A 55,853-nucleotide genomic window follows, 5' to 3' on the forward strand; every position below is an offset into this window, starting at 1 on the left:
CCTGCGGCTCAAATCGCGTTCGATCTATCAGATGGCCTCGGCCGCGAAATCCTGCTCTGCCGGTGGCGTGGGCACCTATCGCGGCTCCAACTTCGTGCATATGGATTGCGGCGTCGTCCGCACCTGGAACGGCTGAGGCCAAGCCCGGCGCCACGGCACAGGACCTATCCCGACGGTCTGAGACATCAGCCGCCCCGTTTGAGGGCGGCTTTTTCATGTCGATCTCGGCGGTGCCAGGAAACCGATTTGGAAAGTTCGCTTTGCGGGACTTTGCTGCCATTGGAGGTTTTGCGCAGAGCCGTGACAAGCCTGCCCGTGGGGTGGCGCTCTGACAAATGTGCGATGCACTTTATGGTGTCAAATACATCTAAGATGTGAGGTCATCGCGCGGCTCCAATGCGCCAGCCCGCCGGGACGGGCAGGCGCAGGCGCGGCGGCCTTCGGCCTTGTTCCGCGCCCAGAACGCCAATATCCCCCAAGGGCTCAAAACATCCGAACACGGTCTGCATGTCTGTCCAGACAAAGAAATGGCGCCCCGAATACCTCGGGACGCCAGTCCGGCTTTCATTCCATTGCGGCGCCCTATTCCGCTGGCTCCAGCGGTTTCAACCGATCCGGGGTATTGGCCTCGAAATAGGCTTCCTGTTCGGGGGTCAGATCGATTTCTTCATAGCCCGTCACCATCGGCTTCACATGTTCACGGAACCCGTGGCCGGTGGTCAGCAGATAGACATGGGCGATGACGAAGGCCATGACCACATAGGCGGCCAGGAGGTGGATGTTGCGCACCACTTCGAGCACGACTGTGCTGTCCGAGCCGCTGTCCCAGAAATTATAGCTCAGGTAGATGATGCCCGAGACCCAGATCGCCGGGAAGACAAACCATTTCAGACCAAAGTAAGTCGCGGCCTGAAGCGGGTTGTGCTTGCGCCAGTACTGTTTCTTATAGGGCGGCTCCTCGCCCTTGAAGATGCCGAAGGCGTAATAGCGCGCGGTGGCGAGCATGCCCTCGACCTTGGGCAGGAATTGCCGCCAGACCCCGGTGGTGAAGAGCCAGAACGTGGCAAAGATCCAGACCACCAGCAGCGCCAGCGCCGCCAGCGTGTGCAGCATCACCGCCGGGCCGAAGGGGATCAGCGTATGCACGCCGCTGACCCTGAGCCCGGTGAACATCAGCACCATGATCAGCAGGACCTGGGTCCAGTGCCAGAGACGCTCAAAACGCGGATAGACTTTGACGAGACGTTTCCCCATCACGAATGCCCTCCTTTTTTACCGGCGATCAGACGCAGGGCACCGTGTCCGATGACGCCAAGCGCGGTCAGCAGCACCAGGATCTGTCCCAGCCGTCCGACGATGGAATTCGGGTTGGTCCCCGGCATCACCACGCCGGCAAGCCCGACGAGACGGCCATCCTCGGCATGGCATTCGACGCAATCCATCGCCTCGGACGCCGGCGCAACCATATGGGTGATCGGCCAGTACATGTAAGTGTCGATGAAACCGTATTCGCCGGAATACTCCGATCCCGCGGCCTTCATCCCCGCCTCGATCGCCTTGCCCCAATCGAAATTGGTCCAGAACGCGGTGTCGGTCGTCGGGCCCCAGACATGGCTGTAGGCCAGCTTGTTGTTGCCGGCGTCATAGGATTGACGCCCCTCCATGCGTTTGAACGGCCAGATCCGGCTGTCGTCGCCATCGGGCGTGCCCAGGACCTTGTTGATCTCGACCACCTGGCTCGGATCGATTTCTTCTTCCGGCAGGGTGTATTCCACCGCGCCGTTGAACCAGGCGTAATACGGGGTGACGTTCTCGCCCCAGTCGAAATCGCCCTTGGTCGAGAGATAGGTATGAAGCTCCTTGCCGTCGCTCTGGGTGAAATTATGCTCGGCGATCGGTTGCCCGACCTCATTGAGACGTCCCGCCGTCGACCAGTCCCACCAGGTCTTGGTCGCCACGCCGCCGCGGGCGAATTCCGGGATGTGACAGGTCTGGCAGGCCACCTTGTCCGTGTGATCGTTGAGCTTGATCGACATCAGCGAGCCTTCATGCGGCGCGGTGCTGTGGCAGCTCTCGCAGGAGGCGGTGAACCGCTCCTCGCCCGGATGGCCCAGCCCGATCTCATCCTTGGCATCCAGCAGATAGCGCGAGCCGGCCCAGTTGTGGCTGTCTTCCGTATGGCAATCGGAACAGACCATATTGGCGCCGTCTTTCGACATATGCACATCGGTGTGGATGTCCGGATCATAGAGCGCGGAGCTGAGATCGCCGTGTTTCACATTGTCGCCGCCGCCACCGTAGAAATGGCACTGGCCACAATTGTCGCGGGTCGGCATGCCCACGCTTTGCGCCGATTTCATCAGATCGACCGCCCAGGCCGGTTCGCCGGTGATGGTCTGGCCCTTCACCGGCTCGCCCGGCACCTCGCCCAGAGGCGGGTGCCCTGCCCCGGTGGCGAGCTTGGCATATTGCCCGGATTGGTCGTGACAGACGAGACAATCGACCGCCGAGGATTGTTGCGGCGGCGGGCTCGCCATGTCGTCCCAGCCATAGCCCGCGTGGCACGAGGTACAGCGCGGCTCATTGCCGGCGACATTGCCGCAAAACGCGTTGATCACCTTGGATTTGCCAAGCACCTGACCGGTGGCGCCATTCTCGAATTCCCATTCGAAATGGATCGAATGCATCACCTGATCGTCGGCCTCGGTGTGACAGCTGAGACAGGCCTCGGTCACCTCCGGGCCGGAGGTGAATTGCTTTTGCAGGATCTCGAATTTCGAGTGATCGGCGGTCGAGCCGCTGCCCGGCACCATCGGGGCGGCACTTTCCTGCGCGAACGCGGGAAAGGCGGTAAGCCCGATGGCGATGCTGGCGAGCGCGGCGAAATGGCGTCTGGCGTGCATGATGTCCTCCCGAATGCACGCAGGATGGACTCCGCGCGCATATTGCATTCACTTACTTGAATGCCATCACGGCAATGCGAGCATTGATCTATCGCAAATACATCTTTGGAATCCGCTTGACCGCGACATTATGTTGCGCCGGCATGTTCCGCCAGCATGCTACGCCAGCAACGTCGCGGCGCGCCCTGCCCTCACCGGACCCGAGCGGACCGGACCGATGACACTAGGCGCCCGTCGGGGCAAACGTCTGAGCAATATCGAAGTGCCCATGTCCCACAAGCTTGCGGGCCCTTCAGATCCGATTTTGTTCAGCTGGTGAAAACGGCTTACAAACAGTAGCTTAATGGCGATCGTTTTTTGACAGGGACATAACCTTGCACACCGCGTACATATGCATGCTCAGATCGGATATTTGAGGACATTCGTCATGTCGGTCGAGATTGGCCGCTCCGCGGGACATAGCAGACGTTTGAGTATTTGGCGCAAGCCGCACGTCGATGACGCGGGCGGTGGCGATCCTGACCTGCGTGCTTCTCACTTTATCTCATTCAAATCCGAAGAAGTTCAACACGTTGCGCTTCCCAGACAAAATCGCCGCCGCGCGGGACGCGTCAGCGATGTGCGGCGGCCTGAGGCCTTGATTCCGCACGAGGTGCTAAGTTCTGAATGTCCCCAAAGGCCTCGCTCCCGCCCTTCGCGGCGCCGACCGCCAACGGCAGCTTTATGCAATCCGTCTCAGGCCTATTCAGCCAGGTTGACCTGGGTTTCGATTTCCCGGGTCCCCAACAAATAGGCGCGACAGGGGCTGCGCAGGAAAACGGCCGAACTGTGCAAACCTATGGGGCATTGGCAGAAAGGGGAAATGGCGCACCTTAGAGGATTCGAACCTCTGGCCTCTGCCTTCGGAGGGCAGCGCTCTATCCAGCTGAGCTAAAGGTGCGCAACCTGATGTTTCAGGTGAGACGTCTATAGGCCATGCAAAAGGGGCGTGCAATCGGTTTTCGCGCATCCGCCCCCTTTGGTTCAGGGACCGGCATAGCGATGGATGACCCGGGTATTGACCGCGCAGGGCGCATCGGTCGCGAGCATCTTCGCCAGAGCTGGCGGAAAGGTGACCCGAAGCGATGAGACCTGTTCGAGCTCCGTTTCCGAGAGCACCTTGAGATCGATCTGATGATCCGTCACCAGCGCCCCCATGGCACTGTCCTTGATGTCCTGAAACTCCGCCCGCCACAGGTTTTCACCGAGCTGCGTCCAGGTAAAATCACCTGCCAGGCTCTCCGGCTCAAAGGGCGCGGGAAAGGCGATATGTTTCGGTCCATATCCGGCCTCACGCGCGAAAGCCTCCGACATCTGCGCCACCAGATCCGGCGGGCAGCCGCTCTGGCCGAGAAGCTCGGCCTGCCCCTGCCAGAGACCGGTTTTGGGCTGGATCTCCGCCGCCGACGCAAAAGCCGCCGCGCCGAACAGCCCCGCCAGCCCTGCCCGCTTCGCATTCCGAAAGACACTGTTCACCATAATCACCTCCAAACACTTCGGATGCTCTCAGGGTGACATGGCGATACCGGGTCTGACAAGGCCGGGAGGGAATTGACGCCCGGGCGGCGCGATCTCAGCCGAAGAATTCTCGGCAGAGTTCGAGTGCCTCGACCAGACGGTCCACCTCTTCCTCGGTGTTGTACATGGCGAAAGATGCCCGGCAGGTGGCAGTGACCCCCAGATGCTGCATCAGCGGCATGGCACAATGCGAGCCGGCGCGCACGGCGACGCCCTTCTTGTCCAGAACCGTCGAAATGTCATGGGCATGTGCCCCTTCCATGGTGAAGGAGAAGATCGCGCCCTTGCCCGGCGCCGTCCCCTGCACATTGAGCCAGTTCAGCCCCTGCAGCCGTTCCGTGGCATAGGCGGTGAGACGGGCCTCATGGGCGGCGATGGTCTCCATGCCGATCTCCATCAGGTAATCGAGCGCCACCCCCATGCCGATGGTCTGGACGATCCCCGGCGTGCCGGCTTCGAATTTCAGTGGCGCTTTCGCGTAGCTCACCTCATCCTTGGTGACCGTGTCGATCATGTCGCCACCGCCCAGGAACGGCCGCATCTCGGCCTGACGCTCGGCCCGGATATAGATCGCACCGGAGCCGGACGGCCCGTAGAGCTTGTGCCCGGTGATCGGATAGAAATCGCACCCGATGTCCTGCACATCCACCGGGCCATGTACCGCGGCCTGCGAGCCATCGACCAGCGTGGCGATGCCACGTTCGCGGGCGGCGGTGCAGATCGATTTCACATCGACGCGCGTGCCGGTGACGTTGGACATCTGGGTGATCGCGACCAGTTTGGTCTTCGGTCCCATGGCATCAATCACCGCCTGCGGATCGAGCGATCCATCGGGGGCACAATCGACCCATTTGATCACCACGCCCTGACGTTCGCGCAGGAAATTCCACGGCACGATATTGGCGTGATGCTCCAGAACAGAGAGCAGGATCTCATCGCCCGGCTGCAACAGCGGCGCGGCCCAGCCGTAGGACACGAGATTGATCCCCTCGGTGGTGCCGGAGGTAAAGACGATCTCATCCTCATGGCCCGCGTTCAGGAACCGCGCCACCTTGGCCCGCACGCTCTCGTATTTGTCGGTCGCCAGATTGGACAGGTAATGAAGGCCACGGTGCACATTGGCGTATTCCTCGGAATAGGCCTTGGTGATCGCATCGATCACCACCTGCGGCTTCTGCGCCGAGGCGCCATTGTCGAGATAGGTCAGCGGCTGGCCGTTGACCTGGCGTGAGAGGATCGGGAAATCGGCCCGGATGGCAGCGACATCAAACATGTCAGGTCTCTTTCTTGGAAACTTCGGGCTTGGCCGCGGCCGGCCTGGCGACTTCGGAGAGGTTGATGCCCCAGAAGAGGATCAACACGAGGAGCGCCAGCGCGCCCACGAGCGAGGTGGTCGGACCGGGACCGACAAAGCCGGCCGTCAGCCCCCAGAGCAGCCACAGGGGCGCAGCACAGAGCAGACCCCAGAACAGCGCCAGACGGGTCTCATACCCGGTCGCCGCACTGCCGGTCAGGCGCAGGGCAAGGCCGATCACACCGGCGAGGATGTAGAAGATCAGCGGCATGATGAAGAGCCAGCTCAGCAGCGTCGCCCCCATCAGCATCTGCACCTCCCGGCCGGTCTCGAAGGCAAGCCGCGAGAGCCGCGGCCATTGCGCCACGAAAATCAACCCGCAGGCGAGGATCAGCGTGACCAAGGCCCCGCCCTCGTTCTCGCCTGCGCCGAGACGATGCCGAAGCACCACACGTGGGGCGCGGTAGCTCCGGACGATATCGGTGACCACTCCCATGACCGGGCTTAGCCTGCGGCCCGGCGGCGCATCAGCCAGCCTTCGAGACGATGCAGGATGTCTTCGGCGATCTCCGGGTTCTCGATCTCTTCGATGGCTTCCGCGAGGAAGGCCAGCGTCAGAAGATCGGTGGCATCCGCCGCCGGCACACCACGCGAGCGCAGGTAGAACAGCGCCTCATCGTCGATCGCCCCCACCGTCGAGCCATGCGAACAGGCCACGTCATCGGCGTAGATCTCGAGCTCCGGCTTGGCGAGGAACTGGCTGTCATCATCAAGCAGCAAGCCCTGGCTGATCTGATAGCCATCGGTCTTTTGTGCGCCGGGTTTCACGAGGATCTTGCCCTGGAAAATACCTTTGGCGCCATTGCGCAGGACTTTCTTGAACACCTGACGGCTTTCGCAGCGCTCCGCGTCATGGGTGATGAACACCGTGTCATCGTGATGGAAATCGCCATCCCCCATCGCCGCGCCGGCGACATGGGCGATGGAATCGTCCCCCATGATGTCGATCACGACCTCGTTGCGGGTCAGCACACCATTGGCGGTCATGGTGAAGCTCTTGAACGACGCCTCCTGCCCGACCGTGGCAAAGAGATGCGTCACCGCGCGGCGTTCATGATCGCGGCCCTGGGCCCGGACATGGTGGAAGGCGGCCTTGTCAGAGACTTCGACCTCCATCACCTTGTTGAACCGCGCGGCGGCGGGACCGTTTTCGAGCACGGTGAGATCGGCGCCCTCCTCGACCCGCACCACATGGTGCAGCACCGCATCGGAGCTCTCGCTCTGATGCAGATAGACCAGCGAGACGGGCTTGGCGACCTTACCCGTGGCGCGGATCACCACGCCATCGGTGGCAAAAGCGGTGTTGAGCGTGGCGAGCGGACGTTCGACCGGATCTTGCGCCTTTTTCTCCTGCACGCCGTAAGCGTCTTTCGCCCAGTGGATATCGGCAGAAAGCGCGTCGGAGAGCCGCATGATCTCGAGGTTCTCACCCTCGAGCGCGTCAGAGGCCTCGGCATCGAAGACACCGTCGACAAACACCAGTTTCAGCCGGTCGATACCGGAAAACACCGGCGCCTCCTCGGCCACGAAAACTTCGGCGGGCGTGGGCGTCTCGGCGATCAGGCTGTCCGGACGGGTCCAGCGCCAATATTCGTCACGCCCCTGCGGCAGGCCCATGGCCAGAAGCCGCGTGAGCGCATCCTGACGCAGCGCCTCGGCCCAGGGTGCCCCGGTCGGAAGGCTCATGGCGTCGACGCGGGTGGCGGTCGTGTCCAGTTTGCGTTGTTTCAATTCGGCACGTTTCATCAGGCGTTCTCCACCTCGGCCAGCAGATCGGCATAGCCGTTGTGCTCGACCTCGAGCGCCAGCTCAGGCCCGCCGGTCTTGATGATCCGGCCATTGGACATGATGTGCACGACATCCGGTTTGATGTGGTCCAAGAGGCGCTGATAGTGGGTAATCACCACGAAGGACCGTTTGCCGTCGCGCAGCGCGTTGACGCCTTCGGACACCAGTTTCATCGCATCGACATCGAGCCCGGAATCGGTCTCGTCGAGGATGCAGAGCTTCGGCTCGAGCATGGCCATTTGCAGGATCTCGTTGCGCTTCTTCTCGCCGCCGGAGAAGCCCATGTTGACCGGGCGTTTCAGCATGTCGGCATCGATCTTCAGGCTCTTGGCCTTTTCGCGCACCAGTTTCAGGAAATCAGTGGCCGAGAGTTCTTCCTCGCCGCGGGCCTTGCGCTGGGCGTTCACCGCGGTGCGCAGGAAGGTCATGTTCGACACACCCGGGATCTCGACCGGGTATTGGAAGGCCAGGAACAGACCGGCGGCGGCGCGCTCCTCGGGCTCGAGCTCGAGAATGTCTTGGCCATCCATCAGCACCTCGCCCTCGGTGACTTCGTAGCCGTCGCGGCCGGAAAGCACATAGGAGGTGGTGGATTTGCCGGAGCCATTCGGCCCCATGATCGCATGTACCTCGCCCGGGCCGACCTTGAGATCGACCCCTTTGAGGATCTGCTTGCCTTCTTCTTCAAGTTTGACGTGGAGGCTTTTGATTTCCAACATATTATTGTCCTTTCACGGAATAGAACCCGCGCGGGCGTTTGGTCCCGGCAGGCATCAGTGCGTTGGTGATATGTGAAATGGCGCCAGCCGAACGCCCAAAGACGTTCAGCTCAGCGCCGATGTGTGTGGAGGGTTGTTGAAGCTTTGGATAAAAAGCTTCGCTCAACCCGCGAAAAACGTGAGAAACAGGGCCAGCGTGGCTCCCGCCACCGCAAGCCTCAACAGCGCTGATCGGACGCCCTGACGCAGCAGGTTGCGCGCCGATTGCGGGTCCTCGGCGGTTTTGGAGAGATGCGTGACACCGGAGACGCGTTTGCTGCGCGGCGTCGCGGTCTCCTGCAGCCCGGTGTAGACGGTGGCAAAGGTGTTGGGCCCGCCGCGTTCGATCCGGTTGATCCGCTCCGCGAACTGCTCCATTTGCGTATGTTTCATCACCCTGTCCCCGCCGCTGTTCTGCCTCTTTGCCAGATGCAAGCTCTTCCCCAAAAAGGGAAAGATCGTGGCAGCTCCGGGACATTCTCGGGGTCGAAACGGATGACGTAGCGTTAGCTTTTCCGGCCCCGCCGATGCGCCCCGCAGACGGGATCAGATATGATAGCTCTCGCCACGAAAATACAGCGTGCCGGGCTCCGTCGTGGCGCGCACATGCTGCACCCATTCCGGAGAAAAGAGCTTGGAGAACAGGTCCGGCATTTCGTAGACGACATTGTGCATGGTCACGATGGCCAGCAGGATGCCGGCGAATTGCGTGCCCATGCGTTTGACCGCCGAAAGCGACACCGCCTCGCGCAACAAGAACGCCACGGCCACCGCAAAGATCACGTCGAGCGCGAGATCGAAGTCGCCGGTCATCTGCGCCACATTGCCGGTGATCTGAAACCTGAGCGCCCGGGCGATCAGAGCGGCCATGCCCCCCATGCCAAAGGCGATCACAAAGGACAGGATTTCCGTCAGCTTCAGCCGCGACTGGTTGAGCGAATTGCGGTAGGAACGGCTCTGCCGTGCGAGCATTTCCGCCAACCGTCGGTTGCGTCCGGCCGCGCGTGTCTCCGCCGGCCCGATGATTTGCATCCCGTTCTGAGGCGCGTAGGAGACGCGGTTCAGGCGATCCAGAAAGTCCTGACGCTGTTGCATTTTGAAACCCGTGATACTGGTGCGTAAGCCCGATGTTTACCATGCTATCGTGGCAAAATTCGGGCAGCCCCTTCCGGGCAATCTGCGCGGCGCTGGAGAAGGTGGTGAAATCAGCCATCATGCCTTCCCCTGAAATGTCTTCAAAAGCGTATAAAGCGCGCTGGCCGGGAAGCTGTCGCGCGGGCTGAGCTCGAACACGGCCATGCGGCCGTGAAAGGCGCTCGGGCGGACGAATTCCTCGATCACCCCGTATTTCTCCTCGCGCCCGACATAGTCATCCAGGAGCACCCGGGTCGGCCGGTTGATCGAGGCCCAGGTGGCAAAGAAACAGCCGGGGCGGAACCGCCCGTCGATCAACACCAGATCCGGCGCGATCAGATCCGCGCGCTGCCAGATCCCGAAACAGTAATCCGGGTAGCGGTGCCATTTGCCGTTGCCCTTGGGCCAGGACCAATCGCCGGTCTGACCGATATCGGCATGGATGAGATGGAGATCGGCCTTGGGCGGATGGGTGTCGAAATGCGCCTGCATGGCCGCGTGCCAGGCCTTGTCGCCCTCGACGGAATAGAGCACCTTGCCCGCCTGCGCCGCGCCATAGGCGGTCGAACCGCCGGAGCCATATTCGACGATCACATTGGCCGCATCATATGCGGCACAGACGAAATCCCTGACCTCCTCCGGGAAGGTCAGTTCCGGCCCGTCGGGACCGAATGCGGGGATATGTGTCTGGACCGTGGTCATCTGTGTCTGTGTTTCAGCCGGAGAAGGTGACAAGTCTGATCGCAGCGGAGATCACCAGCGCCGCGACCGAGGCGAGAAAGGCGGTGGCCGCCACGGAGTTCATGATCAGCCCCTCGCGTTTGCCGTTCTTGACCCGGATCACCAGACCGATGAAGACGCCGATAAAGACGCCAAGGCCGATGCCGGCGGATTGTGCGAGAAAGACGGGAAAGAGATCAAAACGCATCATCTGGTCCTTAGGCGAGTGTCACGGCGGTGCCGGAGGCGGAGACCATGAGCATCTGGCCGATCACCTCGTAATCGAGATCGACGCCGACGACGGCATTGGCGCCCATGGCCCGGGCCTTGTCCTCCATCTCGCTCAGCGCGGTGTCACGGCCTTCTGCGAGCTTGGATTCATAGGAGCCGGCACGCCCACCGATGATATCGGTGACCTGGGCGAAGAGATCCCGGACAATGTTTGCCCCCATGATCGCCTCGCCGGTGACGATCCCGTGGTAGGTCGCGATAGAGCGGCCTTCGACATTGGGTGTGGTGGTGACAATCATGATTTGCCCTCCTTGAGGATCTTTCCGCCGATCAGCCCTTTGCCGGTCAGCGTACCGCCATTGAGATAGACATCGCGCTGCACCATGCCGGTCAGCTCCGCCGCGACGCCCGGGGCGAGGATCAGATCGCGATTGATCACCGCCGAGATCACGGTTTTGGCGCCCGGTTTCACCCGCAGGCTGCCACCGATCATCCCAGAAATCTCCGGCGCATCGCTTTCATGATCAGAGGCGATCATCATCAGCCCACGGACCCCTCGAGCGAGATCGCCACCAGTTGCTGTGCTTCCATGGCGAATTCCATCGGCAGGGCTTGCAGCACTTCCTTGGCGAAGCCGTTGACGATCAGGGCGACGGCCTCTTCTTCGTCCATACCACGCTGGCGGCAGTAGAACATTTGCTCGTCATCCACCTTCGACGTGGTGGCCTCGTGTTCGACGCGCGAAGAATTGTTCTTCACCTCGATGTAAGGCACGGTATGGGCGCCGCATTTGTCACCGATCAGCAAGCTGTCACACTGCGTGTAATTGCGCGAATTCTTCGCTTTCGGGTGCATCGAGACCTGACCGCGATAGGTGTTCTGCGCCACGCCCGCCGAGATACCCTTCGACACGATGCGCGAGCGGGTGTTCTTGCCCAAGTGGATCATCTTGGTGCCAGTATCGGCCTGCTGATGATTGTTGGTGATGGCGATCGAGTAGAACTCACCCTGGGCATCGTCGCCGCGCAGGATACAGGACGGGTATTTCCAGGTGACGGAGGAGCCGGTCTCGACCTGGGTCCACATCACCTTGGCCCGGTCGCCACGGCAATCGGCGCGTTTGGTGACAAAGTTATAGATGCCGCCCTTGCCCTCTTCGTCGCCGGGGAACCAGTTCTGCACCGTCGAGTATTTCACCTCGGCGTCTTCCTCGATGATGATTTCCACCACGGCGGCATGGAGCTGCGCGGTGTCGCGCTGGGGCGCGGTGCAGCCTTCGAGATAGGACACATAGCTGCCCTTGTCGGCGATGATCAGCGTGCGTTCGAACTGGCCGGTGTTTTCCGCGTTGATGCGGAAATAGGTCGACAGTTCCATCGGGCAGCGGGTGTTCGGCGGGATATAGACAAAGGAGCCGTCGGAGAAGACCGCCGAGTTCAGCGTCGCATAGTAATTGTCGGAGATCGGCACCACGGAGGCGAGGTATTTCTTCACCAGCTCCGGGTGATCCTTGATCGCTTCCGAGATCGAGCAGAAGATCACCCCGGCTTTCTCAAGTTCCTTCTTGAAGGTCGTGCCGACGGAAACGCTATCGAACACCGCATCCACGGCCACTTTGCGCTCCGAGTTGTCGCCATCGGCCGGCACGTCGCCCGCGCCCTCGACACCGGCAAGGATCATCTGTTCCTTCAGCGAAATGCCGAGTTTTTCGTAGGTTGCGAGGAGTTTCGGGTCGACCTCGTCCAGCGACTTCGGCTTGTGCTCCATCGATTTCGGACGGGCATAGTAATACTGGTCCTGAAAATCGATTTCCGGGTAATCGATCATCGCCCAATCGGGTTCCTCGAGCGTGAGCCAGCGGCGATAGGCCTCGAGCCGCCATTCGGTCATCCATTCCGGCTCTTCGTTCTTGGCCGAGATCAGCCGCACGATGTCCTCGGAGAGGCCTTTCGGCGCGTAATCCATCTCGATCTCGGTGTCCCAGCCGTATTTATACTTGCCGGCCAGGGCCTGAACGGCGGCGACGGTCTCTTCCTCGACGCCTTCCTTCACCTGATCTTTCAACTGTACGTCATCCACCATGGGATCACTCCTTACCGTGCTGTGCGGGGCGCGCTTCTTGGGCCCTCTGTTTCATTTCCATTCTCAAGCCGCGCGTTTTTTGTGACGCGCGTAGGCGGCCAGCCAGGCTTTGGCGAACCGCTCTAAATCTTCTTTGCTCACGTCCGGGCCGATCGAGACCCGCAGAGCAGAGGCCGCCTCGAGATCGCTGTAGCCCATGGCGGTCAGGACTTTCGAGGCCTTGACCTTGCCCGAGGAACAGGCCGAGCCGGCCGAGACCGCAAACCCCGCCAGATCCATCTGCATCACCTGGGTCTCGCCCTTCCAGCCGGGCGTGATCAGGTTCATCGTATTCGGCAGGCGATCTTCGCCCCTCCCGACAAAGATGGGGTCTTCGAGACCATCGGCCAACAGGTCTTCGAGATAATCACGCTTTTGAGCGACCTCATCCCATATGCCATCGGCCAGAGCCTTTGCCGCCGCGTCCGCCGCGGCGCCAAAACCGGCGATGCCAATGAGGTTCTCGGTGCCGCTTCTGCGCCCCATCTCCTGACCGCCGCCCTTGATCGTCGCGGCCACATCGAGGCCCTGTTTCAACACCAGCGCGCCAACGCCTTTCGGCCCGCCGAGCTTGTGCGCCGAGACCAGCGCCATGTCGCAGCCGAGCCAGTTGAAGGCTACGGGCACCTTTCCAAACCCCTGCGTCGCATCGACCACGGCGAGTCCTTCGGGCAAGTCCTGAATCACCCCGGTCTCGGAATTGGCGAGCTGAAGCGTGCTCTGCGCCGGATCGGAGATCGCCACATGGCCTTGCCGGTCCACCGGCAGATCGAGCTGACACCACGAGGCCACCGCATCATGCTCGACCGCGCCACAGTGCAGATCCCGGCCGGAAAATGCCAACGCCGCCGCTTCGGTCGCCCCGGAGGTAAAAACGATATCCGCCCCCTGCGCCCCGAACGCCTCGGCGACCTGTGCCCGCGCCCGTTCCATCAGGCCCTTCGCCGCCCGCCCCTCGGCATGGACCGACGACGGATTGCCAACGATATCCATCGCCGCGATCATCGCCGCACGCGCCGCCTGCCCCAGGGGCGCGGTGGCGTTCCAATCGAGATATGTGCGGGTCATGGCCATTCGGGTCTTTCAGTATGTTTGCGCCGGAGCAGCAAAGGCTCAGGCGTCGGTCTCTTCATCCACCACGGAAAACAGCGTCGGCACCGCCGGGCATGGGCGGAGCTCGTTGCGGATCACATCCGACAACCGGGTCTGGTGCAGGAAGACATAGACATGGGCCGAGAGCCCTTCCCACAGCCGGTTGGTCATCGATTGCGCCCGCGAGCCGGAAATCCCGCCCGACGCGCCGGCGCCGGTGTGCATGGCGGACACGGTCTCATCCACCGCGCCCAAGATATCGGAGACCCGCATTTCGGAGGCGGGCTTGGCGAGTTTGTAGCCGCCGCCGGGGCCGCGCACCGAGGTGACGAGTTCGGCCCGGCGCAGCTTGACGAAAAGCTGTTCGAGATACGGGAGCGAAATATCCTGACGTTTGGAAATCTCCGCCAGCGACAGGAGGCTCCCCTCCGGCTGCAATGCCAGATCTGCCAGAGCGACCATGGCGTAACGCCCTTTTGTCGACAGTTTCATTTGCTTTCCCCTTTGCCTTGCGGGTGCCTCTCGGCATGTGTCTGCGCGATGAGCCGCCCTGTTCTACGCCCGCTCACCTGTGCCTCCGCCGATTCCTTGGCTGAAGCGCAGGAAAACCGGCGCAAAAACATTGACGTGCGCGTGTCAGAGCCTTACGTCCATACCACCCGCGTGCGCTTTGCGCTCAGACAATTTAGAAGCTTTCTAAATAGCCTGAGAAATTTCGTCAACTATAAAGCCGCACGCCACGGATATGAGCGCATCAGCGCCGTTCTCGACAGAGGGCGCGCCTTGCCAGACAAAGCGACGCGATACCGGGCCCTGGTATGTCCGGCCCGGACCGCGACATGAGGAGACAGGGACGACTATGCCCGAAGTGATTTTTCCCGGCCCCGAGGGCCGGCTCGAAGGCCGCTACCACCCGCAGCCGCAAAAAGACGCCCCCATCGCCATCATTCTTCATCCGCATCCGCAATTCGGCGGCACGATGAACAACCGCGTGGTCTACAACCTGCATTATGCGTTCCATAACATGGGGTTCACCGTGCTGCGGTTCAATTTCCGCGGCGTCGGGCGTAGCCAGGGCGAATACGATCAGGGCGTGGGTGAGCTGTCCGATGCGGCCTCCGCGCTCGACTATCTGCAGTCGATGAACCCGAACGCGAAACATTGCTGGGTCGCGGGCTTTTCCTTCGGCGCCTGGATCGGCATGCAGCTTCTGATGCGTCGTCCGGAGATCACCGGGTTCATCTCGGTTGCCCCGCCCGCGAACATGTATGATTTCTCCTTCCTCGCGCCCTGCCCCTCCTCGGGTCTGATCATCAACGGCACTGCCGACCGCGTGGCGCCGCCGAAGGACACCCATACGCTGGTCAACAAGCTGCACGAGCAGAAGGGCATCACCATCACCCACGAGGAAATCGAGGGCGCCGGCCATTTCTTCGAAGATCCGCATATGGAAGAGATGATCGGCACGGTCGATCAATATGTCCGCCGCCGCCTGACCGAGAACACCCGCTAAGGAGCGCCTGTCATGGGGATCATGGAAGATCTCGCCGACGATCTGGCGAAAGACACGATTGACGCGCTTGACGTGGTGGGCTCCGAGGATCTCATCCAGGATGTCGCGCGCGTCATCGGCGCGTCCTCGATCACCACGCAGGAAGCCTTCATGACCGCGGCCCGGGTGCGGCTTTCGGAAAAGCGCGCCCGGGAATATCTCAACAAACGCATCGCCGAGGCCAAGGCTGGCCTCGCAGCTTCGGCGCCGCCTCCGGGCGCCGAGGATGACATCGAATACTAGCACGCCCCAAGGACCACATGCCCAGAGACAGCGCCTCCCCCCGCCTAGATGCCCAATATGCCTTTCTGATGGAGGCGGATCGGCTCAAGACGGTGGAGCGCGCCAATCAGCTGATGGATCGCTCGCGGTTCGAGAACTCCGCCGAACACAGCTGGCATGCCTGCCTTTTGGCGCTCTTGTGCGCGCCGCTGGCCGGCGCCGACGTGGACATCGACCGCGTGATCGAGATGCTCATGCTGCATGACATTGTCGAGGTCGACGCCGGCGATCACCCGATCCATATCCTGTATGACACCGACGAGATCGTCGCGCGCGAAAAGGCGGCGGCGGATCGCATCTACGGGCTTCTGCCCGAGGATCTTGCGGTGAGCTTCCGGGCGACATGGGAAGAATTCGAGGCGATGCAAAGCCCGACGGCGCGTTTCGCCAAGGCGATCGATTACCTTGCGCCTGCGCTGCAGAGCATCGGCGCGCCCGAACAGCTCGAGGAAGAGCGCGAGATCGTCGGAGGCAATCTGCGCCGTGGCCGGGCGGTGAAGACGAAAGACATCCTGCCGGAACTGTTCGAGTTCACCAAAGCGGCGTTCGAGGGCGAGGTCCCGGAAGGCGATCTGGCCCGGCGTTTTGCTTTCTGGTGCGAATCCGACCGGCTCAAAAGCATCTATCGCGCCACGCCAATTGCCGATGGGTCGCGCAAGGAAAACACCGGCGAGCACAGCTGGCACATCATGCTCTACGCGCTGGTGATGGCCGATCATGCCGCCCCAGGTGTCGACATTGCGCTGGCGATCAAGATGCTGCTTTTGCACGACATTGTCGAAGTGGACGCAGGCGACACGCCGATCCATGGCGCAGTGACACCCGAGGCGGTGAAAGCTCAGGAAGAGGCGGAGATCAAGGCCGCCGAGCGGCTGTTCGGCCTGTTGCCCGCCGATCAGGGCGCGATGTTCCGGGCGATCTGGGATGAATTCGAGGCGGCTGAGACGCCGACCGCGATCTATGCCAAATCGATCGACCGGATTCAGCCGGTGCTGCACAACCTCTCGGACGATGGCGGCTCCTGGCGCACCTATGACGTGAAGCTGCACCAGCTTGATACCCGCGTCGGCACCAAGATCGCCCAGGGCTGTCCACAGCTCTGGCCCTATATCCGCGCCAAATGCGAACCCTGGTTCGTCGCGCGCGGCGCGCTGTAAAACGGCGTTCAGCGGTTCGGCGGTATCGAATAGGTCATCTGCGCCTGGGCCAAAACCCTGTCGGCTCCGGGATTGCGGATCGCCACCGTGCCGGTCGCGAGCGTTTTGCCGAGTTTCAGCACCCGCGCCTCACCCAGTAGCGGCACTCCGGCCTCGGGTTTGCGCAGGAAGTCGATATGGGCATTGGTGGTGACCGCCAATGCCACCGGCCCCAGTTGCGAGAGGATCGCAAAGTAAATCGCCACATCTGCCAGGAGGAACATCGAGGGGCCGGAGACCGTGCCGCCGGGGCGCAGATGTCGCGCATCGGGCGTGAGCCGCAGGGTCACCGCCTCGTCACGAACCTCCTCGAAGCCGAGCACATCCGCGACCTCGCCGAAATCCCGCGCCAGAAAGGCCTCCAGCGCGGATCTGTCCATCGCGAGCGCCATCAGAAACCGTAGATGCCGGCAAACTTCTCTTCGAGATAGTCGAGAAGCGGCGCTTCCGACGGCTCGAAGCCACAGGCATGCACGATGGTGTCGCGCGGTTCGCGAAGGCCGCCGAATTGCTGGAGATGCTCGCCGAGCCAGGCGGTGGCAGAGCCGGTGTTGCCCTTGGCCAGTTCCGCATCCAGTTCCGGGATATCGGCGCGCAGCGCCTTGTGCAGGCAGCCGGCGTAGACATTGCCCAGGCTGTAGGTCGGGAAATACCCGAACAGCCCCACCGGCCAATGCACGTCCTGCAGGCAACCGTTCGAGATCTTGTCGACCTTGACGCCGAAATCCGCCTCGAACCGCGTGTCCCAGGCCTCTGGCAGGTCCATGACATCGAGCGTGCCGTTGATGATCTGGCGTTCGAGATCAAAGCGCAGCAACACATGCAGGTTGTATTGCACCTCATCGGATTCGGTGCGGATATAGCCCGGGGTGACGCGGTTGACGGCGGCGTAGAACTCTTCGGCGCTGTTCACGCCAATCTCACCGAACATGCCGCGCATCTGGCCATAGAGATATTCGGTGAAGGCGCGCGAGCGGCCCAGCTGGTTCTCATAGATCCGCGACTGGCTTTCGTGCACCCCCATGGAGACCCCCTCGCCCAGCGGCGTCAGCAGGTAGTCGCGGGAGATGTTCTGCTCATAGCAGGCGTGACCCGTCTCATGGATGGTGGAATAGATCGAATTGAGCGGGTCTTCCGGATTGGTCCGCGTGGTGATGCGGACATCGAGCCCGGCGCCCGAAGAGAACGGGTGCACCGCCTTGTCGATCCGGCCCCGGTCGAAATCATAGCCGAACGCCCCGGCGAGAATTCCGGTGAGGGCCATTTGCTCGTCTTCGTCATAGGTGCCGGAGAGGCCCTTGGGCTGATCGGCGCCCATGATCTTGTCACGAAGCGCCACGAGACGCGGGCGCAGCGCGCCGAACATCTCGGAAAGCACCGCCCCCGAGGAACCCGGCTCGTAATCCTGATGCAGCGCATCCCATAGATCGGAATGATCCGTGCCCTCTTTCAGCGCCGCCGCCTCTTCGCGGCGCAGTTTCACCACCTCTTCGAAGGTGGGCGCGAAATGGTTGAAATCGTCGCGCGCACGGGCCTCGGCCCAGATGCCTTGCGCGACCGAGGTCACCCGCGCCAGCTCTGATGCCAGATCGGCGGGCACCTTGGTGTTGCGCTCATAAGACCGGCGGGTGTGGCGCAGCACCGCCTGTCCGAAAGGATCGAGGGTGCTCTCGTCGATCGTCGCCAGCCAGTCGCCGAGTTTGGGATCGACCTTGCGGGCGTGCAGCACACTCTCGATGGCAGCGAATTCCTCGCCACGCTGTTCCATCGCCCCGCGCGGCATCATCGTCTCCTGATCCCAGGACAGCCGCCCGGCGATCTGGCCCAGAGCCGTGGTCGTTTTCACATGGGAAAAAAGCGCGTCAAATGACATGTCATACCTCAGAGATTACGCCGCACGGACGGATTGGGGTTTCGGATAATTGGACAGGAAGCGCGCCCGCGAGATCGCCACGAAGAGCGCCACGGCGCCGACCTGATGAGAGAGGCCCAAAGCCAGTGGCGCGCCATGCAGGAGCGTGACAATGCCCAGGACCACTTGCAGGAACAGGAGCGCGAACATCAGGTTGAAAGCCCCCACGGTGGCCTTGTTGGCCGATTTGCGCCCCTTGAGCCAGGCCACAATGCCGAAAATGAACAGCAGGTAGCCAACCATACGGTGGATGAATTGCACCAGCGCCGGGTTCTCGAAAAAATTGCGCCAAGCCGGCGTGATATAGAACGGATCGGGCGGCAGCACCTGCCCGCCCATCAGCGGCCAGTCGGTATAACCGCGGCCCGCATCAATCCCGGCGACGAGCGCGCCCAGCAGAATCTGCAGGAACGCCAGATGCAACATGCCAGTCGACAGCCCGTAGAGTTTGGCGTCTTTCGAACGGCGCGCCTGCATCAACTCCCCTTCGGTCCGACCAAGCAGGAACACATACCAGGCGATGAACCCGAGGATGATGAAGGCCAAGCCCAGATGCGTCGCCAGCCGGTAGGAGGCCACATCGAGCCTCTCGCCCACCAGCCCGGAGGAGACCATCCACCAGCCGATCGCGCCCTGAAGCCCGCCAAGCGCGCCGATGAAGATCAGGCGTTTGTGCCAGCCGGTGGGAACCTTGCGCGCCACGGCAAAGCCGATATAGCCCACGGCCCAAACGAGGCCGATGAAACGGCCGAGGAAACGATGGCCCCATTCCCACCAATAGATGGATTTGAACTCCGACAGGCTCATGCCCTCGTTTTGCAGCTGATACTCCGGGATCTGCTGGTATTTCTCGAACTCGGAGGTCCAGTCGGCTTCGGACATCGGCGGGATGGCGCCCGTGACCGGCTTCCATTCGGTGATCGACAGGCCGGAATCCGTCAACCGTGTCAGACCACCGACGGCGATCATCGCCATCACCAGCGCGAAAATCACGATGAGCCAGGCGCGGATGCCCTTGCGCGCGCCACCGCGCCCCTTTTCGATCAACCCGCCCTGCGGGGCGGCCTTCGGCTTTTCATCCGTTGCCACCTCTTCGAAAATGCTGCGTTTTTGCGCCATCTGCCGCCCTCTCCTCTGTCTTGCCAGAAACCTAGGCAGCGCGGGCCGGAAGGGCAAGCGGTCAAACCGTTCAAAAACACTCAGGGGCTGATCCCAGTGCCGGAAATCATGCCGGAAATCATCTTGGATTTCGCACCGGATATCGTGCCGGCGCAGCGACGGAAACCGGTTTGACAGTCGTACAATGATCAGTTGCCCCGAAAGGCACGCCCCCAAGAGTAAAGAGGACGCGAAACAGGGGCCGGACGAAGAGGAGGCATCGATGAAACACAGTCTTCGCAAACTCACCACATTCCTGCTGATCACCACCATGGCGGCGGCGCCGATGGTCGCTTTCGCGCAAAGCGGGCCGCGCCCGATTCAGCAGCAAAGACAAATGCAAGTGCAGGTTCAGGATCGGTATTGCGTCCGTCAGGGCGTGACACTGAATGGCCGGGCGGGTCCGGGCACCCAGTATCATAAAATGCTGACCCTGAGATCCGGCACACAGCTCAAACTGTTGAACCAACAACGGGGTTGGGCACAGGTTGAAACGCCGCAAGGCGAACGGGTCTGGGTGTCCAGCCGTTACCTGATGTGCGACGGCACCTGTGGCCTGCAACTCGGCACACCACGCGGTCCGGCCTATAACCGCTAGGGCTCAGGCCCCGAACCGCAAGAGGATGCTTGAGGCCCGTGCATCCCCTCCCCGATGACACGCGCGCCTCGCATATGGCCCCCGCTCCGGCGGGGGCTTTTTTCTGCGCCTGAGGAGCGTCTGGCTCAGCCGCGCTCTTTCCAGCGCTTCATCTGCCGCATCACCCCGTGCAGCATCTGCACATCGGCGCGGGTGAGCGGCATGCGCGACCAGAGGTTGCGCAGGTTGAGCTTCATATTCTCGGCCTTGTGATCCGGGAAGAAGAACCCGGCCTCTTCCATCACGTCTTCATAGTGATCGCCGAGTTTTTCCACCTCGATATGACCGGCCCAGTCGGTCTTGGCGAGATCCATCACCTCGGGGGCGACATCCGTGGTCTGGCGGCCCCATTCGTAGGACATCAGGAGCACGGCCTGCGCCAGATTGAGCGAGGCAAACACCGGGTTCACCGGCACGGTGACGATGGCATTGGCCTCGACCACGTCCTCATTTTCAAGCCCTGCGCGTTCCGGGCCGAACATTACGCCGATCTTCTTGCCTTCGGCCACCATGGCGCGGGCCTGTTCCATGGCGCGCTCGGGCGTCACCACCGGTTTGGTGATGCCGCGCATCCGTGCCGTGGTGGCAAAGACATAGTCGCAATCCGCGACCGCCGCGCGCACCGTGTCGAAATGCCCGGCCTCGTCCAAAAGACGCCCGGCGCCGGAGGCCATGGCCACGGCTTTCGGATTGGGCCAGCCGTCGCGCGGGGCGACGACCCGCATCCGGTCGAGCCCGAAATTCCACATGGCGCGTGCCGCCCCACCGATATTCTCGCCCATCTGCGGACGCACGAGGATGATCGCGGGGGTGATCATCGCCGGGGTTGGGCCAGTTTGGGCAGTATCGGACATGAGACGGACCTGTTTTGGAAGATTTGGCGCGTGATAGGCGGATTTGACCGCACTCGCAAGGCTTCCGCCCGCCCACGGCTTGCGCTATAGGGGGCGAAACGCTTTTCAGGAGCCGCCTAAATGTCCGAGCAGCCGCAAGAACGCCCGCAAATCTACCTGTCGACCCCGAGTGCCTTTGATCTCGAAGATTTCCCGGCCAGGCTCGCCGCCGTGCTGGACGCGCATGAGGTGGCCTGTGTACGGCTGGCGCTGGCCTCCAAGGACGAATACGAGCTGGGCCGCGCAGCGGATGCCTGCCGCGAGGTCTGTCATGCCCGCGATGTGGCGATCGTGATCGAGAGCCATGTGGCACTGGCCGAGCGTCACGGGCTCGACGGCGTGCATCTCACCGACGGCTCGCGCTCGGTCCGCAAGGTGCGCAAGGTCTTGGGCGATGATGCCATCGTCGGCAGCTTCTGTGGCGCGTCGAAACATGACGGTATGACCGCGGGTGAAATCGGCGCCGATTACGTCGCCTTCGGGCCCGTTGGTGACACCGAACTGGGCGATGGCACCAAGGCGCCGCGCGATCTCTTTGAATGGTGGTCGCTGATGATCGAAGTGCCGGTGGTGGCCGAGGGTGCCCTGACCGCCGAAATCGTCAAGGACTTCACCCCGGTGACCGATTTCTTTGCCATTGGTGATGAGATCTGGTCGACGGAAGACCCGGTGGCGGCGCTGGGCGAGCTGATCGCGGCGATGGGGTAGCCGAAGAGCGGCTTTGCGGGATTTTTCTGCTGTTCAAACGAAATACTGTCGGGCGCGGAACAAGGCGAAGCCGCCGCGCCTGCGCTGGCCCGTTCTGGCGGGCGAGCGCAGTGTCACCCGCGTAAAACGGATTGAAGTTTCTCGGATTTGGCAGGCATAAAGTGCAGACCTCTTAGGGTGTGGCGCTCCTCCACGGGCCAGCGCACGCCCTCGCGCCCAACCTCCGCCTGGGTCTCAAAACACCCCGCGCGCAACCGCCTCACACATTCACATAGGGGTCCGGGATCTCCGGCAGGGCTGACCGCACCGCCGCCTCGCATCTTGCGGCCATTTCCTTGCGGTCTTTGACGTCTTTCACCGCGATCGGGTCATGAAATGTCACCTCGACGCGCCCCTGTGGGCTGGCTTTCAACACATGCAGCAGCGACGGGCCGAATTCCATCTCGCCCCACCAGCCGAAAAACCGCACATCCTGTCCCTCGGGCGCAACATAGCGCGCGGTGACCGGCTGTATCCAGACTTCTTCGCGCAACTCGGGCGTGAAGAAGGCGGCAAACAAGGTGGGCTTGAACGGCAGCACGCGCAGGCTGTCCGAGGAGGTGCCTTCCGGGAAGAACAACAGCTTGTGCCCGAGATGCAGCCGCTCTTCAAAGAGGCGCTTTTGCTTCGCCGCATCCCGGCGGTCGCGATTGATGAACACGGTTCCGGTGGCCTTGGCCATGGTGCCGATGCCGGGCCAATTGGCGACCTCGGCCTTCGACACAAAGAAAATCCGCTGCACCGCATTGAGCACGAAAATATCGAGCCAGGTCGAATGGTTCGCCACCACCGCGCCGTGATGACGCATCGGCTGGCCCTTGACGGTGAGGCTGATCCCCATCAGACGCAAGGCATTGCGCGACACGAAACGCGGGTAAAAGGACGACCAGGGCCGGCGCAGGCCGTAGAACAGGCTTTCCACGGCCCGGGTCGCGAACATCAGCACCATGCAGATCAGGATCATAAGGATGACCGGCAGGCCACGCCGGACCATGCGCCAGGTGCCACCGCGCACCGGGGCCGGCTCCGTATAGGGGATACGGCTTTCCCAGAACGGCCCGCTCATCCGCCGATTCCCTTGGTGTAGAGCGCGCGCTGACGCGGCGAAATCCGGTCCGTGTCGAGGATCAGCAACACATCGACGGTGTTGAACGCCCGGTCGACAAACGCCCCCTCGCCGACGGTGCCACCCATCCGCAGATAGGCCTTGATCAGCGGCGGCACGGCCAGCATGGCGCGTTTGCGGTCGATCTGATCCTCGGGCATCAGATCCATCGACTGGAAATGCTCCGGCAGCGCCCGCGCCCGCAGCGGCTCCGGCGCGAGATGACGGTGATGCAGGAGCGAGAGCGCCTCGGCATGGCGCGCGACATCGGCCTCGAAGAAGGACGCCGTGCCAAACAGGACATCAAACCCCTCTTCGATGACGTATTTCGCCAACCCCGCCCACATCTGAAACAGCGCCGCGCCGCCGCGATACTCCTGTGCGACACAGGAGCGGCCAAGTTCCAAGAGACGCTTGCCGGAAGCCTTGAGCGGCGCCAGATCATATTCGTGCTCGGAATAGAACTGCCCGATCTCGGCGGCTTTTTCACCCGACAGCAGCCGGTAGACCGCCACGCATTGCTCCAAAGGGTCCTCGGAGCGCGCCGGATCGATCAGCATCAGATGATCGTAATGCGGATCGAAGCGATCGGCCTCGAGTTCGGCGGCATGATCGACCATTTCGCCATCGGAGCCGAGTTCCTGAACAAACACCCGGTAGCGCAATCGCTGCGCCGCGCGCAAATCCGCCTCATCTTTGGCGAATTTCAACTGGAATGGCGATGGCTCGGCGCTCATGCGGGTCTCACTGCTCTTTGCTGGAGGGGTTGTAGGATTTTGTTGATTTCATTGCAACAGAGCCGCGCAAACCCTTGTCGCCAGAGGCATGTCACGGTCGATTGAGCATGGTCAACGGATCGGTGATTGCCTACACTGGTCCCTGAAAGAAGCAGTATAACAAACACAGATCACCACCACAGGCCCGCGCACGCGCAGACAGGCCCTCATTCGAACACAGGGAGAAGCGCAACCCGCCGGCTGTCGATCACGACCTTGCCGGCATGCTGAAACATCACCGTAATCTTGCCGCCGATATTCGACTGCACCTGACCGAGGCCCCAGTCCGCCTCGGACGGGTGGCGGACCAATTGACCCGGCTCCAGCATTGCGTTGAGATCATCCATTGCGACAGCGCCTTTCCCGAGACTTCTCTGAACTTTGCCCCGAATAGGAGACATCATGACCCAAGACCTGACCCGCGACATCGCCGCCATGATCGGCTCCCGCATCTGTCACGACCTGATCAGCCCGGTGGGGGCGATCTCGAACGGGGTGGAGCTGATGGCCATGTCGGGGGCTGGCACCGGACCTGAGCTTAGCCTTATCTCCGAAAGCGTCGACAATGCAAATGCAAGGGTGAAATTCTTTCGCATCGCCTTTGGCATGGCCAGCCTCGGCCAGATGGTGTCGCGCAACGAGATCTCCGGCATTCTGCACGCGCTCTCGACCCATCGGCTGAGCTATGTCTGGGCGCCCGAGGAGGATCTCGAGCGTGAAGAGGTGAAACTCGCCTGTCTGATGCTGATGTGCATCGAGACCGCCCTGCCCCGCGGTGGCGAAATCAAGGTGAGCTACAATGGTGGCCAATGGGTGGTCCGCGCCAAGGCCGACCGGATCGAGCCCTCGCCGGATCTCTGGGCGCGTCTCGGCGCGGTGAGCAGCTCCGAAGGGCTGAAACCCTCCGAGGTGCAGTTCCTGCTGGCGCCGATGCAGGCCGAGGCACTGGGCCGCCGGATCGTGCATTCGTCGGGCGACGGGGTGATTTCGCTGACCGCGTGAGCCCGAGAAGAGGCGCGGCGGATTCGCCTTGTTTCGCGCCCGACAGTGCTTCTCGAACGTCCGCTCCGCCCCGCAGGGCAGACATCTCCCGTCATGAAAAAGGGGCCCGACAGGCCCCTTTCCAATGCTTCATATCCTGAGAGTTCAGCTGCGCACCGCGCCCTCTGAGGTCACGAGATATTTGAAGCTGGTGAGCTGTTCGGCGCCGACCGGACCGCGCGCGTGCATCTTGCCGGTGGCAATGCCGATCTCGGCGCCCATGCCGAACTCGCCACCATCCGCGAATTGCGTCGAGCTGTTGTGCATCAGGATGGCACTGTCGAGATGCGAGAAGAACTTTTCGACATTCCCGGGCGTCTCGGAGAGGATGCAATCGGTGTGCGAGGAGGAATAGCGCTGGATATGCGCGATCGCCGTATCGGCATCGGCAACCACTTTCGCGGCGATGATGCTGTCGAGATATTCGCGGCCCCAGTCCTCTTCGGTCGCCGGCGTCACCTGATCGACCAGCGCCATGACCTCGGCATCGCCGCGCACTTCGACGCCCTTCTCCACCAGCGCCTTGATCAGATCGCGGCCCAAAGTCTCGGCAATGTCCTTGTGAATGAGCAGGCATTCGGCGGCGCCACAGATGCCGGTGCGTCGGGTTTTGGCGTTGAGCACGATCTTCATCGCCTTCTCCGGATCGGCGGAGGCGTCGACAAAGATATGCACGATGCCCTCGAGATGCGCAAACACCGGCACCCGGGCTTCGCGCTGCACCAGACCCACGAGTCCTTTGCCGCCGCGCGGCACGATGACATCGATATAATCGGTCATGTGCAGCATCTCAGAGACCGCGGCGCGGTCGCGGGTCGGCACCCGCTGGATCGCCGCCTCGGGCAGGCCTGCGGCCTTGAGCCCCGCGACCAGACAGTCATGGATGGCGCCGGAGCTGTGGAAACTCTCGGAACCACCACGCAGGATCACCGCATTGCCGGCCTTCAGACAGAGCGCGCCGGCATCCGCCGTCACATTCGGACGGGACTCATAAATCACGCCGATCACGCCCAAGGGCGTGCGCACGCGTTTGATATGCAGCCCGTTCGGGCGATCCCATTCGGCGATCACATCGCCCACCGGATCTTTCTGTGCCGCGATGGCCTTGAGCCCGTCGATCATGCCCTGAATGCGCGACTCGTCGAGCATCAGCCGGTCCATCATCGCATCCGTGAGACCTTTCTCACGGCCAAATTCCAGATCTTTCTTATTGGCCTCGATGATCCCGGCCCGGTTGGTCCAGAGCGCATCGGCGGCCGCCAAAAGCGCCTTTTCCTTGGCCTCGGCCGAGGCCGTGGCAAGCGCCCGCGCCGCCGTCTTGGCGTTGCGGCCGAGGGTTTCCATCATCTGTTTCACGTCGTTTTCGGTCGTCATGTTGTTCATGTCACCAAATCATCTCTATGGATCAAAGCGGCCCGGCCAGAATAGCCGAGGATCGCCTGAATGTCTTCGGAATGCGCGCCCTTGATTGCTTCCGCCTCATCCGAGGTGTAGCGCGACAGCCCGAGCCCGATACGCGCCCCGTCCGGCCCGAGCACCAGCACTGGTTCGCCGCGGCCAAAATGGCCAACGACCTCCTCGACGCCGACGGGCAACAGGGATTTTCCTTTCGCAAGCGCCAGAACGGCACCGGCATCGATCTGAATCTCGCCCTTGGGCTTCATCGCGCCGATCCAGCGTTTGCGGGCATGGGCCGGGTCCTCGGCGGCGATGAACCATGTCGCCTGCGCGCCCTGTTCGAGCGCCAGAATGGGCCGCTCTCGCGATCCTTCGGTGATCGCCATGGTACAGCCGCCGGAGATTGCGGTCTTGGCTGCCATCACCTTGGTCTTCATCCCGCCTTTCGAGACGCCGGAGACGGGCTCGCCCGCCATGGCTTCGATCTCGGGGGTGATCTCTTCGACCACCGGGATATGTTGCGCCGCCGGATCGACCGCAGGGTTAGCGGTGTAAAGCCCGTCGACATCGGACAGGAGCACCAGCCGGTCGGCGCCCACGGTGACGGCGATATTCGCCGCCAGCCGGTCGTTGTCGCCATAGCGGATCTCATCCGTGGCCACGGTGTCATTCTCGTTGACGATGGGCACGACACCCAGGCCCAACAGCGCGTCGAGCGTTGCGCGGGAATTGAGATAGCGGCGGCGGTCGGCGCTGTCCTCGAGGGTCAGGAGCACCTGCGCGGTGGTGATGCCATGCGGCTCCAACGCCTCCTGATAGGCGCGCGCCAGCCGGATCTGACCGACCGAAGCGCAGGCCTGAGATTGCTCCAAGGGCAGTTCTCCGCCGGGCAGACCGAGAATGCCACGCCCCAGAGCGATCGACCCCGACGAAACAAGGATCACCTTGGCACCGCGGGCTTTCAGCATGGCGACATCTTCGGCCAGACCGTCGAGCCAGCCACGCCGCAGCTTGCCCTTTTCGACCAGAAGCGCCGAGCCGATCTTGATCACCACGAGTGCGGCATCCGCCAGATTTGCGGTCAACGCGGCAGGGTTATGGGCCATCAGGGTTGCCAAGGCGTATCTTCCTCGTCATCCCCCGCTTCTTCCTGCTTGATCCGAAGACGGTCCATGGAAATCTCGGCTTTCAGAGCGCGCAGCACCGTGTCGACACCCTCGCGCGACACGCCGGACATGGTGTAGACGCGACCGCCGGAGGCCTCCTGCAGGGCTTTGAGCTTCTCCTCGACCTCTTCGTCGAGCAGACTGTCGATCTTGTTCAACACGGTGATCCGCGGCTTGTCGCCCAGGATATGCGAGTAATTGTTGATCTCGGTAATAATCGTCTCGTAATCCGCAACCACGTCTTCCGCCGTGCCGTCGATCAGATGCAAGAGCACCGCACAACGCTCGACATGGCCGAGGAAGAGATCCCCCAGACCACGGCCCTCGGAAGCGCCCTCGATCAGACCGGGAATATCGGCGACGACGAATTCGGCATTGTCGATGCCGACGACGCCGAGGTTCGGATGCAGCGTGGTGAACGGGTAATCGGCAATCTTCGGTCGCGCGTTCGAGGTCACGGAAAGGAAGGTGGATTTGCCCGCGTTCGGCAGACCCAACAGACCCGCATCCGCGATCAGTTTCAGACGCAGCCAGATGGTCCGATCAATACCGGGCTGGCCGGGGTTGGCCTTGCCCGGCGCCTGGTTGGTCGAGGTCTTGAAGCGCAGGTTGCCCCAACCGCCGTTGCCGCCCTTGGCCAGAACAAACGTATCGCCCACCTCGACGAGATCGGCGATCACCGTCTCCTCGTCCTCGTCCAGGACCTCGGTGCCCGCCGGCACTCGCAGCACGATGTCCTTGCCATCCTTGCCGGTGCGGTTGTTGCCCATGCCGGCCTGGCCGTTCTGGGCAAAGAAATGCTGCTGATAGCGGAAATCGATCAGCGTGTTCAGCCCCTCGACCGCCTCGATGATCACCGAGCCGCCCTTGCCGCCATCGCCGCCATTCGGCCCGCCGAATTCGATATATTTCTCGCGCCGGAACGACACGCAGCCGTTGCCGCCCGAACCGGAGCGGATATAGACCTTTGCGAGATCGAGGAATTTCATCGTCTTATCCTTTGCTGCCCGGATGCGACCGGATGTCGATTAGGGCTTTCGGGCAGATGTATCCTGCCACCGCGTTAAACTCAATTGCACATTCATGCTTTCGGTGCCGGGCGCGTCGCAAAGCCGTTGCGCGTCAACTCATAAGAGCAGAGCTCCGCCGGCCCCTCACGGGCGGCGCTTTTCACCATCCGCGTTCCGATGCGGCGAAAGCCGAGCTTTGCCAGCACCCGGCCGGAGGCGGGATTGTCGGCGAAATGCCCGGCTTCGATCACTTCGGGGGCAAAACGGTCCTGCACGAATGTCAGGAAGACACGCATCGCCTCGGTGGCATAGCCCTTGCCGTGATGCACGGGGTCCAAAAGATAGGACAGGCTCGGAACCGGCCCCCCGCCGAAACCCGCCGTGCCGATAAAGCGGCCATCCTTGAGGCAAATCGCGAACCGGAACCCCGGCACGCCCCGCCAGAGCGCGGCGTCGATCCAGTCGTGCCGCGCCGCCTCGGCCCAGGGCAAGGCCACGGAACTCATCATTCGCGCCACCTCGGGATGAGAAACCGCGCGCGTCAGATCTTCGGCATCCGCATGGCTCAGCGGGCGCAGGATCAGACGGTCTGTGGTGAGTGTGGGGTGATCGGTCATCTCGGGGGCTTTCCTTGTGGAGGCCCCGACGATCAGGGGCGCTTAGAGTTTACGCAGATAGGTCCAGGTTGGGACATGGGCACCGCGGGAGACGGAATAAGTCTCGGCATCGCCGATATATTCGAACCCTGCGGCGGTCACGACACGGGCCGAGGCCTGATTGTCCTGGAAAATCTCCGCGAACATGGTCTTGGCCCCGGTTGGGTTGGCCTCGACCAGCGCCCTGAGCGCGGCGCGCGCCAGCCCGGTGCCCCAGAACGATGGCGCGACCCAGAAGGCCACCTCGCTTTGATCGCGGTCCAGCGGTTTCAAAGAGATCACGCCGAGCACCTCGGACAGACCATGATCGGAGCCATCCAAGATCCAGACCTTTTCCGTCGCCTCGGGCTTGAGCGCGCGGTTCACGAAGGCCTCGGTCGCCCCCGGCGGCATCGGATGCGGCAGAGAGCGGGAATTGCGGGCCACGCGTTTGTCGCTGGCATACATGTTCAAAAGCCCGACATCGGAGCGACGCGGGGCGCGCAGCACGAAACGATCGGTCTCGATCACCGGCTGTTCGATCACCGCTTGCGCTTCAAGGTCTTTGACCATGTCCATTTTCATCTCTCTTCCTCCTAAGAGCCTTTTGCCCCTCTTCCTCCCCGAAGAAGGTGCCGGAAACGGGACTATTGCATCCCATTACGACAGTTTCATTAAAATCGTCTGAAACCACCGGCCGCGCGAAGGCTCATTTGGCCTAAAATATTTGCTTCATTCAAGTTTTTTCTGTGCCTCGGGCTTTTCCGACCACGGGCACAGGCCCGACGGGCAAAAGAAAAGGGACCGGCTCTCGCCGATCCCTCATTTTTTCGAACCTGTGAGGTCGGCTTACTCGGCGGCGTCCGCCACTGGAAGCACGGACACGAAGGTGCGTTTCTTGAGACCCTTGTGGAAGGTCACTTTACCGTCGGTGGTGGCGAAGATGGTGTGGTCTTTGCCAAGACCCACGCCTTCACCCGGCCAGAATTTGGTGCCGCGCTGACGCACGATGATGTTGCCAGCGATGGCGTCCTGGCCACCGTAGAGTTTGACGCCGAGACGGCGACCTGCGGAGTCGCGACCGTTACGGGACGAACCGCCTGCTTTTTTATGTGCCATGGTGTTCTCTCCTTATGTCGCTTACTTGGCCAGTTCTTTGGCCTGTTCCACCCATTCGGGCTTCACTTTGGTGGCCTCGAACGTGTCGGCATCGACAGCGGCGAGCTGAGCGAAGGTGGTGATCCCAGCTTCAACCAGTTTTTTCGCAGCAGCCGGACCCACACCGGTGATCGTGGTCAGATCGTCAGCGCCAGCAGCGGCTGCCGGGGCGGCCTCGGCTTTGGCGGCGGCTTTCTTCGGAGCCGCGGCAGCGGCCGGAGCGGCAGACACAGAGCCCGCGCCAACGGCAGCTTTGACACCGGATTTGTCCGCACCGGCTTCAAGAATGTCGGTGATGCGGAGCAGCGTGAGCTGCTGACGGTGGCCTTTTTTGCGCTGCGAAGAGTGCTTACGACGACGTTTGACGTAGTGGATGAGTTTCTCACCCTTGATCTGGTCGATGACTTCGGCTTGCACGCCGGCACCTTCCACGAGGGGGGCGCCGATGGTGGAACCGACCATCAGAATCTCGTTGAACTGGACTTTTTCACCAGCATCGGCCGCGAGCTTTTCCACGCGCAGAACGTCACCGCTTTGCACCTTGTATTGCTTACCGCCAGTTTTCAGAACCGCAAACATGCAGTCTTCCTTTCGATATACCCGCGTCCTGTGGCCCCGGCCCTGCCCTTTCTCAAGGATTTGCCGACGTTGGATGCCGCGAACAGCGCGCCCCTTTGGGGACGAGATTGTCATATAAAGATGGCTCATTTGCCCTGATTTTCAACACGGGTTCGAAAACCCTTCGGACAAAAAGACATCACCCGGTCGCACCAATGGTCCGCCGGGTGCGCGGTATATCGGGAATCATGGTCGAAAAGTCAAGCCTGCAATGCGTGAAGGCGGTGGTCTTTGCCGGACTGCCCCCGCCACTCTCTACGGTTCTATGGCGGTTTTCACGGATGTGCCAGATCGAACTCTTGCCAAAACCAGCCAAAACCAAAGGCATCGGCCTTTTGCGGGGCTGACTGAAAGTAAGAAAAGTGCCCTTTGGGGACGTTGGTCTTCTTGGCGCGGAACAAGGTCGAAGGCCGCCGCGCCTGCGGTCATGCTGAAAGCATGCCTCGGGCATGACCTGTCCCAGCATACTTGTCACGGCTCAACGCTAAGAGGGCGAATGGCAGGAAAGTCCGCAAAACCGACCTCCTGGCCGCCGCTTGCACTCAGAGCTGTTCGCCATCATAGGTCTGCATCATCACCGCCGTGCCGGCGCCAAGGCCGCGCGACAGGTGGTCATAGACCGCGTCAAACGTGGCAAACAGCGCCATGTTGAGCCTCTGCCCCGCCTCGGTGCGGGCAAAGGCGACATAGCGCGCCAGTTCCGCATCGCTCAGCGACGAATAGGCCAGGGTCGAGAAACCGTAGACCCATTCAGAGACATCGGCGCGCACTTCGGGTTCCGTCGACCAGATCTGGTTCAGAAGATCGCTGTCGCTCATCCCTTCGTCCATCTCGAACCCTTCGGACCAGAGCCCCTGATAATAGGCGATGTCGCTGTTCATCGCGCCGACCACGTTCATTTCGACCAGATCATTGACCTCGACATATTCCTCGATCAGCCGGGCGCGTTCGGTATCGGGATCGATCGCCGCCCAAGCCTCGCCCGCCGCAGCCTGCGCCGCCTCATCCGAGAGCGCCTTGCGGGTGTCGAGCTCGAGCCGGGCAATCCGCTGCCCGAGGTCGCTGGAAAAGAACTCGACCATCGGCGCCAGCTCGGCACCATCGAGCGCCTTGGCCATTTCGTCATGAAAGGCCCGTGCCATCACCGCCGGATCGTAGAGCCGTCCCAGCATCTCGTCCCAGGCCGGTTTCGGCACGCCATAGCCGGCCTCGACGAAATCTTCGGCCATCGACCTGCCCTCGTCGGAAAGCACGGTGACGACTTCGTCAAACATCATCGCCTCCATCAGGGTCTTGAGCGCGCCCTCGTCCACCGCCGCCTCTGCCGCCTGTGGCAGGGAGAAAAGCGAGAGCGCCGCAGGCAGCGCAACCGCTGGCAGAGAAAGCGCCACGGCACCGGCGAGCAGCCCACCCCTCACGCGTCGCGCCATCCCAAGCGCCACGCCTGTCAGGCCCAGTTGTTTCGCCCCGCTCACCGTCCTTGCCTCGTGCATCTCGTCCCCTTTGGTTCTCTCGATGGTTCGCTCGATCCCTGAAACGCGGGATATACAGCTGTCAGCTAAACAAAGAGTGAGCGGCGGGACAAGCCCCGGACAGGCCATTGACACAACACAAACAGGGGTTTTCGCCAACGCCAGCGGCTTCTTGCGCGGGGCGCGCATGAAATTGCCCAAAAGAATGTCACGAATAGGGGTTGCACAGGGCGCGCCACAACGATAAATCCCCGCTACCCAGACCCCCGCGGAGAGGTGCCGGAGTGGTCGAACGGGGCGGTCTCGAAAACCGTTGTCCCTTTACGGGGACCCAGGGTTCGAATCCCTGTCTCTCCGCCACATCATCCCTGTATGGTATTTAAACAGTTTTTCGCGACACCGCGAAATCTGTTCCCCCTTTGGGTCCCCTTTTTGAATTCAGTGCCTGAGTTTGGACTTTCCAAAAACAACGCGCCGACCACGGGGCTTCGTGACGGCGCGTTGCGTGTTTTGATTTTGGCCCGTGTCACTGAAAGACTGCCGATCAGCGCTAGAGCCGACATTCAGTCGCCGACCTGCTGACGATCACTATGCGGACAGAGCGCCATTTCGCTGCGGATGCGCCAACGGCTGCTTATCGGATTGGCCATTCTAAACAAAGAGGAAGCAACCGAGCTATCAGCCCGGATGCCTTCTTGCGCCTATTGTTGTGTCACCAATGGTTTGGATCTTCAAGTGGCCCAACGCATCGCGATGGACCTGTCAGCGGGACGAATGGCCCGGCCTTCAAGGTCTGTCCCAACCATCCTTCCGGATACCGTAGCGGCAAGGGTGGTTGCGCGTCGGCTTCGTGATGTGAGCGAAACCCACCTTTGAATAGAAGTTGATGTCGCCGTAAGTCAGGGCAACATCCACCTCACGATCCAGTAGTGCTTGCAGGGCATGACTGATCAATCTTTGCCCCAGTCCTTTGCCCTGCTGAGCGGTTGCCACCGCCACGGGTGCAAGAATGAACACCGTCCGCGTATCATCGGCATAGGTCATGCGTGTGAAGATGATGCGGCGAAGGTGTCGAAGAACATCGCGATGATGGCATCGGCTTTGTCTGTGTATTCAGTCGTAAATTCCATGGTCTGTTCCTGTGGATCAATTTAGCAGATTATCGTTGATTGAGCTGCGCACGCACCGCTTCAATCCCTAGTTTTGAAGCCCGATATGGGCGTCCGCTTTGTGAGCGGATGAAGCGCCGTTTTTTGAGCCGCAAGAAAACCGGGAGCGTGCAATCCGTCAGGATATGCCCGTCGCGTGTGTAGCAGGTGATATCGCGAATTTTGCCGTTCTCGTATCGCTCGTAATGGATTGCTCCACCGAGCGCGAGTTCATGCAAAACACGCTGTTCGTGTTTTGAGATGTTCAACTGAGTGTCTCGATTTCATGAAGATGCAACAATAGGCCGCTCAGCGTGCCGCGTGAGCAGTCTTGGTATTAAGCGTTCCCAGTGCCTAGAGGCGGGAACAGGCTTATGCCCGGGTCTCTTGCATAAAATCTCCGTCTAGAGCAGCAATTGCCGCTCTAGACCCCATGTAAATCCGAGCTTCAAAGAATGCAACTGTAGTCACATCAACGGGGCGGCAAAGCGCGGTCAGAGAGCGGATCTACGAGTTGATACCGGAGTACACACCACCCAAACCGGACATTCGCGCACAATGCAGCGTTCGTCAATTTTGGGCTCTTAATTCGCTTTCGCCGCGCTCTCCACCAATGTCTGCGTTTCAGACAGTGCCAACCCGAGCCGCCTTGCGGCCTCGCTTTCCGCCCGCTCCCGGCACATCCCGGCGTCAAATTGCAGGATTGCGGCGCGTTCTTCCCAGAGCTCAAAGAGATCAGAGGGGGCAAGCCTTACCCCCTCTGACAAAACCGACTTAACTGACAAAACCTCCCCCGAAACGCCCGGACTGGCCTCCCGCCCGGATTTGGGTTTTGTCGGTTTTGTCAGTTTTGTCATCGCCCCCGGACCCTGTCGGGCGGCATCGAGCCAGACACTCACGGCAGCCCTACCAAGAGCGCTGGATTGACCGCAAAGAGCCGCGTGGGGCGTCCTCCGTTGGGATTTGGCGGCGGTGCAATCGGGCGGATTGCGTCCCCATCCTCCAACACCGTCAGCGCCGCGTTGAGCTGTGCTGCGGAGTTGAGGCCGGGCGTGTTTCAGGCCGGGCGCTGGGGCGCGTTTCCGTCGGACTTGAGGCAGCGGTCACAAAGCGCAGCGCACTCAGGGGCGCCGCAGCTCCGTGGGCTCACAGGTGCATGTAGGCCCTTCCGATCGGCTCAATAGAGCCCGCCGGAGGACAGCGAATTGATCGTGGCTTTCTTGGGCACTTTGATCACCCGCCCCGTCGAGGTCTGGACCTCGCGATCACCATCGTCGGAGGCATTCTCCTCGCCCTGGAACAGCGGCAGGTCGGAGCCCATGGCAAAGCCGCCGTCATACATCAGGCCGAACACCGGTTCTTCGCCGTCGCGGAAATATTCCGCCACCACATTGGGCCCGGAGGCGCTGTCGGAGAGGCGCGCGCCGGTGTAGCGGTCGATCTTGATGAAATGGCCGCCCGGCGGCACTTTGAATTTGCCACCGCCATATTTCTTCACCGCGTCCTGCATGAAGTCATTGAACACCGGCCCGCAATAGCCACCGCCCGAGGCGCCGCGCATCGCCCGCGGCGTGTCGTAACCGATGTAGCACCCTGCGACGATGTTCGAGGTAAAGCCCATGAACCAAGCGTCCTTGCCGTCGTTGGTGGTGCCGGTCTTGCCGGCCACAGGCACCGGCAGGTTGACCCGGCCGGCGGCGGTGCCGCGCTGCACCACGCCCTGCATCATCGAGGTGAGCTGATAGGCGGTGATCGCGTTGATCATGCGCTCGCGGTTGGCGACGATCTTGGGCGCGACGCCGGGTTCGAGCGCGGCAACCTCGCATTCCTCACAGACCCTCTGGTCGTGACGGTAGATCGTCCGGCCATAGCGGTCCTGCACCCGGTCGACCAGCGTCGGCTCGACGCGCTCGCCGCCATTGGCGAACATGGCATAGGCCGAGACCATCTTGAACACGGTGGTCTCCTCGGCCCCGAGCGCGGAGGCGAGATATTGCCCCATATGGTCATAGACCCCGAAACGTTCGGCATAGCCCGCAACCACATCCATACCGACCTCCTGTGCGAGACGGATGGTCATCAGGTTCCGCGATTGCTCGATCCCGGTGCGCAGCGGGGTCGGACCGTAGAATTTGCGCGAGGCGTTCTTCGGCCGCCAGACGCCCTGCGGCGTGTTCACCTCGATCGGCGCATCGACGATGATCGTCGCCGGGGTGAACCCGCTGTCGAGCGCTGCCGCATAGACGAAGGGTTTGAAGCTCGAGCCCGGCTGGCGCGTCGCCTGTGTCGCCCGGTTGAACACCGAGTTCTGATAGGAAAACCCGCCCTGCATCGCCAGGACACGGCCGGTGTTCACGTCCATGGCCATGAAGCCGCCCTGCACTTCCGGCACCTGGCGCAGCGACCAGCGGATGAGATCGCCTTGGCCATTGTCGCCCGTCGTCATGCGGCGGAGATGGACCACGTCGCCACGGCTGAAATTGTCCCTGAACGAGCCGCGCATCCATTTGATGTCCTCGCGCGGGACGGAGACCTCGCCAATGCCATCCTCGACCAGCACCGTGAGCGCGCTGTCGCCCACCGCGTTCACCGCACCGACGTACCATTTGCCGTCGAGCGTCACATCGCGGGCCACGCGGACCTCGGCCAGGGCCGCTTCCCATGTGTCATCGTCCAGGCTGGCCAGCTCGATGGTCTTGCCCGTGCCACGCCATTGGCCGAGGCTGCGGTCCAGCTCTTCAAGCCGTTTCTGAAGCGCATGCGCCGCGTTGGTCTGCATCTCCGGGTCAATCGTGGCGCGGATCGACAGGCCGCCTTCGAAGAATTCCTCTTCGCCGAAGTTCTTCGACAGCTGGCGGCGGATTTCGTCGGTGAAGTAATCGCGGGTCGGAAGACTCTCGCGGTAGCTCGGATAGTCGCCGGTCTGCACCGTCTTGATCGGCTGTTCGCGGGCCGTTTCATAGGCCGCCTGCGTCAGATAGCCGTTCTCGTACATCTCGCGCAGCACGAAATTGCGCCGCGTCAGGGCGCCATCGTAATTCTTCGCGGGATTGTAGGAATAAGGCGCCTTCGGGTGGATCGCGAGGAAGGCCGCTTCCTCAGGCGTCAGCTCCGACAGGGTCTTGTTGAAATAGCTCTGCGCCGCGGCCGTCACCCCGAAGGAGCGCACGCCGAGATCGATCTCGTTGAGATAGAGGCCGAGGATCTCGTCCTTGCTCAGGGTCTGCTCCAGACGGGTCGCCAGGATCAGCTCCTTGATCTTGCGCTCCGCCGAGCGCTCCGAGGAGAGAAGAAAGTTCTTCATCACCTGCTGGGTGATCGTCGAGGCGCCGCGCAAAGGCCCGCCCTGCGCCGCGGTCAGTGCCGCCGCCACCATGCCGCGCAGGTCATAGCCCTTGTGGTGGTAGAAATTCTTGTCCTCGGCGGAGATGAACGCATGTTTCACCAGATCCGGAATTTCCTCGGGCGGGGTGTAGAGGCGACGTTCGCGGGCGAATTCGTCGATGATCTTGCCCTCGCCGGAATAGATCCGCGAAATCGTCGGCGGCTGATACTGGGCCAGCGCCTCATGGTTCGGCAGGTCGCGCCCGTACATCCAGAACACACCGCCGATCACCAGCGCCGCCAGGAACAGACCGGTGGTGACCCACGAAAAAATCGTGCCGAAGAACGAGAGGATAAATCTGAGCACTGACGAGCCTTTCCCACACCAAAATTCCGCGCTGACTCGCGATCGAGGCGCACGGCTTGCCTCTCCTTATACAGCCCCGCCGTCATGGTCAAAACCTCCCGGCCCGCTTCGCGCGCAAATGTGAGCAGAAAGACGCCGCCCGTGATCCCGATGTGAACAGGGGCGCTTGCCCTGCCCCGCGCCACCGCCTATCTGCCTAAAGCGTTTTGCGAACACTCTGACTCGCAGATTTTCGGAAGAACGCGGCGCAACAATCATATGCTCGGGGCCTCGGGCATTTGCTTTCGGCGCCTCGGACCAATCGCAAAAGACTTTCGCCATGACACCCGAGAACATTCTTGCCACCTATGAACGTCAGGCCCGCGCTTTCGACCTGGCCCGGCAAAAGACCCTGTTCGAACGGCCCTGGCTCGACCGGCTGATCAACCATGCGCCACAGCGGGACGGCAAACGCCATGTGCTCGATCTCGGCTGCGGTTCGGGCCGGCCGATCGCGCAATACCTGTCGGACCGGCGCTGTGAGATCACCGGCGTCGACGGCGCCGCGGCGATGGTGGCACTGTTTCAGGCGAACCTGCCGCGGGCGCGGGCCATGCACGCCGATATGCGCGGGCTCGATCTTGGCGAAACCTTCGATGCGGTGATCGCGTGGGATTCGTTCTTTCACCTCTCCGCCGAGGATCAGCGCGCCATGTTCGCCACATTCGCCCGACATCTCGCCCCGCGCGGCGTGCTTCTGTTCACCTCGGGGCCGGATGCCGGCGAGGCCATCGGCCGGGTCGAAGAGGAAAGCGTCTATCACGCGTCCTTGTCGCCCGACGAATACCGCGCCCTCATGGCCGAACAGGGCATTGAAGTGATCCGTTTTACCCCCGAAGACCCGGAGTGCACCGGCCACTCGGTCTGGCTCGCCCGCAAATCCGCCTGACCCTTTCGGCCCTTCGCCTTCTACCCTCACCGGGGCACCGCGCCCCGCGTCCCGCCCCGTTCCCCGCATGGCAGAAACGGCAGAAACGTCATTGCCTCGCCGGCCTTCCTTCCCTAAGGTCGCGAATCGTTACGTGATAACATAACAAAACGAGGAATTGACCCCAATGCAAACCGCATTCTTCCGCCCTCTGGCCATCGCCTCCGTGGCCGCGCTCTTGAGCTGTGGCGCGCAGGCCGATGATCACAGCCATGAGCATAGCCACGCGGCCAGCTCAGACATTTACGACGGCTATTTCGAGGACAGTCAGGTCGCGGATCGCGATCTGTCCGATTGGCAGGGCGATTGGCGCTCCGTCTACCCGCTTGTGATCGACGGTACGCTCGATCCCGTGATGGCGCACAAGGCCGAGACCGGAGACAAAAGCGCCGATGCCTACAAAGCGTATTACACCAAGGGCTATGCCACGGATGTCGCACGCATCACCATCGAGGGTGAGACGGTCACCTTCTACCGTGACGGCGTGGCCACCACGGCGGATTACGCAAGCGATGGCTATGAGGTTCTGACCTATGCCAAGGGCAATCGCGGCGTCCGGTTCATCTTTGAGAAGACCGGGGGCGCGACCGCGGCACCACGGTATATCCAGTTCAGTGACCATCGCATTTTCCCGTCGAAAGCCGATCATTACCACCTCTATTGGGGCGATGATCGTGCCGCTGTGCTCCAGGAATTGAGCAACTGGCCGACCTATTTCCCGTCCGACCACAGTGACGCGCAGATCGTCTCCGACATGCTCGCACATTGACCGCAGATCGATTGCAGCCGCGCTGAGCACGGCAAACCACACCTCCGGGAGCCATCCGGCGCCCGGGGCCCCGGGGGCTCAGCCTTCTGACTTGGAATACCGCAGAATTCCGGCGATGCCCGACCCGGTCCGGCCATCCGAGGGATGATTGACCCCGTCCTCGACCGTCAGCTCTTCGAAATCGAACGGGCTCATGCCGTCGAGACAGGCCACGTTGACCCCGTATTGATTGGGGTTCGACCGTCGCTGGTGGTGGGTGTAGATGCCGCAGACCGAGCAAAAGTAGTGTTTCGCGGTTCCGGTGTTGAACTGATAGAGCGTCAGCTTGTCGGCGCCCTTGAGGATGCGCAGGCCGTCCAGCGGCGCCGAGACCGCCACCGCCCCGCGCATCCGGCAAAAGGAACAGCTACAGCGCCGCGCCGTGTTGACCCCGTCGGTGAGTTCCACCTCGAACTGGACCGCACCACAATGGCAGGCCCCTTGATGGGGGTGTTTCACTTACGGCATCTTTCGCTCCTTTTCACAGATCCCTGTTCATCGATCCTTGTTCATCGCGTCATGCGGCCGATATTTCGGCTCATTTGCGCAGCTTTTCCATCACCGCCCGCTCTTCTTCCTCCCAAGACAAAAGCGCATCGCGCACCGCCCCAGCGGCCTTGGTGCGCCAGTCGGCATCCATCAGCTTGCCGCGGTCCTTGGCCGAGGACAAGAAGCCCAGCTCCAAGAGCACCGAGGGCATATCCGCCGATTTCAGCACCGAGAACCCGGCTTCGAGCCGCGGGCGCTTGTGCATGCCGACGCTCTCTTCGAGATGCGACACCAGACTGTCGGCGAGACGATCGGTGCGCGGAGAGGTCTCGGTCCTGGCCATGTCCATCAGCACCTTGGCGATCACGTCATCCTGCCCGGTGAGATCGACCCCGGCCAGGAGATCGGAGCGGTCATGACGTTCGGCCAGCTTGCGCGAAGCGGCATCCGAGGCACGATCCGCCAGGGTGTAGACCGTCGCCCCCTCGGCCCGGCCCTCGGAAATCGCATCGGCATGGAGCGAGATAAAGACATCGGCCCCGGCTTGCCGGGCCAGCGTCAACCGGGTTTCCAGCGGCACGAACATATCGGCATCGCGGGTCAGCGTCACCTCGAACCGGCCGGAACGGCGCAGCACCTCTTGCAGCTCGCGGGCGAAGGTCAACATCAGATCGGCCTCCCGGACCCCGTCGCGTTCGGCCCCGGGATCGATGCCGCCATGTCCCGGGTCGAGCACGACGCGCAGCGGCCCTTCGCCGAATCTGCGCACCGGCGCAGGCCGCGCCGTCCCCTCACCCGAGGGCCGCACCAGCTGGGCATCGGGCGGCGTGCCGGCCCCGAGCGCGAATTCGTCCGAGGCCACCGGGTCGAGATTGAGTGTCAGCACCGCGCCCTTGTCATCGCGCGCCATTTGGGCGTGGACCAATCGGTAAGGCCCGGCGAGATCCAGCACCATGCGCGACCAGCCGGGGGTGAAACCGCCGACCCGCAGGTCGAGTATGCCTTCGGACGTGTTGAAGGCCTGCGCATCGAACCCGGTCCAGTCGACCTCGGCGAAATCCACGACCATGCGCCGCGGCTCGGTCAGGGTGAAGATCCGGAACGGCACCGGCTGCGACAGCCGGAGCATCATCTCGACACTGTCGCCCTGATCGACCAGCGCCGAGGCGGCGCTGTCGGCCCGCGCCAGCGCGGTCATGCCGGGATTTTGGCCCTGCGCGTGCAGCGGTTGCGAGAGAGAGAGCGCGATCAACAAAAAAACGGTTCTGAAAAACTGCATGCGATCCTCATGGCTGGGCCGTTTGCCGGCCTTTGTTGCCTGAACCCTACTCTGTCCGGTGAGATTTGCCCATGGGCTTTGCTCCGGATTGCCCGAAACCCGCCGGCGACCTCACCGACCTGCCATGAAGGCCTCGAGCCGTTTGAGCCCTTCGCTTATGTCCTCGGTCGAACGCGCGTAGGAAAACCGCAGCATCTGCGCACCGCGTTTCTGATCGAAATCCACGCCGGGGGTGACGGCCACGCCGGCCTTCTCGAGGATCTCGTCGCAGAACGCCTTGCTGTCTTCTGTGTAGGCCGAGACATCCGCGTAGATATAGAAGGCCCCGTCCGGCGGCGCGATCTTGTCGAAGCCGATCTTCGGCAATGTCTCGAGCATCAGCGCACGGTTCTCGCCATAGACATCAACCATCTGCTGACATTCCTGCCGCGCCTCCAGCGCGCCGAGCGCGGCGACCTGCGAGGCATGCGGCGGGCAGAGAAAGAAATTCTGCGCGATACGTTCGATCACCCGCACGTGATCCTCGGGCACCACCATCCAGCCGATGCGCCAGCCGGTCATCGAGAAGAATTTCGAAAACGAATTGATCACATAGACATCGTCGGAAAGCTCGAGCGCGGTGACCGCCCGGCCCTCGTATTGGATACCGTGATAGATTTCGTCGGAGATGAAGGCGATGCCCTTGTCATGACAGGCCTTGATCAGCGCGCCCATTTCCTCACGGCCCAACATGGTGCCCGAGGGGTTGCCGGGGGAAGCCACGATCATGCCGTCGAGCCCGTCGGGGATCTCACCAGGCACCGGTTGCAGACGGTTTTCCATCTGCGTCTGGATGCCCACCGGGGTGATGTTCATCGCCGAGAGAATCTGACGATAGGACGGGTAGCCCGGCTCGCCCATGCCGACCTTGGCGCCGGCATCAAACAGTGCGGTAAAGGCAAGGATGAAAGCCCCCGAGGAGCCCGGGGTGATCACCACCCGCTGCCAATCGAGGTCCACCCCGTACCAATCCTTGTACAGCCCGGCGATCGCCTTGCGCAGCTCCGGCAGGCCGAGCGCCACGGTATAGCCCAGAGGTCCCTCCTCCATCGCCTTGGCGAGCGCGGCGCGGGCCTTGGACGGCGCGCCGGTCGAGGGCTGGCCCACTTCCATATGGATGATATGGCGCCCGGCCTCCTCGGCGGCACGGGCCGCCTCCATCACATCCATCACGATGAAGGGATCGACGACCGAGCGGCGGGAGGTTTTCATGGGGCAAATCCTGTGATTATCTTCTGGCAACCCATGCCAGTCCACGAAAGGAAATGCAATGTGGCGAAGCCTGCGCAGGGCCTGTGCACCCATGGTCCTCCGCATGACCCTCATCATCATGACGCTGCTCGCGCTGCCGCTGGCCGCCAGCGCCAAGGGTATCCTGCGCGATCCGGACATCGAATATGCGCTCTCGCGTCTGGCCGGGCCGATCTTTGACGCCGCCGGCCTGTCGAGCCGCCGCGTCCGGATCATCATCATCGACGACGATCAGCCCAACGCTTTCGTCGCCGACAATCAGCATGTGTTCATCCATTCCGGGCTGCTCTTGCGGCTCGACAGTGCGGCCGAACTGCAGGCGGTGATCGCCCATGAGGTGGCGCATATCACCGGCGGGCATATCACCCAGCGCTATGGCCAGGCGAAAACCGCCTCGACCGTCGCCGGGCTGGGGCTGTTGCTCTCCGGCGCGGTGATCGCAAGCACCGGCAATGGTCAGGCCGCCGCCGGGCTGGCCATGGGCATCTCCGGCTCGGCCGCACGGGTCCTGAATGGTCACACACGGGCGCAGGAGGCCTCCGCCGATCAGGCCGGCATCCGCTACATGGCCCGCGCCGGCGTGCCGCCGCAGGCGATGCTCGACGTTCTTGACATGTTTCGCGGTCAGGAGGTGCTCTCGACCCAGCGGCAAGATCCCTACACCCGCACGCATCCCTTGTCGCGCGAGCGGATGCGGGCGCTCAAGGGCTATGTCGCCGCCACACCCGCCGCGAACCCGCCGGACGGAGAGGCCGAGTATTGGTACGCCCGGGCGCGCGGCAAGCTCGAGGCGTTCATCCGCCCGCCGTCTTACACGCTGCGCCGGGTCAAGCCCTCGGACAGCTCCGATATCGGGCTGATGCGACGCGCCGTGGCGCTCCATCGGCAGCCGAAGCCCGACGAAGCGATCGCCACGATCAACAGGCTGGTCGCGGCGCGCCCGAAAGACCCTTATTATGCCGAGTTGCAAGGCCAGATCCTGTTGGAGAACCGGCAATTCGGCGCCGCGGTCTCGGCCTATGGCCGCGCCGCCGCGATGGCGCCCTCGAATGCCCAGATCCAGTCGGGCCTGGGCCGGGCGCTTCTGGCGCGTGGGCAAAGTGCCGATCTGCCGCGGGCGATCAAGGCGCTGGAGGCGGCGCGCGGCCGCGATCCCTATGACACATTGCTTTTGCGCCATCTCGCCAGCGCCTATGCCAAATCCGGCAACGAAGGGATGGCGGCCTTGAATGCCGCCGAGGCGCATGTGTTGCGCGGCGACTTCAAAGCCGCGCTGCCTCTGGCAAAACGTGCCTCTGCGGCCTTGGGTCACGGAACTGTTGGGTGGAACCGGGCGCAAGATGTGATAGACGCGGCTGAACAGGCCCTGAAACGGAGATAGACCATATGCCTTTTGCCAAAGCCATTGCCCGCCTCGGGTGTGCGGCGCTTCTGACCGCCTCCACCGCGCTTGCGGCAAACGCCTTTGACATTTCTGACATGTCGGATGCCGAACGCGAGGCCTTCCGTGCCGAGATCCGCGCCTATCTTCTCGACAACCCGGAAGTGCTGATGGAAGCCGTCGATGTCTATCAACAGCGTCAGGAACAGCAACAGGTCGCCAATGACGCCGATCTCATCGCGCAATATGCCGAGGTGATCTACAATGACGAGAATGACGCGGTCTATGGCAACCCGGACGGCGATCTCGTGCTCGTGGAGTTCTCCGATTACCGCTGCGGCTATTGCAAGAAAGCCTATCCGGATGTTCACGCGCTGCTGGAAAAAGACGGCAATATCAAATTGATCGTCAAGGAATTTCCGATCCTGGGCGAAGCTTCGGTTCTGGCCTCGCGCTTCGCCGTGGCGACCAAGCTGGTCGTCGGCAACGAGGCCTATCTCAAGGTGCATGACGAGTTGATGCAGGCCCGCGGCGACATCAACGAGGCCGCGCTGCGCCGTCTCGCCAAATCGCTCGAGATCGATGCCGATCCGGTCTTTGCCGAGATGGACAGCGATCCGGTCACCGCGATCCTCGCCCAGAACCATCAGCTCGCCACCGCACTGCAGGTCACCGGCACCCCGGGGTTCATCCTCGGCGATCAGATGCTGCGCGGCTATGTGCCCTATGACGCCATGGTCGAGATCGTCGCCGAAGTGCGCAAGAACCGCTGAGACGACCTTTCACGCCCCCAAATGACAAAACCCCGCCGATTAGGCGGGGTTTTTCTTTGGCGGTTTGAGGGACGACCGCCTTAAAGCCCGGAGGCGATCATATCGCGGATCTTCACCGCCTTCTCAAAATGATCCAGCTCATGCGTTCGGATCCACCATTCCGCCGCTTCCATCAGCAGCTCCGGATCGTCATTCTTGTTGGCAAAGAAGGCGTAGAAGGACAGACCGACGCCCTCGCCCTTTTTCACGATCTTCTCATTGCAGACCGCGATGGCCTTGGCTCTCAAATCCGCTCTCATTGAGCCCCATCTGGCACTCGCCCGGCCTGACCGATCCCAGTCACTCGGCGGCGTCCTGCGTGGCGGCGGCATCCAGCTCCGCGGCCTTCTTCTCGACCTGTTCGACGATATGCTCGATCATGCTGTCGTTTGACATTTTATGGGACTGCGCGCCGCCCAGGTAGACCATGCCATGACCCGCGCCGCCGCCGGTCCAGCCGACATCGGTCATCAGCGCCTCGCCCGGTCCGTTGACCACGCAGCCAATAATGGAAAGGCTCATCGGCGTCTTGATATGTTCGAGCCGGCGTTCCAACTCCTCCACCGTCTTGATCACGTCAAAGCCTTGGCGCGCACAAGACGGACAGGAAATGATATTCACCCCGCGATGGCGCAGCCCGAGGGATTTGAGGATCTCGTAGCCGACCTTGACCTCTTCCACCGGATCGGCCGACAGAGACACGCGCAGCGTATCGCCGATGCCCATCCACAACAGCTGTCCGAGACCGATGGCGGATTTGATCGTGCCGGACATCAGACCGCCGGCCTCGGTGATGCCGAGATGGATCGGCGCATCGGTGGCTTCGGCCAGTTGCTGATAGGCGGCGGAGGCCATGAAGACGTCGGAGGCTTTCACCGAGATCTTGAAATTGTGGAAATCGTTGTCTTCGAGGATCTTGATATGATCCATGCCGCTCTCGACCATGGCGTCGGGGCATGGCTCGCCATATTTCTCCAACAGATGTTTTTCCAAAGAGCCGGCGTTGACGCCGATGCGGATCGAACAATTGTGATCGCGCGCCGCCTTGAGCACTTCCTTGACGCGTTTCTCGTCGCCGATATTGCCCGGGTTGATGCGCAGACAGGCCGCCCCCGCCTCGGCCGCCTCGATGCCGCGCATGTAATGGAAATGGATGTCGGCGACGATCGGCACCGGGCTCTCGCGGCAGATTTCCTTGAGCGCGGCGGAGCTGTCCTTGTCCGGCACGGAGACCCGGACGATATCGGCGCCGGCTTCGGCAGCGCGGATGATCTGATCCAGAGTGGCCTTGACGTCATGGGTCAGCGTGTTGGTCATGGTCTGCACCGTGATCGGCGCGTCGCCCCCCACCGGCACATTCCCGACCCAGATCTTGCGGCTCTCACGGCGGTCGATATTGCGCCAGGGACGAATGGGGTTGTGGGACATGGGAGCCTCTTTGGCAGTGCCGGTTTCGCTTGTGCCCTAGATAGGACGGCAGGGCCGCGGGAGCAAGCTTCGCCCGCCCGCTCATCCGGGTTTCACAGCTGAAAAATCGATTGAACCGGAGGCCCGGGCCTATTCGGCGTTCTGGGCGACGCGGAAGGCCTCGGCCACCGTGTCATCCTGTGCCAGATCGACCGGCGAGAAGGCGTCAGAGACTTCCGCCACCGAGAGCGCGACGTTCTTGACCACCGAGCCGGTGGCCCCGATCGGACCATAGGCCTGACCATTGACCGCGAAATAGACGCCACCGGCATTTCCGGTGCGCAGCACGGGGGTCTTGTCCATGGCGGGCACGACATAGCTTTCGCCGGCATCGAGGATCTTTTCGAACAGCACGGAGCCATCGGCGGCCTGTACCCGCACCCAGGACGGGCGCACGGCGACAAGCGCCAGTTCCGGCGCATCCCCGGCGGTGACCTGAACGGTCGCATCCTCGGTCGCGTCGGCAAGCGCCACCTCGGCAATCATGCTCGACATGTCATCGAGGCGATGTTCGCGTTCGGCCGCCAGACCTTCGCCGGCCAGCGCGCCGACGGTGCGCGGGTCGAGCGAGGCGATCGGGCCATCGCGCGGCACCAGCACCGGCACATCGAGCGCCTGCGGGCGATAGAGACGGTCCAGCGCCTCGGCGGAAGGAGTGGCCAGGTTGAGACCCTCATCGAGCGCGGCCACGGTGGTGCCGCCCTCGTCGAGCGGCGTCACTTCCGAGATCACGCCGGGGGCCTGATCCACGGGGGCCAGCTTGACCTTTTGAATTTCCTGCAACACCGACCAGCCGCCATAGCCGATCACGCCCAAAAGCGCGAGCAGCACAGCCGTGGAGCCGAGCGCACCCGGCTCGATCCGCGCCATCAGCCCCTGCCCGCGCGGCACGAACGTGGCGTTGGGATCGGCAAAGGGGTCCTTGACCGGCGCCTTGGTGGCGGATTTGCCATCTGCCACGGTGCGTTTGGTCGAGGCCTGCGGCGACATGCCATGGGCGACCGAAAAGCCGCTTTCCTCGCAAAATCGCGCGAAAGCCCATTCCGGGTCGAGATTGAGATAGCGGGCGTAGGAGCGGACGTAGCCGGCGATAAAGCCCTGGGTCTCGAAAACAGAGGGATCGGCATTCTCGATCGCGGCGATATAGGTCGCCTTGATCTTCAGCTCGCGTTGCACATCCAGAAGGGATTTGCCGACGGTGGCCCGTTCCCCGCGCATGACATCGCCAAGCCGCAGCTCGAAATCGTCAAAACCGCGAGGATGTTCCTGTTCCTCGACAGGTGGTTTGCTCCACCGCCTGATCATACGCTCTGCCCCAAGTTGGTCCTGTCCCAATGGACTCCCTTACGATTCGCCGGGAGTCCTTGAAAAATTGTTACCACAGGCTCAAAGGCAGCGCACAGCAGATATCTTGTCTACCCGGCCAATTCGGCACGATTCAGCGCACAATGGCTCCAAAGTTCATCCAAAGCATGAACCAGCGCATCCATTTCCTTCGGCCCGTGCACCGGCGACGGGGTAAACCGCAGCCGTTCGGTGCCACGCGGCACGGTGGGGAAATTCACCGGCTGCACATAGATGCCGTATTGGTCGAGCATCATGTCGGACATCAGCTTGGTGTGTTTCGGATCACCCACGATCAGCGGCACGATGTGAGAGCCGTTGTCGGTGATCGGCAGGCCGAGCCCCTTGAGGCGCATCTTGAGGATTTTCGCCTGGGTCTGATGCTCTTCGCGCAGTTTCACCCCGCCCTCACCTTTCAGGAAGGCGATGGAGGCGGCGGCCCCGGCGGCAATTGCCGGCGGGATCGAGGTGGTGAAGATGAAGCCCGGCGCGTAAGAGCGCACGGCGTCACACATTTTCGCGCTCGCGGCGATATAGCCGCCGAACACGCCAAAGGCCTTGCCCAGCGTGCCGTTGATGATGTCGATGCGATCCATCAGGCCCTGCGCCTCGGCGACACCGGCGCCGCGCGGCCCGTACATGCCCACGGCATGGACCTCGTCGATATAGGTGAGCGCATTGAATTCGTCAGCGAGATCAAGGATTTCCTTGATCGGTCCAAAGTCGCCATCCATCGAGTAGACCGACTCGAATGCGATGAGTTTCGGGGTTTCCGGGTCCTCTGCGGCGAGAAGCTCGCGCAGATGCGCGACATCGTTGTGGCGGAAGATTCGCTTGGCCCCGCCGTTGCGGCGGATGCCTTCGATCATCGAAGCGTGGTTCAGCTCGTCGGAATAGATGATCAGACCGGGAAAGAGCACCGGCAGGGTCGAGAGCGTCGCGTCATTGGCGATATAGGCCGAGGAGAAGACCAGCGCCGCCTCCTTGCCATGCAGATCGGCAAGCTCGGCCTCGAGACGTTTGTGATAGACGGTGGTGCCGGAAATGTTGCGGGTGCCGCCGGAACCGGCGCCGGTGGCGTCGACCGCTTCCTTCATGGCCTCGAGAACAACCGGGTTCTGGCCCATGCCGAGATAGTCGTTGCCGCACCAGACCGTCACCGGGTGCTCGGTGCCGTCGGGCTTGGTCCAGGTGGCGTGCGGGAACTGACCGCGTTTGCGCTCGATATCGATAAAGGTGCGATAGCGCCCCTCATCGTGCAGTCGTTGAAGTGCGTCCTCAAGCTTCGCCGTGTAGTCCACCGTGTTGTTCCTTTCGCGCGTCTCAGGTCTGCCTCTTTTAACGGCATAAAACGAAAATTGCGACTCATATTCACGATTCACAAGATAATAACCGTCAGGAGACCTCTATAGGCTGCATTTTCCTTGAAATGCCCATGCCTTCTTATGCCGGATAGAAACCCTTTCAGAATGATTTATGTCAAGCCACCCCGCTCCTCTGGACACCAGATGTGATCGGCGTAAGCTGCGACAAAACAACCCGAGCTACCCCAAAGGTTTCCGATAATGAACACACGTCTCGCCCCGGTGCTTTCTCGCATCGACGCCGATCTCGATGCCTCTCTCGACCGTTTGATGACGCTTCTGCGTATTCCGTCGATCTCCACAGACCCGGCCAACAAGGCCGATTGCCTCAAGGCCGCTGAATGGCTGGTCGCAGATCTGAAATCCCTGGGCGCCGAGGCCGAGCTTTGCGAGACCCCGGGTCACCCGATGGTCTATGGCAAGATCGGCCCGAAACAGGACAGCGGCGCACCGCATCTCTTGTTCTACGGCCACTATGACGTGCAACCGGTTGATCCGCTTGACCTTTGGGACCACGACCCGTTTGCGCCCTTCATCGAGACCCGCGACACCGGCAAGGTGATCCGCGGTCGCGGTGCCTCGGATGACAAGGGCCAGCTGATGACCTTTGTCGAGGCCTGCCGCGCCTGGATCGCGGAACATGGTGAGATGCCCTGCACCATCACCTTCTTCTTCGAAGGCGAAGAGGAAAGCGGCTCGCCCTCGCTCATCCCCTTCATGGAGGCCAACAAGGACCGGCTCAAGGCCGATCTGGCGCTGATTTGCGACACCTCGATGGTGGCGCCGGGCGTGCCCTCGATCTGCAGCCAGCTGCGCGGCATGCTCAAGGATGAGTTCACGCTCACCGGCCCGACCATGGACCTGCATTCCGGCCATTACGGCGGCCCGGCGCTCAATCCGCTGCGCGAGATTTCCAACATCGTTGCCTCTTTCCACGACGAGAACGGCCGCGTGACCGTCAAGGATTTCTATGACGGTGTCGAAGAGGTGCCGGCGGAGATCCTAGAGCAATGGAAAGGCTGCGGCTTCGACGAAGAGGACTATCTCTCCGGCGTCGGCATGAGCGAATCCCATGGCGAGGCCGGCTACAGCACGCTGGAACAGCAATGGGCCCGCCCGACGCTCGAAATCAACGGGCTTTGGGGCGGCTATCAGGGCCCGGGCACCAAAACGGTGATCCCCTCCGAGGCGCATTGCAAGATCACCTGTCGCCTTGTGGGCACACAGGACCCGGATGCGATCCGCGAGAACCTGCGCGCCCATGTCGAATCCCGACTGCCAAAAGATGCGAAAGTGACCTGGAATCAGGATCTCGACGGCTCCCCGGCGGCGGTGATGAACACCGCGCGGCCCGAGTTCGAAGCAGCGCGTCAGGCGCTTTCCAATGAATGGGACCGCGAGGCGGTGTTTGCCGGCATGGGCGGTTCGATCCCGATCGCCGGGTTCTTCACCACCATTCTGGGACTCGACTCGATGCTGGTGGGCTATGCCGATGACGACGACCGCATTCACAGCCCGAATGAGAAATACGGGCTGAAGAATTTCCACAAGGGCATCCGCTCCTGGGCGCGCATTCTCGACGCCGTGTCGAAAGCCTGAGGACGCGGGGGACCTACGGCCCCTGCCCTCTGACAGATGAAAAGCCCCGCCGGAACGCTCCGGCGGGGCTTCTTGTTCATAGCGCCTTTGCTCAGGCGAAGACCGGTTCCAGATCCGTCGACCAGAGCACGGTGTCGGCGGCATCGAGAAGCGAGACGGTCATCACCTGATCGGCGGCATTGATGTCGACCTTGCCGAAGAACTGATAGCCATCCGACGGCGGCAGGTTGACCTCGCCTTCCGGCGGCGCCTTGGCAAATTCGACCTTCGGGCCGAAGGTGTTGTCATACTCGTTCGGACCAAAGGTGCCGGCGTGCAGCGGGCCAGAGACGAATTCCCAGAACGGATCGAAATCCTGGAACTCGGCGCGATCCGGGCTGTAGTGATGCGCGGCGGTGTAATGCACATCGGCAGTGAGCCAGACGGTGTTGCGGATCTTGGCGTGTTTGATGAAGGACAGCACCTCGGCAATGTCGAACTCGCGGCCCAGCACCGGACCGTCGCCATTGGCCATGTTCTCATAGGCTTCCTTGCCGTCGCGCACGATCATGCCGATCGGCATATCGGCGGCGATGACTTTCCAGGTGGCTTTCGAAGCCGCCAGCTCGGCCTTGAGCCAGGCGAGCTGTTCGGCACCTAGGAAATTGCGCGGATCGGGCTGACGGTTGCCGTCATTGTCGTCGCGATAGGTGCGCATATCGAGGAAAAACACGTCGAGCATCGGGCCGTAGGCGACTTTGCGATAGACGCGTTTCGGCTCGGCGGCATTGACCCGGATCGGGTACATTTCAAAGAAGGCCTGCGCCGAACGGGCAAAGAGTTTCTGTGCCGATTTTTCCGTGTAGCGATCGTCGCTCGAGAAGACTTCATTCGGGTACCAGTTGTTGGTGACCTCGTGGTCGTCCCACTGATAGAGCACCGGCACGTCGGCGTTGAAGGCGCGGACATTCTTGTCGAGCATGTTGTAGAGATGCTGACCACGGAATTCCGTGAGCGTCTCGGCGACCTTGGATTTCTCTTCGACCAGCACGTTCTTCCACATCGTGCCGTCTTTCAGCTCGACCTCGGCCTTGAGCGGGCCATCGGCATAGACCGTGTCGCCTGAGTGGATCATGAAATCCGGACGGTGTTTGAGCATGGTCGCATAGGTGGTCATGCCGCCGCGGGACTCGTCGATGCCCCAGCCCTGACCGGCGGTGTCGCCCGACCAGACAAAGGAGATGTCGCGCATCGCGCCGGGCGCGGTGCGGAAATGCCCCACCGTCGGCTCGGACAAGCTGTTCACATCCGACAGATCGGCCATGGTCACGCGGTAGAAGATGTCCTGATCCGACGGCAGGCCTTCGAGCAGCATCTTGCCGGTGAAATCCGAGGTGTCGCCGATGGCGAGCGGCTGTACCCGGTTCACATGGGTGAAATTCTCGGTGGTGGACCATTCCACCATCATCTGCGCTTCGCGATCGGCGCGGGCCCAGATCATCGCGCCATCATGGGCGACATCGCCGGATTGCACCCCATGGGTGATCAGCGGACGGGTTGCGGCGCGGGACAGAGCGGGCATGGCGAGGGAGCCGGCAAGGGCGGCGCCCCCGGCGAGCGCCTGACGGCGCGTAAGACGGATGGACATGAGGGTCTCCGAGATAGCTATGTGCGTTGAATAGTTGCGTTCGATGGACGCCGGGACATCCCGACAGCGCACAGTCTCGCCCGGCTCTGTGTCAGTTATTTTTCCGAAAGATAAAATTTCGCACACAGTTTCATGACGAAATCCTTCGTGGCGCCCCGGTCGCAGCCCATCTCTGTTCAGGATGTCCGCCTAGGATGTCTGCTCAGGATATCCCTCTGGCCGCCACAAAGAGGCACGGGATCGCCGGCCTCACTCTTCAGAGCTCCCTGCACCCCGCAGGAGCTTGAGCGCCAGAAGCATCCAGGGCGCACCATGGAAGACCAGATCGAAAATATCGATCGGGCGGGACAGGGTGCCGTCGGCCAGCATCTTGAGCTTTTCCCAGATGTGCGGTTCCGGCATGAAGGGCGCCAGGCCGAGCGTCAAGGCCGCCAGCAGGAAGGTCGACAGGGGAAGCGAATCAATAAATTTCATTGCGCATACCTGACCGGTTTCCGGTCCCGCACCAAGGGACGATATGCCGCAGATCCGCCAGACCTTTCATCAGGCCTTTCACGGGACCTTTCACAGGCGCGCGACCTGGCCGCGAGGCCCGGTGCGACCAATGCCGCAACACAGGGCTGCACATCCCGGAGATCACAGCAAAAACAGAGATCAGAACAACTCCAGATCGTGGCTCTTTTCCGGCGCCGGGACGGTTTCCACGATATGTGAATCCTCGACCAGTTTCTGTCGCGCCTTGCCAAGGGCCGGCACGAACTCGACCCGGCGCGCCTGTGTTCCGCCAAGGCTCTGACCGTCGCAGGGGATGCCTTCGCGTTCGAGATAGGACAGCACGAAAAGCCCGTTCTGATTGCCGGCGTTGGTCAGGCCCTTGTACATTTCAGCCCCGCCAAAGACCTTGGCGCGGAGCCGCTCGCGCACCGCGCCCGCGCGAATGAGCGCATTGATCAGAAGCTCCATGGCATTGGCACCAAAGGAACTCACATCGGCGCGCGAGGGCGGCCCTTTCGGCAGGAGGAAATGATTCATCCCCCCGAGTTTCGCCACCGGATCCCAAAGACAGGTCGCCACACAGGAGCCGAGAATGGTCGAGATCACCGCCCCCTCCTCTGAGGAGATCGCATATTCTCCCTGGGCGATATAGGTCTTGGCCCCGTGGGTCTGCTTTTCCGAAATGGTTGTCATAGCGCCCTCACTTTTGCGGGAACCTCGCAGAGGCGGAGCATTTCCTCTCCGAACTGATCCAGATCGGCCCATTCCTCGACACCGCCCAGCTCGGCGGCGACACGCGGCATGCCAAAGACAACACAGGTCTCTTTGCTCTGTCCCAGGGTGCGGGCCCCGGCGGCACGCAGTTCGCGCATCGCAGCGGCACCGTCGCGCCCCATGCCGGTCAGGATGCCCGCCGCCACCCGGGGCGCCACCTCCACCGCGGAGGAAAACATCGAGTCGACCGAGGGACGATGCCCGGAGACCAACGGGCCTTTGTGCAGCTTCACCCGCAGATCGATCGTCCCCTCGAGATTGAGATGATAGTCCCCGCCCGGCGCGATCATCACCTGCCCGGCTTTCAGCGTCGCGCCATCGCGGGCGAGCGTCACATGCGGTCGCACCAGCTGGTCGAGTCGCGAGGCGAAACTCATCAGAAAGGGCGCCGGCATGTGCTGGGTGATCAGTGTCGGTGGGCAATCCGCCGGGAAGACCTGCAGCACCCGCTCGATCGCGTCCACCGCCCCGGTGGAGCCCCCCAAAAGACAAATGCGATGGAACCGGCGATTGGTGACGGGGGCCGCGCGTTTCAGCTTCGGGCGGGGGCCGTTGATCCGCGCATGGGCGGCCACATAAACAGTCTCGGCCAGTTTCGAGAAATTGTCGGCGCCATCGCCACGGGTGGGTTTCTCAACGCAATCCACCGCCCCCAGAGACATCGCCTCGACCGCGACATCGCTGCCTTTGCGGGTCAGGGTCGAGACCATGACCACCGGCATCGGACGGTGGCGCATCAACCGATCGAGAAATTCCAGGCCGCTCATGTTCGGCATCTCGACATCCAACGTCATGACATCGGGGCGATGCTCGTTCACCGCATCGCGCGCCTCGCGTGCCGTGCCGGCCTCGGCCACCACTTTCAACCGGGTATCGGTTTCCAAAATGGAACGGATGAGGCGCCGCATCGTGGCGGAATCATCAACGATCAAAACTCGAATCGGTTTCAAACCAATCTCCCTTTACTTCATGAGACACAGAGACATCGCGAGGGGCGGACGAGCGCCCCTCCGCTCTGTTCTCAAAAATCTTCCCAGTCATCTTCGGCGGCCGGCGGCGCGGAAACCATGGGCGCATTGACCACCTGTTTGACCGGTTCGCGTTCGGCCACGGGAACCGAAGGCGCCGGAGCGTTGGAAGCTTTCGGGGCCGACATTTTCTTGACCTCGACCTTCACCGGGGCCTGTGTCGGAACCGTGCCCGTCACCGCGCCGATGGAGAATTTCGACGTTGTCGCATTCAGGTTTTCGGCCTCACGGGTCAGCGAATGGCTGGCCGCCGTGGTTTCCTCGAACATGGCGGCGTTCTGTTGCGTCACCTGATCGAGCTGGTTGACCGCAGCGTTGATCTCGGCCAGGCCGGAAGACTGTTCGCGCGCGGACACGGCGATCTCGGAGACATTGGCGGAGATTTCCGTGACCGAGGCGACGATGCCGCGCAGCGCGTCGCCGGTCTCGCCGACAAGCCCCACACCGCGTTTCACCAGCGTGCCGGATTTGGAAATCAGCTCGTTGATCTCGCGCGCCGCTTCCGAGGAGCGTTGCGCCAATGCGCGCACTTCGGAGGCCACCACGGCAAAGCCGCGTCCCGCCTCGCCGGCCCGTGCCGCCTCGACACCTGCGTTCAGCGCCAGGAGGTTGGTCTGGAAGGCAATATCGTCGATCACCGAGGTGATTTTCGAAATCTGGGTCGAGGAGGTCTCGATCTGGCCCATCGCCTCAACCGCTTCCTGAACCACCATACCGGAGGCTTCGGCATTGGCCTTGGCCGTGTCGACCATGTCGGAGGCCTGTTTCGCCCCTTCGGCAGCCGAACGCACCGAGGTGGTCAGCTCGTCGAGCGCGGTTGCCGTCTCTTCCAGCGTTGCCGCCTGTTTCTCGGTCCGGCGCGACAGATCATCGGCGGCATTCGAGATCTCGGAGGCCTCGCCACGGATCATGTCGGCATTCTCGACCACGTTGCGCATGGCATTGAGCAGATTGCCGATCGCGTCGTTGAAATCCGCCCGCAAGGTCTCGTATTCGGCGGCAAATTTCTCGTCGATCCGCGAGGTCAGATCGCCATCGGCCAGACGTTTGAGACCGACACGAAGACCGTCGACCACGCGGTTCTGTTCCGCGACCATGCGCTCGCGCTCGGCCTCGGCGATCACCAGAGCCGCCTGGCTTTCGGTGATGTCGGAGCCGATCACGATGATCCGGAACGGCCGCCCGGAGCTGTCTTTCACCGCATTGAACGTGCCGTCCAGAACCGAGGTGTTGCCTTCGGTGTCGAGCAGTTTGAAACGGCCATGCACGCTTTCGCCATTGAGCAGACGATCCCAGACCGCCCCGTTTTCTTTCGCCAGCGTCGGGTCGAAAGAGAACAGCTCATCGTAATGCTTGTCGATCAGGCTCTCAGACTCGACCCCGAGCATATGGGCAAAATTCGCGTTGGCGCGCATCATCTTGCCGTCGACGCTGAATTCGGCCTTGGCCTGGTTGGCATCCAGCGCCTCGATCACCGCCTGGTTGGTGCGGATATCGGTCACGTCTTTCCATTCCATCACACAGCCGATCATCTCGCCGTCGTGATCGATCACGGAATTCACATCGAGGGCGAAATGCACGTCACCGACTTTCATATCCGTCGAGAACGGCATCTTGGCGGGATCCGACAGGATCGTGCGGATCCGACCGGGCTCCTTGTGGAAGATGTCGATATTCTTGCCGACGATCTCGTCTGCATTGAAATCGTGGAACATCTGGCGGAAGGTGTCTTCGTGCAGCTTCATCAGGTCGCGCACCGCCGCGTTCATATAGGTGATCTCGAAATCCCGATTGATCATCATCAGCGAGGCCGAGGAGCCTTCGAACGCCGACCCCTTGAACAGGCCGTCGCTGGTGGCCTGTTCGGCGCGGCCGA

General features: G+C 62.1%; 58 protein-coding genes, 2 tRNA genes and 1 pseudogene (2 of these 61 cut by a window edge). 13 read left to right on the forward strand and 48 right to left on the reverse strand.

Translation table 11 applies throughout. The features are described 5' to 3' along the window. Positions 1–136, forward strand: partial view of a peptidoglycan L,D-endopeptidase MepK gene (mepK, locus tag BM151_RS04710; RefSeq protein WP_090058227.1) — the 3' end only. It extends 434 nt beyond the left edge of the window; 136 of the gene's 570 nt are visible here — the last part of the coding sequence; its start codon lies beyond the left edge, outside the window; its stop codon occupies positions 134–136. Positions 137–582: 446 nt separating this feature from the next. On the opposite strand, the gene BM151_RS04715 is transcribed toward mepK, so the two are convergent. The 17 genes from BM151_RS04715 to iscR form a co-directional block, all read right to left on the reverse strand. Then, complete coding sequence (locus BM151_RS04715) at positions 583–1,254, reverse strand: cytochrome b/b6 domain-containing protein (RefSeq protein ID WP_090058230.1); 672 nt, start codon at positions 1,252–1,254, stop codon at positions 583–585. Further along, positions 1,254–2,903, reverse strand: coding sequence for a tetrathionate reductase family octaheme c-type cytochrome (locus BM151_RS04720; RefSeq protein ID WP_177213021.1), 1,650 nt, complete (start codon positions 2,901–2,903; stop codon positions 1,254–1,256). The genes BM151_RS04715 and BM151_RS04720 overlap by 1 nt, the downstream gene beginning before the upstream one ends. An 863-nt stretch (positions 2,904–3,766) precedes the next feature. Continuing rightward, positions 3,767–3,843, reverse strand: a tRNA-Arg gene (locus tag BM151_RS04725). Between the two features lie 83 nt (positions 3,844–3,926). Further along, a complete protein-coding gene (locus BM151_RS04730) occupies positions 3,927–4,421 on the reverse strand; it encodes a hypothetical protein (RefSeq protein WP_090058239.1) in 495 nt (164 codons plus the stop codon). Positions 4,422–4,515: 94 nt separating this feature from the next. Next, entirely contained in the window at positions 4,516–5,733 is a 1,218-nt protein-coding gene (locus BM151_RS04735; protein ID WP_090058243.1) for a cysteine desulfurase, read from the reverse strand. Between the two features lies 1 nt (position 5,734). Then, entirely contained in the window at positions 5,735–6,250 is a 516-nt protein-coding gene (locus BM151_RS04740) for a YIP1 family protein (RefSeq protein ID WP_090058246.1), read from the reverse strand. A gap of 8 nt (positions 6,251–6,258) precedes the next feature. Continuing rightward, positions 6,259–7,560, reverse strand: a complete 1,302-nt coding sequence (sufD, locus tag BM151_RS04745) for a Fe-S cluster assembly protein SufD (protein ID WP_090058249.1) — start codon at positions 7,558–7,560, stop codon at positions 6,259–6,261. After that, positions 7,560–8,321: a Fe-S cluster assembly ATPase SufC gene (gene sufC, locus BM151_RS04750; RefSeq protein ID WP_090058253.1), complete on the reverse strand. Its 762-nt coding sequence runs from the start codon at positions 8,319–8,321 to the stop codon at positions 7,560–7,562. Before sufC ends, sufD begins: the two co-directional genes overlap by 1 nt. Positions 8,322–8,483: 162 nt before the next feature. After that, positions 8,484–8,753 carry a hypothetical protein gene (locus tag BM151_RS04755; protein WP_143093037.1) on the reverse strand — a complete coding sequence of 90 codons (270 nt, stop codon included), beginning with the start codon at positions 8,751–8,753 and terminating at the stop codon, positions 8,484–8,486. A 153-nt stretch (positions 8,754–8,906) separates the two neighbouring features. Then, a complete protein-coding gene (locus BM151_RS04760; RefSeq protein ID WP_090058259.1) occupies positions 8,907–9,455 on the reverse strand; it encodes a hypothetical protein in 549 nt (182 codons plus the stop codon). Positions 9,456–9,572: 117 nt separating this feature from the next. Then, positions 9,573–10,196, reverse strand: coding sequence for a hypothetical protein (locus tag BM151_RS04765; protein WP_090058262.1), 624 nt, complete (start codon positions 10,194–10,196; stop codon positions 9,573–9,575). Positions 10,197–10,209: 13 nt separating this feature from the next. Then, positions 10,210–10,422, reverse strand: a complete 213-nt coding sequence (locus BM151_RS04770) for a hypothetical protein (RefSeq protein WP_090059199.1) — start codon at positions 10,420–10,422, stop codon at positions 10,210–10,212. 10 nt (positions 10,423–10,432) lie between these two features. Next, entirely contained in the window at positions 10,433–10,744 is a 312-nt protein-coding gene (locus BM151_RS04775) for a heavy metal-binding domain-containing protein (RefSeq protein WP_090058266.1), read from the reverse strand. Beyond that, positions 10,741–10,986: a hypothetical protein gene (locus BM151_RS04780; RefSeq protein WP_090058269.1), complete on the reverse strand. Its 246-nt coding sequence runs from the start codon at positions 10,984–10,986 to the stop codon at positions 10,741–10,743. The genes BM151_RS04775 and BM151_RS04780 overlap by 4 nt, the downstream gene beginning before the upstream one ends. After that, positions 10,986–12,527 (reverse strand): Fe-S cluster assembly protein SufB, encoded by a 1,542-nt coding sequence (sufB, locus tag BM151_RS04785; protein WP_090058273.1) that lies wholly within the window; start codon positions 12,525–12,527, stop codon positions 10,986–10,988. The genes BM151_RS04780 and sufB overlap by 1 nt, the downstream gene beginning before the upstream one ends. Before the next feature lie 63 nt (positions 12,528–12,590). Next, positions 12,591–13,634: a cysteine desulfurase family protein gene (locus tag BM151_RS04790; RefSeq protein WP_090059200.1), complete on the reverse strand. Its 1,044-nt coding sequence runs from the start codon at positions 13,632–13,634 to the stop codon at positions 12,591–12,593. 45 nt (positions 13,635–13,679) lie between these two features. Next, the gene (gene iscR, locus BM151_RS04795; RefSeq protein WP_090058276.1) at positions 13,680–14,150 is read right to left on the reverse strand and encodes a Fe-S cluster assembly transcriptional regulator IscR; all 471 of its coding nucleotides are present in this window, start codon (positions 14,148–14,150) and stop codon (positions 13,680–13,682) included. 367 nt (positions 14,151–14,517) lie between these two features. Here iscR and BM151_RS04800 point away from each other — a divergent pair, with 367 nt between their 5' ends. Genes BM151_RS04800 through BM151_RS04810 form a run of 3 tightly spaced genes read left to right on the forward strand, consistent with a single transcriptional unit; the run spans position 14,518 to position 16,649 of the window. Continuing rightward, positions 14,518–15,171 (forward strand): alpha/beta hydrolase, encoded by a 654-nt coding sequence (locus BM151_RS04800; protein WP_090058280.1) that lies wholly within the window; start codon positions 14,518–14,520, stop codon positions 15,169–15,171. A gap of 12 nt (positions 15,172–15,183) precedes the next feature. After that, entirely contained in the window at positions 15,184–15,453 is a 270-nt protein-coding gene (locus tag BM151_RS04805) for a hypothetical protein (protein WP_090058284.1), read from the forward strand. 17 nt (positions 15,454–15,470) lie between these two features. Then, on the forward strand, positions 15,471–16,649 hold the full coding sequence (locus BM151_RS04810; protein ID WP_090058287.1) for an HD domain-containing protein: 1,179 nt from the start codon (positions 15,471–15,473) through the stop codon (positions 16,647–16,649). 8 nt (positions 16,650–16,657) lie between these two features. On the opposite strand, the gene BM151_RS04815 is transcribed toward BM151_RS04810, so the two are convergent. The 3 genes from BM151_RS04815 to ctaA are packed head-to-tail and all read right to left on the reverse strand — an operon-like array spanning position 16,658 to position 19,719. Further along, positions 16,658–17,080 (reverse strand): PaaI family thioesterase, encoded by a 423-nt coding sequence (locus tag BM151_RS04815; RefSeq protein WP_090058291.1) that lies wholly within the window; start codon positions 17,078–17,080, stop codon positions 16,658–16,660. Beyond that, positions 17,080–18,561 (reverse strand): carboxypeptidase M32, encoded by a 1,482-nt coding sequence (locus tag BM151_RS04820; protein ID WP_090058294.1) that lies wholly within the window; start codon positions 18,559–18,561, stop codon positions 17,080–17,082. Before BM151_RS04820 ends, BM151_RS04815 begins: the two co-directional genes overlap by 1 nt. Positions 18,562–18,576: 15 nt before the next feature. Next, a complete protein-coding gene (gene ctaA, locus BM151_RS04825) occupies positions 18,577–19,719 on the reverse strand; it encodes a heme A synthase (protein WP_090058298.1) in 1,143 nt (380 codons plus the stop codon). A 262-nt stretch (positions 19,720–19,981) separates the two neighbouring features. On the opposite strand from ctaA, the gene BM151_RS04830 reads away from it, so the two are divergent. Further along, positions 19,982–20,356 (forward strand): SH3 domain-containing protein, encoded by a 375-nt coding sequence (locus tag BM151_RS04830; RefSeq protein WP_177213022.1) that lies wholly within the window; start codon positions 19,982–19,984, stop codon positions 20,354–20,356. A 125-nt stretch (positions 20,357–20,481) separates the two neighbouring features. Here BM151_RS04830 and BM151_RS04835 read toward each other — a convergent pair whose 3' ends face one another. Beyond that, complete coding sequence (locus BM151_RS04835) at positions 20,482–21,249, reverse strand: RNA methyltransferase (RefSeq protein WP_245781095.1); 768 nt, start codon at positions 21,247–21,249, stop codon at positions 20,482–20,484. A gap of 120 nt (positions 21,250–21,369) precedes the next feature. Here BM151_RS04835 and BM151_RS04840 point away from each other — a divergent pair, with 120 nt between their 5' ends. After that, a complete protein-coding gene (locus BM151_RS04840) occupies positions 21,370–21,996 on the forward strand; it encodes a thiamine phosphate synthase (protein ID WP_090058310.1) in 627 nt (208 codons plus the stop codon). A gap of 259 nt (positions 21,997–22,255) precedes the next feature. Here the strand turns inward: BM151_RS04840 and olsA are convergent, their stop codons facing one another. The 3 genes from olsA to BM151_RS04855 all read right to left on the reverse strand — a co-directional run bounded on the left by olsA (position 22,256) and on the right by BM151_RS04855 (position 24,263). Further along, complete coding sequence (gene olsA / locus BM151_RS04845) at positions 22,256–23,101, reverse strand: lyso-ornithine lipid O-acyltransferase (RefSeq protein WP_245781096.1); 846 nt, start codon at positions 23,099–23,101, stop codon at positions 22,256–22,258. Next, positions 23,098–23,877, reverse strand: a complete 780-nt coding sequence (gene olsB / locus BM151_RS04850) for an L-ornithine N(alpha)-acyltransferase (protein WP_090058314.1) — start codon at positions 23,875–23,877, stop codon at positions 23,098–23,100. The genes olsA and olsB overlap by 4 nt, the downstream gene beginning before the upstream one ends. A 206-nt stretch (positions 23,878–24,083) precedes the next feature. Then, on the reverse strand, positions 24,084–24,263 hold the full coding sequence (locus tag BM151_RS04855) for a DUF3553 domain-containing protein (RefSeq protein ID WP_090058318.1): 180 nt from the start codon (positions 24,261–24,263) through the stop codon (positions 24,084–24,086). Between the two features lie 55 nt (positions 24,264–24,318). Between BM151_RS04855 and BM151_RS04860 the strand changes: the two genes are divergently transcribed. After that, the gene (locus BM151_RS04860; RefSeq protein WP_090058321.1) at positions 24,319–24,918 is read left to right on the forward strand and encodes a histidine phosphotransferase family protein; all 600 of its coding nucleotides are present in this window, start codon (positions 24,319–24,321) and stop codon (positions 24,916–24,918) included. A 144-nt stretch (positions 24,919–25,062) separates the two neighbouring features. On the opposite strand, the gene BM151_RS04865 is transcribed toward BM151_RS04860, so the two are convergent. The 8 genes from BM151_RS04865 to BM151_RS04900 all read right to left on the reverse strand — a co-directional run bounded on the left by BM151_RS04865 (position 25,063) and on the right by BM151_RS04900 (position 32,435). After that, the gene (locus tag BM151_RS04865) at positions 25,063–26,331 is read right to left on the reverse strand and encodes a glutamate-5-semialdehyde dehydrogenase (protein WP_090059204.1); all 1,269 of its coding nucleotides are present in this window, start codon (positions 26,329–26,331) and stop codon (positions 25,063–25,065) included. Between the two features lie 5 nt (positions 26,332–26,336). Then, positions 26,337–27,461 (reverse strand): glutamate 5-kinase, encoded by a 1,125-nt coding sequence (gene proB / locus BM151_RS04870; protein WP_090058325.1) that lies wholly within the window; start codon positions 27,459–27,461, stop codon positions 26,337–26,339. Beyond that, positions 27,461–28,510, reverse strand: a complete 1,050-nt coding sequence (gene obgE / locus BM151_RS04875) for a GTPase ObgE (RefSeq protein ID WP_090058328.1) — start codon at positions 28,508–28,510, stop codon at positions 27,461–27,463. The genes proB and obgE overlap by 1 nt, the downstream gene beginning before the upstream one ends. Positions 28,511–28,602: 92 nt before the next feature. Then, complete coding sequence (locus tag BM151_RS04880) at positions 28,603–29,148, reverse strand: GNAT family N-acetyltransferase (RefSeq protein ID WP_090058332.1); 546 nt, start codon at positions 29,146–29,148, stop codon at positions 28,603–28,605. Between the two features lie 42 nt (positions 29,149–29,190). After that, positions 29,191–29,739, reverse strand: coding sequence for a GNAT family N-acetyltransferase (locus BM151_RS04885; RefSeq protein WP_245781120.1), 549 nt, complete (start codon positions 29,737–29,739; stop codon positions 29,191–29,193). A 276-nt stretch (positions 29,740–30,015) separates the two neighbouring features. Beyond that, a complete protein-coding gene (rpmA, locus tag BM151_RS04890; RefSeq protein WP_090058342.1) occupies positions 30,016–30,285 on the reverse strand; it encodes a 50S ribosomal protein L27 in 270 nt (89 codons plus the stop codon). A 21-nt stretch (positions 30,286–30,306) separates the two neighbouring features. Beyond that, positions 30,307–30,903 carry a 50S ribosomal protein L21 gene (locus BM151_RS04895; protein ID WP_090058346.1) on the reverse strand — a complete coding sequence of 199 codons (597 nt, stop codon included), beginning with the start codon at positions 30,901–30,903 and terminating at the stop codon, positions 30,307–30,309. Between the two features lie 581 nt (positions 30,904–31,484). Next, positions 31,485–32,435, reverse strand: a complete 951-nt coding sequence (locus BM151_RS04900; protein WP_177213023.1) for a DUF2059 domain-containing protein — start codon at positions 32,433–32,435, stop codon at positions 31,485–31,487. A gap of 249 nt (positions 32,436–32,684) precedes the next feature. Between BM151_RS04900 and BM151_RS04905 the strand changes: the two genes are divergently transcribed. Continuing rightward, positions 32,685–32,774, forward strand: a tRNA-Ser gene (locus BM151_RS04905). 426 nt (positions 32,775–33,200) lie between these two features. Here the strand turns inward: BM151_RS04905 and BM151_RS04910 are convergent. From BM151_RS04910 to BM151_RS04925, 3 genes are all read right to left on the reverse strand, one after another. After that, positions 33,201–33,458, reverse strand: a complete 258-nt coding sequence (locus BM151_RS04910) for a GNAT family N-acetyltransferase (RefSeq protein WP_143093039.1) — start codon at positions 33,456–33,458, stop codon at positions 33,201–33,203. A gap of 115 nt (positions 33,459–33,573) precedes the next feature. Then, entirely contained in the window at positions 33,574–33,831 is a 258-nt protein-coding gene (locus BM151_RS04915; RefSeq protein ID WP_090058355.1) for a YjhX family toxin, read from the reverse strand. A 908-nt stretch (positions 33,832–34,739) separates the two neighbouring features. Then, the gene (locus BM151_RS04925; RefSeq protein ID WP_090058363.1) at positions 34,740–37,253 is read right to left on the reverse strand and encodes a penicillin-binding protein 1A; all 2,514 of its coding nucleotides are present in this window, start codon (positions 37,251–37,253) and stop codon (positions 34,740–34,742) included. 319 nt (positions 37,254–37,572) lie between these two features. On the opposite strand from BM151_RS04925, the gene BM151_RS04930 reads away from it, so the two are divergent. After that, the gene (locus BM151_RS04930; RefSeq protein WP_090058366.1) at positions 37,573–38,181 is read left to right on the forward strand and encodes a class I SAM-dependent methyltransferase; all 609 of its coding nucleotides are present in this window, start codon (positions 37,573–37,575) and stop codon (positions 38,179–38,181) included. A 166-nt stretch (positions 38,182–38,347) separates the two neighbouring features. Continuing rightward, entirely contained in the window at positions 38,348–38,989 is a 642-nt protein-coding gene (locus BM151_RS04935; RefSeq protein ID WP_090058369.1) for a ZinT family metal-binding protein, read from the forward strand. Between the two features lie 78 nt (positions 38,990–39,067). Here the strand turns inward: BM151_RS04935 and BM151_RS04940 are convergent, their stop codons facing one another. From BM151_RS04940 to BM151_RS04950, 3 genes are all read right to left on the reverse strand, one after another. Then, positions 39,068–39,487 carry a GFA family protein gene (locus tag BM151_RS04940; protein WP_218151320.1) on the reverse strand — a complete coding sequence of 140 codons (420 nt, stop codon included), beginning with the start codon at positions 39,485–39,487 and terminating at the stop codon, positions 39,068–39,070. A gap of 79 nt (positions 39,488–39,566) precedes the next feature. Further along, positions 39,567–40,796 carry an N-acetylmuramoyl-L-alanine amidase gene (locus BM151_RS04945; RefSeq protein WP_090058373.1) on the reverse strand — a complete coding sequence of 410 codons (1,230 nt, stop codon included), beginning with the start codon at positions 40,794–40,796 and terminating at the stop codon, positions 39,567–39,569. Positions 40,797–40,907: 111 nt separating this feature from the next. Further along, positions 40,908–42,047 (reverse strand): pyridoxal phosphate-dependent aminotransferase, encoded by a 1,140-nt coding sequence (locus BM151_RS04950; protein WP_090058377.1) that lies wholly within the window; start codon positions 42,045–42,047, stop codon positions 40,908–40,910. A gap of 103 nt (positions 42,048–42,150) precedes the next feature. Between BM151_RS04950 and BM151_RS04955 the strand changes: the two genes are divergently transcribed. Then, positions 42,151–43,467 carry a M48 family metalloprotease gene (locus BM151_RS04955; protein ID WP_090059207.1) on the forward strand — a complete coding sequence of 439 codons (1,317 nt, stop codon included), beginning with the start codon at positions 42,151–42,153 and terminating at the stop codon, positions 43,465–43,467. Between the two features lie 5 nt (positions 43,468–43,472). Next, positions 43,473–44,240: a DsbA family protein gene (locus BM151_RS04960; RefSeq protein ID WP_090058380.1), complete on the forward strand. Its 768-nt coding sequence runs from the start codon at positions 43,473–43,475 to the stop codon at positions 44,238–44,240. 80 nt (positions 44,241–44,320) lie between these two features. Here the strand turns inward: BM151_RS04960 and BM151_RS04965 are convergent, their stop codons facing one another. From BM151_RS04965 to hemA, 5 genes and pseudogenes are all read right to left on the reverse strand, one after another. After that, the gene (locus tag BM151_RS04965; RefSeq protein WP_245781097.1) at positions 44,321–44,527 is read right to left on the reverse strand and encodes a DUF6500 family protein; all 207 of its coding nucleotides are present in this window, start codon (positions 44,525–44,527) and stop codon (positions 44,321–44,323) included. Positions 44,528–44,579: 52 nt separating this feature from the next. Further along, positions 44,580–45,707 carry a flavodoxin-dependent (E)-4-hydroxy-3-methylbut-2-enyl-diphosphate synthase gene (gene ispG / locus BM151_RS04970; RefSeq protein WP_090058388.1) on the reverse strand — a complete coding sequence of 376 codons (1,128 nt, stop codon included), beginning with the start codon at positions 45,705–45,707 and terminating at the stop codon, positions 44,580–44,582. Positions 45,708–45,836: 129 nt separating this feature from the next. Beyond that, positions 45,837–46,736 carry a DUF4115 domain-containing protein gene (locus BM151_RS04975; protein ID WP_425429533.1) on the reverse strand — a complete coding sequence of 300 codons (900 nt, stop codon included), beginning with the start codon at positions 46,734–46,736 and terminating at the stop codon, positions 45,837–45,839. A gap of 63 nt (positions 46,737–46,799) precedes the next feature. Beyond that, positions 46,800–47,051 (reverse strand): annotated as a pseudogene (locus BM151_RS22000) (helix-turn-helix domain-containing protein); the annotation flags it as partial. A gap of 110 nt (positions 47,052–47,161) precedes the next feature. After that, complete coding sequence (gene hemA, locus BM151_RS04980; RefSeq protein ID WP_090058396.1) at positions 47,162–48,391, reverse strand: 5-aminolevulinate synthase; 1,230 nt, start codon at positions 48,389–48,391, stop codon at positions 47,162–47,164. A gap of 264 nt (positions 48,392–48,655) precedes the next feature. Between hemA and BM151_RS04985 the strand changes: the two genes are divergently transcribed. Continuing rightward, the gene (locus BM151_RS04985) at positions 48,656–50,053 is read left to right on the forward strand and encodes a dipeptidase (RefSeq protein WP_090058399.1); all 1,398 of its coding nucleotides are present in this window, start codon (positions 48,656–48,658) and stop codon (positions 50,051–50,053) included. Positions 50,054–50,144: 91 nt separating this feature from the next. On the opposite strand, the gene BM151_RS04990 is transcribed toward BM151_RS04985, so the two are convergent. The 5 genes from BM151_RS04990 to BM151_RS05010 form a co-directional block, all read right to left on the reverse strand. Continuing rightward, positions 50,145–51,680: an alkaline phosphatase D family protein gene (locus BM151_RS04990; RefSeq protein WP_090058403.1), complete on the reverse strand. Its 1,536-nt coding sequence runs from the start codon at positions 51,678–51,680 to the stop codon at positions 50,145–50,147. Positions 51,681–51,929: 249 nt separating this feature from the next. Further along, positions 51,930–52,154 (reverse strand): RND transporter, encoded by a 225-nt coding sequence (locus BM151_RS04995; protein WP_090058408.1) that lies wholly within the window; start codon positions 52,152–52,154, stop codon positions 51,930–51,932. Between the two features lie 180 nt (positions 52,155–52,334). Then, a complete protein-coding gene (locus tag BM151_RS05000) occupies positions 52,335–52,868 on the reverse strand; it encodes a chemotaxis protein CheD (RefSeq protein WP_090058412.1) in 534 nt (177 codons plus the stop codon). Then, positions 52,865–53,899, reverse strand: coding sequence for a protein-glutamate methylesterase/protein-glutamine glutaminase (locus BM151_RS05005; protein ID WP_090058414.1), 1,035 nt, complete (start codon positions 53,897–53,899; stop codon positions 52,865–52,867). The genes BM151_RS05000 and BM151_RS05005 overlap by 4 nt, the downstream gene beginning before the upstream one ends. Positions 53,900–53,970: 71 nt before the next feature. Beyond that, positions 53,971–55,853, reverse strand: the 3' portion of a protein-coding gene (locus tag BM151_RS05010; protein WP_177213024.1) for a methyl-accepting chemotaxis protein. Its footprint extends 1,255 nt past the window's final position; the window shows 1,883 of its 3,138 coding nt (coding positions 1,256–3,138); its start codon lies beyond the right edge, outside the window; the stop codon is at positions 53,971–53,973.

This window comes from Celeribacter neptunius, assembly GCF_900113955.1.
GTDB classification, from domain to species: Bacteria; Pseudomonadota; Alphaproteobacteria; order Rhodobacterales; family Rhodobacteraceae; genus Celeribacter; species Celeribacter neptunius.

Excerpts from the sequence above, each read along its gene's own strand:
- BM151_RS04975 (WP_425429533.1), bottom strand. The coding sequence starts at position 46,736 with ATGTCGCCGCAGGCCTCGACCAAACGCACCGTGGCAGATGGCAAATCC.
- BM151_RS04715 (WP_090058230.1), bottom strand. The coding sequence starts at position 1,254 with ATGGGGAAACGTCTCGTCAAAGTCTATCCGCGTTTTGAGCGTCTCTGG.
- BM151_RS04830 (WP_177213022.1), top strand. The coding sequence starts at position 19,982 with ATGAAACACAGTCTTCGCAAACTCACCACATTCCTGCTGATCACCACC.
- BM151_RS04910 (WP_143093039.1), bottom strand. The coding sequence starts at position 33,458 with ATGACCTATGCCGATGATACGCGGACGGTGTTCATTCTTGCACCCGTG.
- BM151_RS04885 (WP_245781120.1), bottom strand. The coding sequence starts at position 29,739 with ATGGTCAAAGACCTTGAAGCGCAAGCGGTGATCGAACAGCCGGTGATC.
- BM151_RS05000 (WP_090058412.1), bottom strand. The coding sequence starts at position 52,868 with ATGACAACCATTTCGGAAAAGCAGACCCACGGGGCCAAGACCTATATC.
- BM151_RS04855 (WP_090058318.1), bottom strand. The coding sequence starts at position 24,263 with ATGGATGATCTCAACGCAATGCTGGAGCCGGGTCAATTGGTCCGCCAC.
- BM151_RS04935 (WP_090058369.1), top strand. The coding sequence starts at position 38,348 with ATGCAAACCGCATTCTTCCGCCCTCTGGCCATCGCCTCCGTGGCCGCG.
- BM151_RS04760 (WP_090058259.1), bottom strand. The coding sequence starts at position 9,455 with ATGCAACAGCGTCAGGACTTTCTGGATCGCCTGAACCGCGTCTCCTAC.
- sufB (WP_090058273.1), bottom strand. The coding sequence starts at position 12,527 with ATGGTGGATGACGTACAGTTGAAAGATCAGGTGAAGGAAGGCGTCGAG.
- BM151_RS04840 (WP_090058310.1), top strand. The coding sequence starts at position 21,370 with ATGTCCGAGCAGCCGCAAGAACGCCCGCAAATCTACCTGTCGACCCCG.
- BM151_RS04765 (WP_090058262.1), bottom strand. The coding sequence starts at position 10,196 with ATGACCACGGTCCAGACACATATCCCCGCATTCGGTCCCGACGGGCCG.
- BM151_RS04740 (WP_090058246.1), bottom strand. The coding sequence starts at position 6,250 with ATGGGAGTGGTCACCGATATCGTCCGGAGCTACCGCGCCCCACGTGTG.
- sufC (WP_090058253.1), bottom strand. The coding sequence starts at position 8,321 with ATGTTGGAAATCAAAAGCCTCCACGTCAAACTTGAAGAAGAAGGCAAG.
- obgE (WP_090058328.1), bottom strand. The coding sequence starts at position 28,510 with ATGAAATTCCTCGATCTCGCAAAGGTCTATATCCGCTCCGGTTCGGGC.
- BM151_RS04820 (WP_090058294.1), bottom strand. The coding sequence starts at position 18,561 with ATGTCATTTGACGCGCTTTTTTCCCATGTGAAAACGACCACGGCTCTG.
- BM151_RS04720 (WP_177213021.1), bottom strand. The coding sequence starts at position 2,903 with ATGCACGCCAGACGCCATTTCGCCGCGCTCGCCAGCATCGCCATCGGG.
- iscR (WP_090058276.1), bottom strand. The coding sequence starts at position 14,150 with ATGAAACTGTCGACAAAAGGGCGTTACGCCATGGTCGCTCTGGCAGAT.
- olsB (WP_090058314.1), bottom strand. The coding sequence starts at position 23,877 with ATGAGCGCCGAGCCATCGCCATTCCAGTTGAAATTCGCCAAAGATGAG.
- BM151_RS04860 (WP_090058321.1), top strand. The coding sequence starts at position 24,319 with ATGACCCAAGACCTGACCCGCGACATCGCCGCCATGATCGGCTCCCGC.
- BM151_RS04780 (WP_090058269.1), bottom strand. The coding sequence starts at position 10,986 with ATGATGATCGCCTCTGATCATGAAAGCGATGCGCCGGAGATTTCTGGG.
- BM151_RS04985 (WP_090058399.1), top strand. The coding sequence starts at position 48,656 with ATGAACACACGTCTCGCCCCGGTGCTTTCTCGCATCGACGCCGATCTC.
- BM151_RS04995 (WP_090058408.1), bottom strand. The coding sequence starts at position 52,154 with ATGAAATTTATTGATTCGCTTCCCCTGTCGACCTTCCTGCTGGCGGCC.
- BM151_RS04790 (WP_090059200.1), bottom strand. The coding sequence starts at position 13,634 with ATGACCCGCACATATCTCGATTGGAACGCCACCGCGCCCCTGGGGCAG.
- BM151_RS04950 (WP_090058377.1), bottom strand. The coding sequence starts at position 42,047 with ATGAAAACCTCCCGCCGCTCGGTCGTCGATCCCTTCATCGTGATGGAT.
- ctaA (WP_090058298.1), bottom strand. The coding sequence starts at position 19,719 with ATGGCGCAAAAACGCAGCATTTTCGAAGAGGTGGCAACGGATGAAAAG.
- BM151_RS04945 (WP_090058373.1), bottom strand. The coding sequence starts at position 40,796 with ATGCAGTTTTTCAGAACCGTTTTTTTGTTGATCGCGCTCTCTCTCTCG.
- rpmA (WP_090058342.1), bottom strand. The coding sequence starts at position 30,285 with ATGGCACATAAAAAAGCAGGCGGTTCGTCCCGTAACGGTCGCGACTCC.
- BM151_RS04805 (WP_090058284.1), top strand. The coding sequence starts at position 15,184 with ATGGGGATCATGGAAGATCTCGCCGACGATCTGGCGAAAGACACGATT.
- BM151_RS04815 (WP_090058291.1), bottom strand. The coding sequence starts at position 17,080 with ATGGCGCTCGCGATGGACAGATCCGCGCTGGAGGCCTTTCTGGCGCGG.
- BM151_RS04960 (WP_090058380.1), top strand. The coding sequence starts at position 43,473 with ATGCCTTTTGCCAAAGCCATTGCCCGCCTCGGGTGTGCGGCGCTTCTG.
- BM151_RS04900 (WP_177213023.1), bottom strand. The coding sequence starts at position 32,435 with ATGCACGAGGCAAGGACGGTGAGCGGGGCGAAACAACTGGGCCTGACA.
- BM151_RS04990 (WP_090058403.1), bottom strand. The coding sequence starts at position 51,680 with ATGTCCATCCGTCTTACGCGCCGTCAGGCGCTCGCCGGGGGCGCCGCC.
- BM151_RS04755 (WP_143093037.1), bottom strand. The coding sequence starts at position 8,753 with ATGAAACATACGCAAATGGAGCAGTTCGCGGAGCGGATCAACCGGATC.
- BM151_RS04895 (WP_090058346.1), bottom strand. The coding sequence starts at position 30,903 with ATGTTTGCGGTTCTGAAAACTGGCGGTAAGCAATACAAGGTGCAAAGC.
- BM151_RS04730 (WP_090058239.1), bottom strand. The coding sequence starts at position 4,421 with ATGGTGAACAGTGTCTTTCGGAATGCGAAGCGGGCAGGGCTGGCGGGG.
- BM151_RS04865 (WP_090059204.1), bottom strand. The coding sequence starts at position 26,331 with ATGACGACCGAAAACGACGTGAAACAGATGATGGAAACCCTCGGCCGC.
- BM151_RS04810 (WP_090058287.1), top strand. The coding sequence starts at position 15,471 with ATGCCCAGAGACAGCGCCTCCCCCCGCCTAGATGCCCAATATGCCTTT.
- BM151_RS04735 (WP_090058243.1), bottom strand. The coding sequence starts at position 5,733 with ATGTTTGATGTCGCTGCCATCCGGGCCGATTTCCCGATCCTCTCACGC.
- sufD (WP_090058249.1), bottom strand. The coding sequence starts at position 7,560 with ATGAAACGTGCCGAATTGAAACAACGCAAACTGGACACGACCGCCACC.
- BM151_RS04880 (WP_090058332.1), bottom strand. The coding sequence starts at position 29,148 with ATGACCGATCACCCCACACTCACCACAGACCGTCTGATCCTGCGCCCG.
- BM151_RS04800 (WP_090058280.1), top strand. The coding sequence starts at position 14,518 with ATGCCCGAAGTGATTTTTCCCGGCCCCGAGGGCCGGCTCGAAGGCCGC.
- BM151_RS04775 (WP_090058266.1), bottom strand. The coding sequence starts at position 10,744 with ATGATTGTCACCACCACACCCAATGTCGAAGGCCGCTCTATCGCGACC.
- proB (WP_090058325.1), bottom strand. The coding sequence starts at position 27,461 with ATGGCCCATAACCCTGCCGCGTTGACCGCAAATCTGGCGGATGCCGCA.
- olsA (WP_245781096.1), bottom strand. The coding sequence starts at position 23,101 with ATGAGCGGGCCGTTCTGGGAAAGCCGTATCCCCTATACGGAGCCGGCC.
- BM151_RS04955 (WP_090059207.1), top strand. The coding sequence starts at position 42,151 with ATGACCCTCATCATCATGACGCTGCTCGCGCTGCCGCTGGCCGCCAGC.
- ispG (WP_090058388.1), bottom strand. The coding sequence starts at position 45,707 with ATGTCCCACAACCCCATTCGTCCCTGGCGCAATATCGACCGCCGTGAG.
- BM151_RS04770 (WP_090059199.1), bottom strand. The coding sequence starts at position 10,422 with ATGCGTTTTGATCTCTTTCCCGTCTTTCTCGCACAATCCGCCGGCATC.
- BM151_RS04930 (WP_090058366.1), top strand. The coding sequence starts at position 37,573 with ATGACACCCGAGAACATTCTTGCCACCTATGAACGTCAGGCCCGCGCT.
- BM151_RS04835 (WP_245781095.1), bottom strand. The coding sequence starts at position 21,249 with ATGTCCGATACTGCCCAAACTGGCCCAACCCCGGCGATGATCACCCCC.